Here is a 56,936-nt window from a genome sequence, read left to right as displayed (position 1 = left end):
GTTTGCCGCCGTAATTGCCCGCCGAAACCCGAAGCAGGCCCGCCGCGCGTCCGAGTCCGGCGGCTGCGACGATGCCCGCCGTCATTGCCGCGCCGACGTCCGCTTCGGTGAGCCCGTCGATCACGATTTCGAGCGCGCAGCCCACTTCCGCGCTCAGTTCGCTGCGCGCCGACAGGCCCGCGAGCGTCGGACAGAACGCGTCGTTCGTGGACGCCGTGGCGCCTTTGTATTTCGAGCCGACCTTCGAACCTGAACGCACGACGCCGCCTGGAAACGGCATGATCACGTTAGGCAGCATGCGCATCGCGGCGACGGCCGCTTCGGCAGCGGCTAGCGCCGCGTCGATATCGCGTGCGAGAAAAATCAGATTGCCGCCGCCCACGGCCTTCACGGTGGGCGCGGTTTCCTCGCAGACGAATTCGCCGTCCATCACCGGCACTCGCCAGTAGCGCGTGTCGCCGAGCATCTTCGAGATCTGCCAGCCGTCGCCGAAAAAGCGCAGGTTTTTACCGAGCGGTGCGAGATCGGAAAGCGGCGCGCGGCTCGTTTGCGGGTCGATGCCGCGATACACGGCGGTGGTCGGGCACGTGAGCACGCATTGCCCGACGCGCCGTTCGATCTGCTTTGCCAACTCCTTCGACGACACCGCGAACAGCAGCACGGCGGCGCCCGGCCGTCCATCTGGTGTTTCGTCGCCTTCCAGCGTGCGTTCGATGCCGGCCTCGCAGCCGCAACCGATCACCGAGGTCGCAAAACCCGTCAGCGAGCGCGCCGCGTTCATCGCCCACGCCGGCGTATGCGCGGTGATGACGAGCCGCGTCGCCTTCATCGGAAATGCTTCCGCGAAGGTGGCGTCGATCGTGGTGCCGTTGATCTGCAGGGTCGCCGTGTCGCTCATCGTGTGCGGGTCGCCGTTCGGGTCAGCCATGTCAACCGTGCGCAAAGCATTCGACGGGCAGCAGCTTGCCGCCGCGGCAGCAGTTGCAGATTTCGTCGTCGCTGATCGCTGAATGCGCGAAGTTGCTCGCGAGATTTTTTTCGCTGTAGGCGCGTATCCGCTTCTCGATGCCACGGTCGAATTCGGGCGACACGAAGTGAATGCCGCCCGTCGGCGTCGCGACGAGCGTGCCGTCGCGCGCGACCAGTTCGCCGTCCTTGAACACGTAAGCGGGCGACGTGAACATCCGCTCGCGATCCGGATCGTCGCGATACACGGCGATGTCCGCCGCCGCGCCCACGCCCAGGTGACCGCGGTCGCGCAAGCCGAGCAGGCGCGCCGGTCCCGCACGTGTGATGATCGCGATCTCGTACAGCGAGAACTCGCGTGTCAATTGCGGTAAAGCGCTGGCCACTTGCGCGTCGGCATGGAGCTTCGCCAACTGTTCGTCGCGAAACGATTTGTCCATCAAAAGACGAATCAGATGCGGATAGCTCGTGAACGGGCCGCCGTTGGGATGATCGGTGGTCATGGCGACGCGCCACGGGTCGTCCACGAGAAGAAAAATCTCCAGCCCGATAATCCACTGCAACGCATTCACAAAGCTCTGCTCGCGATAGCGGAACGGCACCACGCCGCAGCCCGCATCGCATTCGATATCGCCCACCACCCACTTATGCGGCCGGGCGAACGGCGCGTTGCGGAACTGCATCATCGTGTCGCCGGAGGCCGTCACGGTCTGGCCGAAGATGATCTGGCCGACGTCGATCGACACGTTCGGCCGCGCGTTCACGGCTTCCGCGATGCGGCGCGCGCCCGACGAGAATTTCAGCGGCCCTTCCACGCCATAGCTGTGAAACTGAATATGCGTGAGGTGCACGGGGAGACCGTCGGCGGCATCCATCGTCGCGATGGTCGAATCGATGTTGCCTGGCACACCCAGATTGCTCGCATGCACATGCAGCGGATGCGGCACCCGCAACTCCGTCAGCGCGCGCGTCAACGTGTGCAGCACGTCGCGCGGCGTGATGCCGTAATGCACGTGCGGCTCGTCGACATTCAACGCGCGCTGGTTGAACTTGAAGGCGGAAATGCCACCCGGATTCACGACCTTCACGCCGAGCGCCTTGCTCGCATGGATCGTCCAGCCGACGTAGTCGCGCAGGCGCTCGAAGTCGTCGCGCGCGGCGAGCATCTGCAGGAACAGTTCGTCGTTGCCGAGCATCACGTAGGCGCCGTGATCGATGATCGGCGTGTCGCCCATCTCAAGGTGCGTGTGCCGCGCGTTGGACGGCATCATCGCCGGCTCGAACGCTGCGGTGTAGCCCATTTCCGCGTAGCGGTAGCCGGTTGCCAGCGTGCCAGGCGCGCAGACGCCGCACGAAGGCAGCCTCAGATAGCGGCCGTTCGCGTCCTGCACGGACTCATAGGCTGCATCGCGCGCAGGGTCGTCGCGATGATCCTCGGGCAGCAGAAGGCGCGACAGATTGGTCTTGCCGCCGCCAATATGCGAATGCATGTCGATGCCGCCCGCCATCACGATCATGCCGGTGGCGTCGTATTCGCTGTCGGCTGGAACGTTGGCAGGGACATCGACGATGCGGCCGTCGCGAATGGCCAGGTCGCGGCGCTCGCCATCGACGCCGTTGGCCGGATCGAAAACCGTGCCGCCCTTGAGCCGGATCAGCGTCATGGCGGCACCTGTGCGGCGGGCTGCCCGAAGGAAGGCGCGGACGAGGGTGTCGAGAAAGACGCGGAGAAAGGTGTGCGCATACGCGCGGCAAGCTGCGCCGCGACGGTCGCGACCGTGACAAGCGCCGCGCCGCGAGCGGCGGCGAGCGGCATCACCACCGAGTTGTCCACCCGGAACAGATGCCCGCCGCTATCGACGCCAGGCGTGGCGACCGGAATGAACACGGTGCCCTCGCCACGCGCCGACGCGGTCTGCGCGAGAGCGGGGTGGCCGAGCACGATCGTCGGCAGGTTTTGAGGCAGTGCTTGCGGCCACGCGGGCGGCGCGAAACTCGCGACCCAGAGCAGCGCGTCGATTTCGCCATCGGCGAGCAGTCTTTCGGTGCGATAGCGATACGGGTCGTGATCGAGCGGCGCGGTGCCCGCGGTGCGTGCCGGCGTCGACACGCGCGTGCGAAGCGGCAGCCCGGAGAGCCACGTGACAGTCTGGTTGACGCTCAGCGCGCCGTCATCGCCGCCGAGCGCGAGGCCGCCTGCGCGCGAGGTCAGATTCGACGCCTTGACGATCCGGTTCAGCGCTTCGATCAGCAGTGCCGCATGCGGGGCGGGCAACGAAGCAGGCTCATAGACGAACACGGTGTAGCGCGCCGCCGCAATGCGAGCCTGAAGCGCCTGCAACAGGGCGAGTGACTGCTTCGAGTCCTGTGCGTCTGCAATGTCTTCAGGGAATACATTTGGCGAGCGCGCGTCGCTGATGGTGGACCACAGCGCGAGCGTATCGAACGGATCGGCGTCCGGCAGGATCGACTCGATCCGCGTGTTCGCGAGGCGGCTCGCCGCCGGATCGGACTCGCAGCCGACGAACACCAGTTCGCGCGCGGTCTCGGTCCCTTCAATCGTGCGGGCGAAGAAGCGCGGATAGCGGCGCGACGGCTGACAGCCGAAAAATACGAGCAGATCGGCGCGGGAGCGCACTTCGGAAAGCGTCGTGAAGAACGAGCCGCGGTCCTGCAAGGCGAGCGTGGCCGCGCTCATCGCGTCGCCATGCTGATGATCGAGGATCGCGCCGCAGCTTGCAGCAAGCGTGTACAGCGCGCGGGCGCCGGCCACGTCGGTCGTCAATGCGCCGAACAGCGGACGCCTGGCCGACGACAGAATCTGCACCGCACGGGTGAGCGCTTCGTCGAGTTCCACGTCGTGTCCGTCGACGCTCGCACGGCATTGCGCATCCGCCGCGCCGTAGCACGTGAGCGCTTGCAAAAGGCGAGGGCAGTCGGTGTTCTGTACGGCGAGCGTCGCGTCGCCACGCGATTCGATCGCGAGGTCGTCGCATAGCAGCGGACAGAACGGGCAGGTCCAGTCGCGTGTGATCGACGCGGCGGGCACGTGGGCCGCGCCTGATGGCATGGTCGTCGACGGGTCAGTGGGCGAGAGGTGCATGGGGCGACATTTAGCAAGCTCCATGCCGAAGCGTTGGAGTGCGCAGCGTGAACGGCTGCAGTCAGCGCCCCCGCGGCCTATGCAACGTCTCGCTTGAAGGATCGCGGAGACTGGGCGACGCGCGTCTGGCGTCGACGGGTCGCCACGGCGTCGCGCAAGTCTGACGCAGCGCACAGGTTGTGTGTCGTTCTGGAGCAGAGTGTCACGCGCGGCTCGCTAAAGCTCGGCAAAGCTTGCCGTTTGTTTACCACGACACCTCGTTCGCCGATTGGCATGGAACTTGTTTTGCTCGCCTACGTCGACGCGGCGAGCGGCATGCCGACGCGGCCGTCGTGCAGCGCCGACGCCACGAGCCACGCGCTTGCACCAGTGCGAGCCGCCGCCTCGATGTCGTCGCGATGGCGAATCCCGCCCGCGCCGATCACGTCCGTATGGGCTGGAGCATTGGCGCGAATGTGCTCGAAGGTGGCGAGATCAGGGCCGTCGTAGCTGCCAACCTGATCGAGCGTCATCGCGATGACTCTGCGCGGCCACCAGGCGGGCGTGAGCTTCGAGATTTCGCAAGGTGTTGTGGCTGTCAGCAGTTGACCGGCGCGATGGTCGAGTGAGAGGAGCGGCGAGAACCCGGCGGTTTCGGCGGCGCGCAGGGCTTGCGGGTCTTGCAGCGATTCGGTGCCGAACACCGGCACGAGCGTCGCCAGATCGTGGGTCGCGGGCCGGTTGCCTGCGTCGATACGATCGAAGAGCGCGAGCATCGACGCGTAGTCGGAGTAGCCGGCGTCGAGCCAGATGTCGATGCCGGACAGCGCGGCACGCAAAGCAGCGAGCGTTTGAACGTGAGCGCCCTGTTGAAGGATGGCGCCGAGGTCGGCGATATAGAGCGTGCGCGCGCCGCTCGCAGCAAGCAGCGCGCGGGCGATGGCAAGCGGCTCGCTGGAGGCCGCCAGCGACGAGCGTATCGGCAGATAGGCAGTCCGTTCGCCGCGCACCGCGCGAACGACGTGGCCGTCGAGCAGATCGAGAACCGGTATCACCTGCATAGGGGCGCATCCTTTGATCAAGATCTTTGTCTTCGAGTATCTCACCGGCGGCGGCATCGACCCCGCGCTTGCCGGCGCGGGCAGCCTCGCCGACCTGAGCGCGCTGATCGTCGAAGGCCGCGTGATGCGCGACGCGCTAGTCGCGGACCTGCGCGAACTCGACGGCGTGCAGGTCAGCTTTGCGAGCTCGCGCTTCGAGACCGTCGATCCCGCGCTTGCTCATTGTATGGCCGCGCCCGGCGAATCGATGACGGCCTTCGTCGCGCGCGCGGCCCGCGAGCATGACTACGCATGCATCGTCGCGCCGGAATGCGACGGCTTGCTGCTGCATCTGTACGACGCGGTCGGTGCGGCGCGCTGGCTCGGCTGCGCGAAAGAGGCGATTCGAGTCGCGTCGAGCAAGAGCGCGACGGCGGCCTGTCTCGCGGCGCACGGCATCGCGACCACGCCGGCCATTGAACCCGGCCAGGCGGTGACCCACACAGGCAACAAATGGGTCGTCAAACCCGACGACGGCGCGGGCGGACTCGACACATTCCTGTTCGACGATTTCGCGCAAGCTTGCGCCGAATTCGACGCACGCGCGGCGCAGGGGCGCAATCCGGTGTTGCAGGAGTGGGTCGACGGCGAGCCGCTAAGTCTTTCTCTGATCTGCAACAGCGAGCGCGTCGAACTGGTCAGCATCAACCGGCAGCAGATTGGCTTGAGCGAAGGCAAGGCGCCGGGGCAGCATGCGCGCATCGTCGAATTCGACGGCGTGGCGGTCAATCAGATCGACACGACGGGCGAGCAGGGCGAGACGCTGCGCGAGCTTGCGAAACGCGTCGGGGCGGCGATGCCGGGACTGCGCGGCTTTGCGGGCATCGACGTGGTATGGCATCCGTCGCGTGGGCCGGTCGTCATCGAAGTGAATCCGCGCCTGACCGTGGCTTATGCAGGCCTTTCCGCCGCACTTGGCGGCAATCTCGCGGCGGCGTTGCTGGCGGCGCATGGCGTGCGGGTTCGAGCGGGCGAAACAGGCGAAACAGGTGGAACAGGCCAGTCAGGTGAGTCGCGCGGGTCGGGCGCATCGGGCGGATCGGGCGGATCCGGCGGATCGGCGACCGCAGGCCGATCTACGGCCGCGGCGGCGCGCGGGTACGACGCCCGGCCTCTTTGCGGAGCTCGGCCATGAACGCGCCGCGCATGAACTCCGTGGGCGGTGCGCCGGTGTTCGGCTGGGACGTCGGCGGCGCGCACGTCAAAGTGTCGATGACCGATGCGAGCGGCGTCGTGCTCGACGTCGCGCAGTGGGCCTGCCCGTTGTGGCAAGGGCTCGAACATCTGGAGCGCACCATCGACCTCGTGTTCGAACGCTGGCCGGTCGCGAAAACCTACGCGGCGCGGCACGCCGTGACGATGACGGGCGAGATGGTCGATCTTTTCGAGGACCGAGCACAAGGCGTGCGGGCAATCGCCGCAGCGCTCGCGCAGCGGCTCGGGCCGCGCGTCGCGTTCTATGCGGGCGAGGCCGGCTGGCTGACGGCGCAGACCTGCGCGGCCGGCTGGCGCAGCGTCGCGTCGGCGAACTGGCTGGCGACCGCTCGCTGGATAGCTACGCGCGTAGCCAATGCGCTGCTGATCGACATCGGCAGCACGACGACCGACATCATTCCGCTTGCGAACGGGCGAGTCGTTGCGCGCGCATCGACGGATGCCGGGCGGCTCGCCACCGGTGAGCTCGTCTATCAGGGAGTCGTGCGCACGCCGCTGTGCGGGATCGCGCAGCGCATCGAGTTCGGCGGCGCGGCGGTCAACGTGATGAACGAATGGTTCGCGACCACGGCGGACGTGTACCGGCTCACGGGCGAACTCGCGCCGCAATACGACCTTTACCCGAGCGCCGACAACGGCCCGAAAAACGAACTTGCGAGCAGAAGGCGGCTCGCGCGGATGATCGGCCGCGACGCGCACGAAGCGAGCCCCGCCGAATGGCGCGCGTTCGCGCAGCGCTGGCGCGAGCTGCAACTGCGCGAGATCGGCGCGAACCTGACGCGCGTGACGGCGGCCCACCCCGAGCTTGCGACCGCACCGCTCGTAGGCGCCGGCTGCGGACGCTTTCTGGTGGCGGCGCTCGCGCGTGAAGAGGCGCGCGGCTATATGGATTTCGGCACGCTGGCGGGAGGCGCGGCCGATCAGTCCGACTGGGCAGCGACTTGCGCGCCGAGCGTGGCGGTGGGGCTGCTCGCGGCGACGCGTTATGCGCAGGCTGGCGACGGCGTTCAAAGTGTCGATGCGGCTACACGGGCCGCGTGAACCACGCAACATATTCGAAGGAGGCGGGCGCAACGAGCAGACAGCCGGGCCAGCAGGCAGGCGGACAAGCAAACGAGGTTAATCGCAAACGAGGACAACGATCATGTGGGTGGTCAAGATCGGGGGCAGCCTGAGTCACGAGCCGGCGCTGCGCCAATGGCTCATCGAGCTATGCGAAGTGGGGGGCGGGCGCGTCGTCATCGTTCCAGGCGGCGGCGATTTCGCGGACAAGGTGCGGCAGTATCAAAGCGAGTGGAGCTTCGACGACCTCGCCGCTCACAACATGTGTCTGCTCGCGATGACGCAATACGCGCTCCTCATGCAAGGAGTCTTGCCCGAACTCGTGCTCGCATCGAGCGAGGCGAAGATTCGCCGCGCGCTGCGCGACGGCCACGTCGCCGTGTGGGTGCCGACTGCGCTGATGCGTGACACGCCCGACGCGATGAGCAACTGGGACACGACCTCCGACAGCCTCGCCGCCTGGCTTTCGACGATGCTCAACGCCGAGCGGCTGATCGTCGTGAAGTCATGTCCGATCTCGGGAAACGAACGGCTCGACACGCTGGCAGCCGCGGGCGTGGTGGACCGCAGCTTTGTCGATTATGTGAACGAGGCGAACTACGTCGTCGAGCTGTTCAATAAGGACAATGTCGAACTGATGCGCGACCGGTTGCTGAATACGCCGGTCATCTGACTGCGCTGCCTGGCAGATGCGGCAGAGATTGCCCATCTAGCCGATAGCGGAGGTAAGCGCATTGAGCCATGCGGCCCATGCAGCGCGGCGACCCAAGCTTTGCGCCGCATGCCCCGTGCTACACGCGGACCGCGCCGGCTGCAACCAGGTCCGCCGCCATACCGGCAGCGCCAACGTCGCCTGAGCCGCGATGCAATGCGTCCGCCCATTGTGCGACGCGCTGCGGATCGAGTCGCGAGCGCCGGCCGTCGACGCACAACGCTGTGCGAAAACCCGCCACATCGGGCGCGAGCGCGCGAATCTGCTCCAGCTGCGCCCAGCCGAGTGAGCCGGCAACGCCGCACATTCCGCCTCGTTCGCGCGTGAGCCGCAGCCATCGCGCGAGCGTGTCGCTGTCCACATGATCGAACAGCGTGCTGCCGTCTTTGGCGGAAGTGTCGAACATCACGCCGACAAAGCCGAGCGACGCCGCGAGAGCGGCGAGCTCGCCGTCCATGCCGCCATCGCACAGCAAGACCGGCACCACGGCAGCCGGCAGATTCGCCAGTTGTTCGAGGCAACGGCGGGCGGCCGGTCCAGGCGTCACGCCCACTTTCACATAATCGACGCCTGTGTCGCTCACTTCGATCACGCGTGCGGCGATTTCATCCAGCGCATCCGCGGGCAAATCGCCGATTGTCGCGCTAATCGGCTTGACGGGATAACGGGCGCGAAGCTCGCGCACTATCCGCGCGATGTCGCCGATCGCGAGCCCGCCCAACGCGCCCGCATTCGGTTCCTTCAGGTCGATCAGGTCGGCGCCAGCGCGAGCGGCATCCCATGCTTCGTCGTGCGAGCGGACGCTCGCAAGCAATGCGGTCATCGGTGTTCTCCGAAAAAAGCGGGAAAAGCGCGAGTAATACGAAGACACGAGTTAGACGGACGAGTCAGGCGGCCTGGCCACCCGGCGATGCAAGGCGTTCGCGGTGCCGCGCGATCGCGGCGGTGAGCCAGCCCCACGCAGTGCGTTCGGCGTCGCCGGCTGTTTTGTCGATGGCGATCTGCAGATAAGCCATCTCGCGATCGACCTTGTCGGCCGGCAGCATGAAGAGCCGGCTCACGAGAATTGCGCCTTCCACCACTGCGGCCTGCGCGCGGTTGAAACCGGCGAACGGCGCATGCGTTTCGCGGTGCACGCATTTCATGCGCAGTACCGGGCGCTCATTGTCGTCGCGCAATTCATCGAGTTCGAGCTCGGCATGCGCGAGCGACTCGGCGAGCCGCACGCTCGCCACATGGCTTGCCGCGAGCGTCGGCCAATCGGTCGCGCAATGCGTGACGCAGCCGGCGAAAACGCGGACATCGGTAGTGAAATTGAGGACCGCCGCGCGTGAGGCGACGATATTGTCGAGCGTCACGGACGGACGGAACGGCGAGAGAATGACGAACTCGCCCTCGTAACGGGCTCCCATCGGCGCGACATGAGGACGGCCATCGCACGCTGCCGTAGTGACGATCGTTTCGTGAATCATGGATGGGAACGCGTGTCCTGGCAGCGCTCTAGGCCGCCCGTTCAGCTAGCTATTAACAATCGATCCGCAGAGGGGCCGCATTACGCGGCCCATGCGGGCTTTAACGCGTAGCGATATACATCGTGATTTCGAAACCAAAACGCATATCGGTGTAGCTCGGAGTCGTCCATTGCATAAGGTGCTTCCTCCATCGGTTGATACAGCGTTGCGCCGTCGGCCCCGCACATTGCCGGGCTGCATTGGCGTAATCGACTACGCAAGCTCCGTGCCGGACCGGCAACGAAGACTGGAGCAGCCTATGCCGCGCCGCAATACAGCGTTCGCCGAATAACGGCGGCAGGCAGGCCCGCGCGGCATGGACGCCGCATGAGCTTCTTGCGCGGCGCACTGTTCCGATAATGCAGCAAAGTGTTCCACTGCGCACGAAAGACCCTGATACGCGTGTCACTTACGGCGCGCATGCAGCTCGATACTTTCGGTTCGCGTTCAGGAGCCATACTCGGCCTCATGCTTACGCCGCGATTTCACCGAAGCAATTCGCGCACGAATGAATGACAGGTTCCTTTCTTCGCACTTGCCGAAAGCGCGCTCCACGATATGCGATCGATAACGGATCGATTAAGTCTGCCAAATAAAATCGTGAATTCTCAACAATGACGTCCTTGCCTACAGTGCACACAAGCGCTTCGTTCTTCCGGCAGCGCGCCTGTCCACAATCGAGGATACGTCATGAACGATTTCAGTCAACCGGTGATCGAGACCCTCCACAAGCCGCGCGATGCGGGCAACGCGCGCGAGCGCTATGCCGCCGGCGTGATGAAGTATCGCGAGATGGGCTACTGGCAACCGGATTACACGCCGAAAGACACGGACGTGATCGCGCTCTTTCGCATCACGCCGCAACCGGGCGTCGAGCCGGAAGAAGCGGCCGCGGCCGTGGCCGGCGAATCGTCGACAGCAACATGGACCGTGGTGTGGACCGACCGCCTGACCGCGTGCGACATGTACCGCGCAAAAGCGTATCGCGTCGATCCGGTGCCCGCGTCGAATGCGGCCGAGCCGCAGTACTTCGCCTACATCGCCTATGAACTCGATCTCTTCGAAGAAGGCTCGATCGCGAACCTGACGGCGTCGATCATCGGCAACGTATTCGGCTTCAAACCGCTGAAAGCGCTGCGGCTCGAAGACATGCGCATACCTGTTGCTTATCTGAAGACCTTCCAGGGACCGCCGACCGGAATCGTCGTCGAACGCGAGCGGCTCGACAAGTATGGCCGCCCGTTGCTGGGCGCCACCGTCAAGCCCAAGCTGGGTTTATCCGGCAAGAACTACGGCCGGGTCGTGTACGAAGGATTGCGCGGCGGTCTCGACTTTCTGAAGGACGACGAGAACATCAACTCGCAGGCTTTCATGCACTGGCGCGACCGTTTTCTGTTTTCCATGGAGGCGGTGAATCGCGCGCAAGCGGAGACCGGCGAGGTCAAAGGCCATTATCTGAACGTGACGGCGGGCACGATGGAGGAGATGTATGAGCGCGCCGAATTTGCGAAGGAACTGGGTTCATGCATCGTGATGATCGACCTCGTGATCGGTTGGACCGCGATTCAGTCGATGGCGCGCTGGGCTCGCAGGAACGACATGATTCTGCATCTGCATCGCGCGGGGCACAGCACGTACACGCGTCAGCGCAATCACGGCATTTCGTTTCGCGTGATCGCGAAGTGGCTGCGCATGGCGGGTGTCGATCACGCGCATGCGGGCACGGCGGTGGGCAAGCTCGAAGGCGATCCGTTGACCGTGCAGGGCTTTTACAACGTGTGCCGCGAGGCGCGCAACGAAGTCGACCTGTCGCGCGGCATTTTCTTCGAGCAGCCGTGGGCCGGCCTGCGCAAGGTAATGCCGGTGGCCTCGGGCGGCATTCACGCGGGACAGATGCATCAACTGCTCGACCTGTTCGGCGACGACGCGATCCTGCAGTTCGGCGGCGGGACCATCGGCCATCCGGGTGGGATTCAGGCGGGCGCCGTGGCCAATCGCGTCGCGCTCGAGGCGATGGTGAAGGCGCGCAACGAAGGACGCGACATTCGTCACGAAGGGCCGGACATTCTGGAAGCCGCGGCGCGCTGGTGCGGGCCGCTGAAGCAGGCGCTCGATACCTGGCGCGACGTGAGCTTCAACTACGCGTCGACCGATTCGCCGGATTTCGCCGCCACGCCGACCGCGGCATAAGCGGCGCATCGAAAGATTCCTGGTGCAGGTTCGCAGCAGTGCCGACGCACTGCGCGGGAGACCGTGTGCGCCGTTTGAACGTTGCAGTCAATCAATCGCGAGGTACGTCATGCGCATTACACAAGGCACGTTTTCCTTCTTGCCGGAACTCACGGACGAAGAGATCGGTTTGCAGATCGACTACGCGCTTGGCCAGGGCTGGGCCTGCTCCGTCGAATTCACCGACGACCCGCATCCGCGCAATACGTACTGGGAAATGTGGGGTCTGCCGATGTTCGACCTGCACGATGCGGCCGGCGTGCTGCAGGAAGTGAAGGCGTGCCGCGCCGCACGGCCGCAGCACTACATCAAGGTCAACGCGTTCGACTCGGTGCGCGGATTCGAGACGATGCGGCTGTCGTTCATCGTCAACCGTCCGGATGAAGAGCCCGGCTTCCGGCTTACGCGTGGTGATGGACCGGGACGTGTCCAGCGATATGGATTGTCGGGCTACGCGAGCGATAAGCCATCAGGCGAGCGCTACGGTTCGACGCGCTGATAGTGGCGACGAGAGCGTAATGAGGTCCCGCGAAAGCGCGACAAAAGCGTGCCAACAGCGTGATGAACGGAGGGAGAAAGCATGACCGAAGCTGCCGCTATTGACGCCGACGCACCGTCGTCCGCAGCCGGGAACGACGCATCGAACGACAGCGCGGCAAAACACGCGGGCCGCGCGCTGCCGCCGCATATCGACCTCGCCGCGCTTTATCGCGATTCCGGCATCGGCGACGTGCTGGCGGAACTGGACCGCGATCTCGTCGGCCTCGCGCCGGTGAAAACGCGTATCCGCGAGATCGCCGCGCATCTGCTCGTCGAGCGGGCGCGCGAATCGCTCGGTCTCGCGAGCGGCGCGCCGACGCTGCATATGTGTTTCTCCGGCAATCCGGGCACCGGCAAGACGACGGTGGCATTGCGCATGGCCGAGGTGCTGCATCGGCTTGGCTACATTCGCCGCAATCATCTTGTCTCGGTGACGCGCGACGATCTGGTTGGCCAGTACATTGGCCATACCGCACCGAAAACGCGCGATGTGCTCAAGCGCGCAATGGGCGGCGTGCTGTTCATCGACGAAGCGTATTACCTGTATCGCCCGGAAAACGAACGGGACTACGGGCAGGAAGCCATAGAAATCCTGCTGCAGACGATGGAAAACCAGCGCGACGATCTTGTGGTGATCCTCGCCGGTTACGCGTCGCGGATGGAAGTGTTCTTCGAAAGCAATCCGGGTTTTCGCTCGCGCATTGCGCATCACATCACGTTTCCCGATTACGGCGACGCGGAACTGCTCGACATTGCCGAGCGCATGCTCGCGACGTTGAATTACCGCTTCGACGCCGAGTCACGGCGCGCTTTCGCGGATTACCTCGCGCGACGCACCCGCCAGCCGAATTTCGCCAATGCGCGCTCGGTGCGCAACGCGCTCGACCGCTCGCGGCTGCGCCAGGCGAATCGTCTATTCGCCGCGGCGATGCAGGGCGGCGCGCCGATCGACGCGGCCGCGTTGACATTGATCGCCACCGAAGATATTCGCGCAAGCCGCGTATTCGCCGAGCCGCTCACGCAAAACGGCGAGCCATCCGTGTCCTTTCTTGCGTCGGGCGCCGAGTCGGGCGCCGCTGCGCCGCGCGCCGTGACGGCGCCGCCAGGCTGAACCAGAACAACCTCAGGAGCTCGCCATGCAAGACGGACGCACGACCCTTTCGAAGTTTCTCATCGACACGCTTGACCGCCAGCCTTGCGCGGCGGGAACGGCGCAGAACGCGGGGCTATCCGCGCTGCTGATCGACGTAGCCGCGGCCATCAAGTCGATCTCGGCGATGCTCACCAAGGGCGCGCTCGGCGGCAATTACGGGTCGGCGCAAAGCATCAACACGCATGGCGAGGAGCAGAAGAAGCTCGATGTCGCCACGAACGAAATCTTCGTGCAGCAGTGCGAGTGGGACGGGCTGCTGGCCGCGATGGCCTCCGAGGAAATGGAGAGCGTCTACACGATTCCGCAAGGCTACCCGCGCGGCGACTATCTGCTCGCGTTCGATCCGCTCGACGGCTCGTCGAACATCGACATCAACGGCGTGGTCGGTTCGATCTTTTCGGTGCTGCGCAATGTGGATGACTGTTCCGCTGACACGGATCGACCGGTCGGCGAATCCGCGTTTCTCAGGCCGGGTCGTGAGCAGGTCGCGGCGGGCTACGCGATTTACGGTCCTTCGACAATGCTCGTGCTCTCGGTGGGCAACGGCACGCATGGCTTCACGCTCGAGCGCGAGATCGGCAATTTCGTGCTCACGCATTCGAACATTCGCATTCCGGAGAACACCGCCGAGTTCGCGATCAACGCGTCGAACGAACGCTTCTGGGAGCCGCCCGTGCGCCGCTACGTGCAGGAATGCAAGGACGGCCGCACGGGCTGCCGTACCGAGGACTTCAACATGCGCTGGATTGCCTCGATGGTCGCGGAGGTGCATCGCATCCTGATGCGCGGCGGCGTGTTCATGTATCCGCGCGACTCGAAAACGCCGGTCATGGAAGGGCGCCTGCGGCTTCTGTATGAAGCCAACCCGATGAGCTTTCTGGTCGAACAGGCCGGCGGCCTTTCCATCACGGGCCGCGAGCGCATTCTCGACGTGGTGCCGCATGCGCTGCATGGGCGCGTGCCGGTGATTCTTGGCTCGCGCAACGAAGTGGAGCGCATTGGCCGCTATCACGGCGAATACGACCGTGGCGAGGATCGACCGTTCACGTCGCCGCTCTTTGGCCGGCGCTCGCTTTTTCTGCCGGGTTTCACCGCCTGAGCGCAAGAAGCCCAAGCTCGCGAAAAGCGGCCGAACACAACACTACTATCCGGAGACAAGCGCATGTCAGTCAAACACCCGATCATCGCGGTGACCGGTTCGAGCGGCGCCGGCACCACGACCGTGATGAAGAGCTTCACCCATATTTTCCGGCGCGAGAAGATCAACGCGCAGATCGTGGAAGGCGACGCCTTTCATCGTTATGACCGCAACGGCATGCGCGAAGCGATGAAGCAGCACGAGCGCGACGGCGTGCCGAACTTCAGCCATTTCGGACCCGAAGCGAATTTGCTCGAAGAACTGGAGGCGCTGTTCGCGAGCTATGGCGAGAGCGGCACCGGCAAGTTTCGCCACTACGTCCACGACGAAACTGAAATGCGGCTCTACAAGCAGGATGCAGGAACGTTTACACCGTGGGAAGACGTGCAGCCCGGCACGAATCTGATGTTCTACGAGGGCCTGCACGGGGCGGCAGTGACCGATCGCATCGACATTGCGCGGCATGCGGATCTGCTGATCGGCGTCGTGCCGATCATCAACCTGGAGTGGATTCAGAAGCTGCATCGCGATCAGACCATGCGCGGTTACTCACACGAGGCGGTGGTCGATACGATCCTGCGGCGTATGCCCGACTACGTGAACTACATCTGTCCGCAGTTTTCCCGCACGCATGTGAATTTTCAGCGGGTACCGACCGTGGATACGTCGAACCCGTTTATCGCGCGCGAAATTCCTCAGCCCGACGAGAGCTTTGTCGTGATCCGCTTCGCGCGGCCCAAAGGCATCGACTTCCAGTACCTGTTGACGATGCTGCACGACTCCTTTATGTCGCGCCCAAACGTGATCGTCGTGCCGGGCGGCAAGATGGGGCTCGCCATGCAGCTCATCTTCACGCCGATGATTCTGCAATTGATCGACCGGCGCTCAAGGGCCTGAGCCTTTAACGCTCCGGCTTTGAAGCGAGACATCCAGTGCAGGTTTTGAAGGAGACATTCGATGAGTGCCGTCGCAGAATCCATTGCATTTCCTGAAACCCGCGTGATGGCCAACGCGCTGCGCATGCTCGCGATCGACGCCGTCGAAGCGGCGAAGTCAGGCCACCCCGGCATGCCGCTCGGCATGGCCGAGATCGCCGTCGCGCTGTGGGACCGGCATCTGAAACACAATCCGCGCAATCCGGCGTGGGCCGATCGCGACCGCTTCGTGCTGTCGAACGGACATGGCTCGATGCTGTTGTACGGGCTGCTGCATCTCACGGGCTACGATCTTCCTGTTGACGAGCTCAAGCGCTTCCGTCAATTGCATAGCAGGACGCCGGGGCACCCGGAGGTCGGCGTGACGCCGGGTGTCGAGACGACGACCGGCCCGCTCGGACAGGGTCTCGCCAACGCCGTCGGCATGGCGCTCGCCGAGGCACTGCTCGCGCGCGAATTCAATCGGCCGGGTCATGCGATCGTCGATCATCGCACGTATGTGTTTGCCGGCGACGGCTGCCTGATGGAAGGTATCTCGCACGAGGCGGCGTCGCTCGCGGGCACGCTGAAGCTCGGCAAGCTCACGGTGCTTTACGACGACAACGGCATCTCCATCGACGGCCATGTCGCGCAGTGGTTCAGCGACGACACGCCCGCGCGCTTTGCCGCATACGGCTGGCACGTGGTGCGCGACGTGGACGGCCACGACGTCGACGCTGTCGACCTCGCGCTGCAGGACGCACGCGCGGTTGGCAAGCCCACGTTGATCTGCTGTCGCACGGTGATCGGCAAGGGGTCCCCATCCAAAGCGGGCACGCACGACGTGCACGGCGCACCGCTCGGCGCCGAGGAGGTCGCGAAAACGCGGCGCGCACTCGGCTGGCCGCATCCGCCGTTCGCGATTCCGCAGGAGGTCCGCGCGCAGTGGGATGCGGGCGGGCGCGGCGAGGCGGCGGAGGCGGACTGGAACCGCCGCTTCGAAGCCTATCGCCAGTACTATCCGCACGAGGCCGCCGAATTCGAGCGCAGAACGCGAGGCGCGCTGCCCGCGCATTGGCGCGATACCGTTCGCGCGATGCTGCGCGACGCGGACAGCGCCGCTCAATCCATCGCGACGCGCAAGGCTTCGCAGCAGACCATCGCCGTGCTCGCCCGGGCATTGCCGGAATTGCTGGGCGGCTCGGCCGATCTGACCGGCTCGAACCTCACCAACTGGCAAGCCGCCGTGGATATTCACGCCGACGAAGCCGGCCTGCAAGCCGGCAACTATCTGCACTACGGTGTGCGCGAATTCGGCATGAGCGCGGCGATCAACGGTATCGCGCTGCATCGCGGGCATATCGCGTTTGGCGGCACATTCCTCACGTTTTCCGACTACTCGCGCAACGCGCTGCGCATGGCCGCGCTGATGAAGACGCGCTCGATCTTCGTGTTCACGCACGACTCGATCGGCCTTGGAGAAGACGGGCCGACTCATCAATCGATTGAACACGCAGCGAGCTTGCGTCTGATTCCCGGACTCGACGTCTGGCGTCCGTGCGACACGGTGGAGACCGCGCGCGCGTGGGCCAGCGCGATTGAGCGCGAGGGGCCGTCGAGCCTGCTGCTGAGCCGCCAGAACCTGCCGTTCGTCGAACGGGACGGCGAGCAGATCGACGCAATCGAGCGGGGCGGTTATGTGCTGCGGGACTGGCGCGATGCGTCGGAGTCCACGCATCCACACATGGAATCTCGGGTAATACTGATTGCTACGGGATCCGAAGTTTCTCTCGCACTTGATGCGCTCGCGCCGCTCGCCGCTTTGGGTATCGCTGCGCGCGTCGTGTCGATGCCGTCGACCAGCGTGTTCGACCGGCAGCCCGACACATGGCGCGATGCAGTGTTGCCGCCGGGCGTGCCGCGTGTCGCCGTGGAAGCGGGCGTGCGCGCGTTCTGGCGCCAGTACGTGGGTCTGGAAGGCGGCGTGGTAGGTATCGACACCTTTGGTGAATCCGCTCCGGCTGCCGCTCTGTTCGACCATTTCCACTTGACCGCCCAGGCTGTGGTGGACGAAGCCCGTCGCGTCGCACGGCGCGCTGCGTGAACAAAATCCGATTCGTCATCGAGGAGTTTGCAATGGCCTTCATAGCACTGCGTCAACTATTGGATCACGCGGCCGAGCACGGCTACGGCGTGCCCGCGTTCAACGTCAACAACATGGAGCAGATTCACGCGATCATGCAGGCCGCGGAAGAAACTGCGAGCCCGGTGATATTGCAGGCGTCGGCGGGCGCGCGCAAGTATGCGGGCGAGCCGTACCTGCGCCATCTCGTGCTGGCCGCGCTCGAAGCGCATCCGGACATTCCGCTCGTGCTGCATCAGGACCACGGCGCGAGTCCGGCGGTGTGTCAGCAGGCAATCCGTTCGGGCTTTACATCGGTGATGATGGACGGCTCGTTGCTGCCCGATCAGAAAACGCCCGCCACCTATGACTACAACGTCGACGTGAGCCGCCGCGTGGTGGACGCAGCGCATGCGGTGGGTGTTTCCGTCGAAGGGGAACTCGGTTGTCTCGGGTCGCTGGAAACCGGCACGGCGGGCGAGGAAGACGGCGTCGGCGCGCAAGGGCAACTGACACGCGACGATCTGCTCACCGACCCGCGCGAGGCGCAGATTTTCGTGGAATCCACCGGCGTCGACGCATTGGCGATTGCGATCGGCACGTCGCATGGCGCCTATAAATTCAGCCGCCAGCCGACCGGCGATATTCTCGCCATCGACCGGATCGTGGAGATTCACGAGCGGATTCCGAACACGCATCTCGTGATGCACGGTTCGTCGTCGGTGCCGCAGGAATGGCTCGCGATAATCCGCGAATACGGCGGCGAGATTCCCACCACGTACGGTGTGCCGGTTGAGGAAATCCGGCGCGGCATCGCGCATGGTGTGCGCAAGGTGAATATCGACACCGACATTCGGCTCGCAATGAGCGGCGCAATGCGCAAGTCGCTGGCGAATGCACGTGCCGAGTTCGACCCGCGCGCCGCGTTGAAGGCGGCAACGGCGGCTGCGCGCGCTGTCTGCGTCGAGCGTTTCGAGGCGTTCGGCTGCGCAGGGCAGGCGCCGCGCATCAAGCCATTGCCGCTCGAGGCGATGGCGCGCCGTTATCATTGAGCAAGGAGACAGGCATGCGTGATTTTCTGATCGCTCCTTCGCTGCTGTCCGCCGACTTTGCGCGTCTCGCCGAAGAGATTCGCGACGTCACCGCAGCCGGCGCCGACTGGATTCATCTCGATGTAATGGACAACCATTACGTGCCGAATCTCACGGTCGGGCCGCTCGTTTGCGCGGCGATCCGGCCGCATACGCGCGTGCCGATCGACGTGCATCTGATGACCATGCCGGTCGATCCGCTCGTGATCGGCTTTGCCGAAGCGGGCGCGAACACGATCAGCTTTCATCCGGAAGCGTCGCTGCATGTGCATCGGACCATCGAACTGATCAAGACGCACGGCGCGCGCGTCGGACTCGCGCTCAATCCGGCCACGCCGCTCGCTGTGCTCGATCATGTGATCGAGCGGCTCGACGTGGTACTGGTGATGTCGGTGAATCCCGGCTTCGGCGGCCAGGCCTTTATTCCCGAGACGCTGGAAAAGCTACGCGTATTGCGCGAACGCGTTGACGCAACCATGCAGCGCACGGGACGGCCGTTGCTGATCGAAGTGGATGGCGGCGTGAAGGCGTCGAACATCGCGCCGATCGCGGCGGCGGGTGCCGACGTGTTCGTGGCCGGCTCGGCGGTCTTCGGCGCCGACGACTATGCGCAGGCCATGGGCGCGCTGCGTGGCGCGCTCGCGCAGATGAGCGAAGCGGACGAAGCGCTGGCGGAAGCGCGCTGAACGGTTGCGGCTGTGTGCGTGCTCAACGTTTTTTCATCGTCTCGCCGGGCGCGCACCAGACCGACAGGTCCTGCTCGGGCCGCTCCACGGCGCAGCCCCAGTCGAGCGGCTGGTCCTGGTCGAAGCGCTTGCCGAGCCGCCACGCAATTTCGGCGCGTGCGAGCTGCACGCCCATATAGAACGCGTGGCCGCCGTCTGCTTCAAGATGAAGGTCCGGATACAACTCGAATGGATCGCCGCCACGAAGATGCCCGTCGCGGTTGTAGACATGAATGGCCTCGGCGCTCACCTGCACGCGAAAGTTAGGGTCGCGCACGGCGCGGGCGAATTCGTCGATCTCGGCGGGACTGTATGGAAATGGACGCTTCGCATGGACGGTCGCAAGATCGCCGTCGATGCCCTTGGGCAGCACCTGCGCCTCGCGGGCGGCATGCATCACGCGGCGCGCGACGTCGGCTTCGCGCACGGCCCGCCGCGCGTGCAGGCTGACGGACGTGGTAAGCACCGCGCTCACACGAAGCTCCGCCGCCATGCCGAGCAACACTGCGTTGATGCCGCTCGTGTCCGCTTCGGTCAGCTCGGTCACGTTGCCGATGCCCATCATGATGGCCACGTCCGGATAGCGTTCGCGCAGCCTCACGTAACGCGCGATCGACGTGGCGAGACCGAACGGGATCGGATCGAGAATCGGGTCGGCAAGAAACGCGCGGCCGCGCGCGGCGAACAGTTCGATGGCGGCGTCGAGCGAAGCGGGGTCGCGCGGATCGCGTGCGACGAGGATCGGCGTGGACGGCACTTCGTCCGCGATCCACAGCGTGTCGAGGTTCAGGCTCATCAGATAGTCGGCGCCTGCGCGGCCGCCGCGCAGTAGCTCGTCGGTGTGCATCGAATCGACGCTCACGCGATAGCCTTCGGCCTTCAGCCGGCGTACCGCGTCTTCGAGATGCGGGAACGGTGTTTCCGGCAAGCAGCCTATGTCGATCACATTCGCGCCCTGCGCGGCATAGTCGCGCGCACGCGCGGCAATGCCGTCGAGGTCGAGGCGCGGCGCGTCGACGATCTCCGCAAAAATCTCGGTCTCGTAGCGCGAAAGGTCCACCGGCTTCGCCTCGCGGCCGAAGAACTGCGGCAGGTCTTTCACTTCTTCCGGGCCGCGTTCGAACGGCACGCCGTAGTGTTCGGTCAGCGCCGCGAGATCGCCACGGCATCGCCCGGGCACGATCACGCGCTGCGCCGCGAGCGGCGCGGGCACACGGCGTCGGATCATGTCGGCGGTCATCAGCGCGGCGACTTGCAGACCGATCTCGCGGATTTCCCAACTGAACGGCGTCGGCGCCATGCTTTCGAGCACGCGGAGCAGACTCTTTTCGGCGAGCCGGCCGGTCAGGAAGACGATGTGGTCCATGTCAGTACGCGCCGGGGGGCCGTGTCATACCAGGTCGAGCGTCGCGAGGCGTTGATCGAGCGCCGTCTTCAGTTCATCCAGCGAGCGCGCGACCGTGGTGTATTCGAAGCGCGACAGGCGCTCCACATTGTCGAGTTCGATCGCGCGCGGTCGCAGTTCGACCCATTCGTTCGGGCTTTGAGTGACGACGGTCGGTTCCGTGTCGCATGCAAAGACGATGCCCGGAATGCACTGCTTGCCGGCCTGCGCGTACATGTTGGTCGGCAGCGTGTCGGAGATGCCGAACGCGCATTTGGCCACCGTATTGCTGGTGGCCGGCGCGATGATGACAGTGTGATACATGCCGTGATACAGCATGCCGACCGGCACGCCGCTCGCGCTCTTGTCGCGGAACACGTTGAAGCGCTCACGCAGTCTGGGCAGATTCCAGCCGTAAAGCGGCAGTACTTCTTCGGCTGCGGCGGAGAGAAAAAGGTCCGTGCGCGGCAACGCCAGCGCGAGTTCGATCGACTCTTCGAGTAGATGGCCCGAGCCGGTCACGCACCACGCGAAGCGCGCGTCCGGCTTGAAATCCGCGAGTTTGCGAGCGGGCGCCTGGGTCATGCGCTGTGAGCGTGCGGCGATCCGTCGGGCGGCGATCCGTCGGGCGGCGATCCGTCGGACGGCGAACCGTCGAAGGCCTGTTCGTCGGCCGCGTCGTCGGGCTCGGCGCCGTCCTGTCCCGAGCCGTCGTGCGACAGACGGATTTGCAGCCGGCGCATCTTGCGATACAGCGTATTGCGGCTGATGCCCAGCGCCTTTGCCACGTTACTGACGTTCCAGCGATTTTCCTCGAGCATCGCAAGAACGGTCTCACGTTCATTCAACTGGATAGCGTTCAGCGCGGAAAGATCGGGGTCGTCGTCCGGATGCGGCGCCGGCTGCGCAACTGAGTGGGACACGGAGGGCGTCGCAACTAGCGGATCGCGTTGCGTGACTTCCACGGGCAGATCTTCGCAGCGGATCGGTTGTCCGTCGCATAGCGCAATCGCCATCTGCAACACATGTCGCAACTGACGGATGTTGCCAGGCCATGCATAGCTCAGCAACGCCTGCTCGGCTTCTTTCGTGAGCTCCGGTGGATCGTTATCGGTTTCCGCCTCGAGCAGGTGGTGAATCAGCGGCAGCTTGTCGACGCGCTCGGCGAGCGGCGGCAGATTCAGTTCGACGCCCTTCAGCCGGTAATACAGATCCTCGCGGAACTGCCCGCCGTGCACCAGTTCGAGCAGGTTGCGGTGGCTCGCGCTGATCAGCTGGAAATTGACCTTGACGGTGGTCTCGGCGCCGAGTGGCGTGACCTCGTGCTCCTCGATCACGCGCAGTAGCCGCGCTTGCAATGCGAGCGGCATGTCGCCGATCTCGTCCAGAAACAGCGTGCCGCCGTTGGCCTGCACGATCTTGCCGCGGCGTCCTTCGCGCTGTGCGCCGGTAAATGCGCCCGCACGATAGCCGAACAGTTCGCTTTCGATCAGGTTCTCCGGCAACGACGCGCAATTCACCGGCACGAACGGCCCCGACGAATGAGGGCTGATGCTATGCAACGCCTGCGCGAAGACTTCCTTGCCCGTGCCGGTTTGTCCTCTGAGGATGATCGGGATCTTGCGCTGGACCACGCGCACGCCTAGCTGAATCTGCGAGGCCATGCGCGGATCGCCGAACTCCAGATGCGCGATTTCATCGAGCCGGGCCGGCGGTGGACGCTTTTCCGGTGCGCTCGTGCGCGGCGCGGGCGCCGTCACGGCGACACGCGTGACGCGTGCCGCCGCACTTTGCGCGGTCTGCGCGACGAGGAAGAAGCGATTCGTCGCGTTGGCGCTGTACACGGTGACCGGATGAAACGAGCCGCGAATGCTGCGCGCGATCATGTCTTCGAGCGATGCGTTGAACGCCTCCTCGATACGCCGTCCGCGCAGTTCGCTAAGCGAGCGGAAGCCGAGCTGGAAGAGTGCGCTGCGGTTCGCCGCCAGCACGGTGCTGTCGTCCGCTACCGCAAGCTTTCCGCCATGCAGCGTGCCGACGAATTCCGGGCGGCTGTGAAAGTGGATCATGTTCGCGTGACGGTAGCGCGCATCGAGCAAACGGTTTTCGATCATCTGGCGCGACATGCCGACGAGCACCAGCGAGTGTTGCTGCAGCAGCTTCGAGCGGCTCGTGACGTCGAGTACGCCGGCAATCTCGCCGCTGTCGTCGAAGATCGGCGCGGCGGAGCAGGTGAGCGACGTGTAGCGCGGATAGAAATGCTCGTGCTGGCAGACGGCGATGCAGTCGCGTTCGGCGAGGCACGTGCCCATTCCGTTGGTGCCCGCTTCGCGCTCGCTCCACAACGCGCCGACGCGGAAGCCGTCGGATGCGACCGCTTCGGCGAAAGGCACCGACGAAACCTGATGGACGATCACCCCGCCCGAGTCGACCAGCACCACGGCGAGTTCGGGATCGGCCAGCTGTTGATAGAGCGTGGTCATTTCCAGCTTCGAGCACGCGATCAGATCGCCCATGGCCTCACGGCGCGAGCTTAGTTCGTAGTCCGTGAGGATAGGCGGCGTGACGAAGCGGGAAGGGTCGAGCTGGAATTCGTTGACGCAACGTGCCCACGATTGAGCGACTGGCTCGCTCGTCGGACGTGTCGCCAATTGATGATTGACGACGTTCAGAATTTCACGGACGTGCATGGAGCTGTCAGCAAGCAACGACATGGGGTTCGTCTCCGTTGCGGCAACTTCACGCGCGCCGGACGTTGCCTGGCGTAGTGTTGCGTTTGCCTGGGCTTCGCTTGGCGCGTCACGAGTGCCGCTTTATCGATAATGTCATCCCCCGGCGCCGCGGCTTCTCTGTCCTTCTCCGTCCGTATGCGCACTGAGTAATACGCCCGCTGTTTCGGGTTACTGTCAGGCGTTGGCTTAAAACTCTACGCCCGATGTCGTTCTCGTTCAATAAGAAGTCGCATCAATAGTACAAGGTGTGCCCGGTTTTTGCTTTTAATGTCGGCATGCCCTGCCGGGGCCTGCCGAGACGCTTGGCGGCGCAGAGCGCTTCGCGGGCAACTCGTTGCATGCTGCTTTGTGTTTACCCGGGTTGCGTCTCTTAACTTGTTGCCGCTACGCGGCGGAGTACACCATGGACCGTATCGATACCGTTCGCCTCGCCAGTTTCTGCGCCGCCGCCGATGCGGGGACACCTCGCGCGGGTATGCCCTGGGGTGCGCCTTCAGAAGCGCCATCCGCCGGCACGCTGCCGAAGCGCATGGACATCGTGTTCATCGAAAACTTTATCGGTCAGACGATTATAGGTATCGACAGCAGCGAGTTGCACGTGCCGCAGCCCGTGCGGATGAACCTCGCGATCGGTGTGCCCGCGATTCGCGCCTGTACGACGGATCGCATCGAGGACACCATCAACTACGCAGCGGTGCGCAGCGCGTTGCATGCGTTGCTGGAGTCGCACGGTGTGCGGCTACTGGAAGCGCTTGCTGAAGCGGTAGCCCGCCTGCTGATTACCGATTTCGGCGCGCACTGGGTGCGCGTGTCGCTCGCCAAGCCGGCCAAATTCGACGACGTCGCGGCGGTCGGCGTGCAGATCGAGCGGCAGCGCAGCGATATGCCAAAAGCAAGTGGCCTCGCGAGTTATGCGTCGCTTGGCGAGGGGCTGATTCCGGATTGAACCCGCGAGGCCCGGACCACGCTGCATCGTCCGGGCGAAGCGCCACGTCTGCCGGCGGCGGAACGGCATGCGCCGCGCCCGCTTACAGCACATGTCCGCTATTTCGATGCCGCGGTTTTATCGTTGCCGAGTCCGCAACTCCGGTAGGCGTCCGTCTGCAACGCGCGAAATTTCTTCGTCTGCGCTTTCGCGTGGTCGACGCGGAACTCCGAGCCGCCTTCGCCGCCGAGCGTCGCATACTTCGCGAAGGTCGACTGATCGACGAACTCGTCATACGGGAGCGCCGTCGCCATTTTGTCGATCACGCACGAGCACTTATAAACGTTCGCGAAATCGTGCCCGTTGTCGTCCATGCAGGAGAGCACGTATTCGACGCGTCCCTGGGTCGGGTAGTTGTAGCCTGCCGACGGGGCCGGCGTCTGTTGCGTATCGCCGTCCGCCCAGGCGAGCGGCGCGGCAAACGCAATGCAGGCACAGGCCGCCAGCGCGCGACATCGTTGGGTCATCTCATGCCTCTGTGAGAGCAATTGCACGATGGCATCATGCAAGGCCCGCGCCTTCCCGTCTTGCGGCTGTGTCCGCGCGGGCCGCGAGCCATCAGTTCGGGGCAAACGGATGCGCGACGCTGCTCTTCTTCGACACGACCTCCGCGGCGCTCGGTTCGCCTTTGACCGCGCGCTGGATCGCCTCGCGCGTCGCCTTGTAGTTGTACTCCTGAATCTTCTTGTCGTCCTCCGCCTGCCAGTGAATGAAGACGCCGACACACAGGAACAGGTCGTCCGCCTCGTCCTGCGGGATCGTGCCGTCCTCGACGCTGTCAGCGACAGCGAGCGCGACCGCATGCTGCGCCGGCCCGAACATCTGCACCGCCTGCTTCGCACCCTTGATCGTCACCTTGTTGAAAAGGATCGTGTTCGGCTTGGTGAGCAGGTTTGGCGCAACGACCGCGAGGAGCGATGTGAAGCCGTCCTTATTGTTGGTTAGCGCATTACAGAATGCGGTTTCCGCAGCGGAACCTCGCGGTCCCATCAGCAAGTCGATGTGAGCGACCTCGTTGCCGTCGCCGACGAGCGACTCGCCTATCAGGACGCGGTTGATCTTGGCCATGCTGTTCCTCCGATGAGTGGAATGGGGACTTGCCGACTGACTGAACGCCGCCTGTGACGGTCCTGGTCCGCGATCGCCTGGGCGGCGGGTTGATGCACGGTGGCACTAACTAACAGAATCCGTGCCAGTGCGCGGCGCGTCAGGCTCGCGTGGCGCGCCGCTTGCGGTATCGGGCTCTTCGAGGCAAAGCGCGACGAACAGGGTAGCCACCGTCAGGTCCGCGCTGGTGCCGGGATTGATGGCGGCGGCTTTCATTTCGGCATCCCATGCATCGAGTTGCTGGCTGCCCGCGACCGTGCCCGCTTGCGTGAGCGTACGGCGCCATTGCGCGTGCCGCTCGCGTGCCGTTCGCGTGACACTCTGCGCCACGCCGAGCCCCTGCTTACGCACAATGTGCGAGTCGGGCCACGTGCTCAGGAACGTGAGAAACACGTTCAGCGTGGCGATGCGCGGATCATCGGCCGGAACTTCGCGCCACGCGGCGAGGCCGGTTTCGAAAATGTCGCGAAAGCCCTCGGCATACTGTCGCGCGATGCTGTCGCGCGCGGCGGCGAGCGCCATTGCAGCGCGCAGGGCGACTGTCGGCGCATCGTGCACCGATTGCTCAGGAGCCTCGCCGAGACCGCCCGGATTGGCGAGCGCGATCGCGCGGTATGCGAGGCGGGAGTCGTCGATGTCGAGGCGCGCGAGCACGCGCTCGGTCGCCGCGTGCCACGCCTGGGCCGACAGCGGGCGCGCGGTTTCTTCGAGCGCTGCGGCGAGAGGCGCGACCAGCAGCAGGATGCCCAGGTTCGTATTGCAGCCGACCGTGGCGCGCGTGCCCGTTACAGCATCGAGCAGGCGCTGGCCGACCGGCATGCCGCGCGCGAACAGCGCGTCGGCGGCCGCGTCTGCGCTTGCGATGAACTGCGCCGCGCTCATGCCGTGGCCTTCGCTATCCACGCTGACGTTGCCTGGTTTCGGCGTTTCGACGTCCAGCCGGCAGGCTGTCAGGAAAGCCGCGCGAGCCTGCGCGGAGTCGGTGGTGGATCGGGCAGTGTTTATATCGGCGGGACCGCCCGAACCGCTCGAACTCGCCGCGCACATGTAGCCGCTCGGGCCCGGCGTGCGCAGAAAACCCGAGAGCCGCTCAGCCATGGCGTCCATGCAGCGCGACCACCGCCTCGCCGGTCTGCGCAAGTTCGCCGCGCTGCGCGGGCAGCTTGCGGAACAGCAGATCGTCGGCGAGCGCCGCTGCAATGTCGATAGACGTCACCGATTGCAGGCCGCGCCATGCCGCCACGCCGTTGACCTCCAGCACTAGCGGACGGGCGGCATCGCGCGGATCCGGAATCAGGTCGACGCCTGCGTAGTCGAGCCCGAGCGCCTCGGTGGCGCGCACCGCCGTTTGTGCGAGCGCGGTGTCCAGCTCCGCCGCCTCGCACGTCGCGCCCTGCGCGAAGTTATGAATCCAGCCTTTGCCGCCGATGCGCCGCATCGCCGCCACCGCGCGTCCGCCGATCACGAGCACGCGCCAGTCGAAGCCCGGCCGGCCGCCGTCGATGAAACGCTGCAAATACGCTACCTGGCTGTATGGCTTCAGCGAAGGGAGCGGCGCCAGCGCGCGCGGCGGCGTGCTGCGAGAGCCGAGCCGTTTGAGCCCATGGCCTTGCGAGCCGAACAGCGGTTTGAGAACGACCTGGCGCCCGGCTGCGGCCTCGCGCATCAGCACACGCTGCGCGAATGCCGCCGATTCGCCGGCCCACGTCGCGGGCGTGGGCACGCCGTGGCGATGCAGCAAAAAGCTTGTCATCGATTTGTCGACGCTGCGTTCGATCGCGCGCGCGTCGTTGTAGACCGGCACACCCGATTCGCGCAGCGCATGCAGGATGCCGAGCCGCAATGTCACCTGCTCGAAAGTGCCGCCCGCGATGCCGCGCACGAAAACCGCGTCGGGCAGCCCATGGCCGAACCCCGGCAGCACGAGCCCATGCGGCTCCCATGTCGTGTCGATGCGGCAATCGGCGAGGTCGATGCAGCGCGCCTCCACCCCGCGCGCGCGAAACGCTTTTTTCAGGCGCCCGGTGTGCCAGCCGGTTTCGTCGGTCATGATCGCAATGCGGAGCGGCGCTGGCGCGCTGCGCGTGTCGGTGCCGCTGCCCATATTGGCGTCCGTGACCGCGCAGGCGCCGGGCAAAGGCAGACTCATGGTTTGCCGCTCCATTGACCGTGCAGCAAATCCGCGTCGACGGCGCCGCCGTGATAGGTCGCGCCGCTTTCGAGGCTGCTTACCCACACTTCGGCCGGCGCGAACAGCGCGGGGTCGATCTGGTAGAAGTCGTAATTGAACGATGTGAAGATATCCGCGAACGGCCGCCCATAATCGCGCGAAGTCGACGCGGGCAGTTCAGCGGCGAGCCGCCGTGCCACCGCGTCGTGCTTCACGGTGAGATGCACGCGGCCGCCGTACAGGATCGCGTCGTTGGTGCGGCCCATCGCCTGAATGCCGTCCGGCGCGGGCGGCGGCAAGGGCGCGGAGCCGCCGGCTTCCACCACCTCGTCCAGTGCGACGCCGAGCACATGCGTTTTGTGCAACGCAACCTCCACGACCCGCGCCACCACCTGCACCGTTCCCGCGACAGACTGTGTCGGCGTGGTGACAAGTGTCAACCGCTCGGGCGCGAGGCCGCAGTCGTGCAGCACCTTGTCGATGACGACCTGCGGCGGCAAGCGGTCCACTTCGAGCACGAGCACGCCGCGCTCGTGACGATCGCGATAACCGAGTTCGGCGAAGAGCGGCTCCTTCACCGCAAGCGCGCGCGCCGGGCCCGAGCCTAGGGAAAAGAACTTCTTGCCGCCGGTCTGCTCCTTGGTTGCAGCGAGGCTCCATCCGGCATATTGACTGGCGAGGCAGGCGAGCACCGGCCACGACGTGCGCACTTCGATCGTGCTCGGCCACAGCGGCCTCGCATCCAGGCTCTCGCGCACGGTCACGTGGCCGAGGCCGCCCATGCAGATGCGCGCGATCAGCACGCCCGCCGCGATGCTGCCGGGCGCAGCCACGCCCGCGTCGACGAGCACCGTGCCGTTCGCGGTGCGGCTGATCGCGGCGCCGAAACGAGGGGCGTCGTCGACGAGACGAGCGACGAGACGTTCGCTGAGCGCGTTGACGCTGAGCGCGGCGGCATCCGCGAGCGGCGGCCTGGGTTCGTCAGGAGTGGCAGTGGATGAAGGCAGGGTCGGGCTCATAGCAGGGCTCATGGCAGGTTTCGATTCGTTGCAGCACCAGCGCGTGCTGTGCGTCGAGCGCATGCCGCACCGCGTCCACCGAAGCCGCGCGCACGATGAGCGTACACACGGGCTGGCCAGCTTCGACCCATGTGCCGGGCAGCGGCACGTCGCGGCAACGCGGATCGCGCATGCATGCATCGCTGAACGCTTGCGAGACCGTGAACGGATGCGGCGCGAACAGCACGTGTTGACCTGCGCGCCACGTCGCACGCGCGGGCTCGGCGGGCAGACGGCCGTGACGGCAGGCGTCGATATGACTCGCGACGAGGCCGCGCGCCCACGCATCGGGCGAGGCCGTTTCGTAAAGCGTCATCGTCGATGAAGGGCGTGTGTTGATTTCGAGCAGTTCGAACGAATCGCCGTCGAGCAAAAAGTCGCAGCTATTGATGCCGGTAAGCCCGACGCGCGCGCACAACGCGGCGATTGCCGCCCGCACGCGCACCTCGACATCGGGCGGCAGATCGATTGGGCCGATGGACCCCGCATGCACGAACGGCAAGCTGCCCATCGTGCACGTGAGTTGTTGCGCGAAGCCGATCACGCGTGCGCTGCCGCGCGCGCCGATGAAGAGCGCCGACATCGCGCGGCCTCGGCGTTGGCGCTGGAAATAGACTTGCGCGGGAACGCGTGTGCCGGCAACCGCTGCGAGCGTGGCGAGTGGCTCTACGTGCGTTCCGCCGCAGCCGTCCGCGCGTTTTACGAGCCAGCCCTGCGGCGCGGCGGGGCGCGTGAAGGCGACCGGCGGATGCGGAATGCCGAGTTGGTCGAGCAGTGCAAAGAAGCGCCGCGGCTCGCGCACGGCGGCGCTGGCGTCGACAGAATTGCCGATAAAGCGCGGCAGGCCCGGCGCGCTGCACAACTGCGCGACGAACGGCTCCAGCCCGCTGCCGTCGATCCAGCCGATCATCCCCGGCAGGCGCGCGCTGCGTTGAAGCGCGTCGGTGAGCCGCGCGGCGTCGATCGACAACGGGCCGCCGCCGATGTCGAACCACAGTTCGGAGGCCTCGCGCGTATCGCGGTCGCCGAACACGTCGAGGGCGACGACCCGCAAGCCTGCACGTGCGGCAGACTGCGCGAGCATCCGCGCCGATAGCCCCGCCACCGCGACGAACGGCGCACGCGCTGGAGATGGACGCGTGATCATGGCTGGTGCTCCCGCACGGCTCGCCGCTCAACCAAGACCGGCCGCGACGGCGCGCGCCTCGTCGAACGCTTGCGGAAAACTCAGGTAGACGGGCTTGCCGCCCGTGCGCATCCGCGTGAAAAGCCGGTGTTCCACCTGATATTTGACGTTGCCGATCGCCAGTGCGCCGATGCCGATCGCGCCGCCCGCGGTGGGCACGCCTTCGATCGGCTTGCCGTCGTTCATGACGTTGACGCCGGCAATGCCTTCGGGCGGCACCGCGTTGACATCGGCGGCGATCAGCAGATGGCGCGCATGTTCGAGGTCTTCGCGGGTCACCACCTGCACGCCCGCAACCGCCGTGGCCAGCACGATCTCGGCCTCGCCGAGCACCGCGCGCAGTTCGGCGGGCGTCGCCGTGCCCACGCCTTTGGTCATGATGCCGAAGCGTTGATTCAGATCGTCGCTGACCCGCACCGCGCGCGTCTGGTCGCTGTGGCTCCCGATCGACACGTCCGCGCCGAGCGAAGCCGCCATCGCCGCCGCCACGCGCCCGACGGCGCCGGTGCCGCCGAGAATCAGCACGCGCTTGCCGCCCAGTTCCATCCCGTACGCCTTGCCCAGATGCCGCTCGGCCAGCGCGACCAGCGCGGCGGCGGTCGTATACGCGCCGCTCGGATCGGCGAACACGGACACCTCGAACGGCGGGACCATGGCTTTGCGCGCAACGTCGAGCATGTCGGCGGCGAGCATCACATCGCGTCCGCCGATGAAGATGCCGGTGCGTGCCACGCCTTTCGGGCCGCGCGAAAAGATCGCGTCCTGTGTGAGGTTGGAGACCATTGCGGCGTCGACGTTGCAATACGGCACGATGATCTGATAGCCGGCGTCGGCGGCCATGTTGACGTCGAACGGACTCATCTGCGGCGTGGCCGTGAACATGTGCAGGATGTAGGGCCTTTCAGCGGGTTTTTCAGTGGTGTCGGACATGGCAGGGGGCTCGTTTCAGTGGCGATGTCATGGCTGCGCAACGCAAGGGCTAACGGGTTGCCGCGCGTGGGCGCATGGGCATAGCGGGTGCGTGCCGAATCGATGTCGCGTGTGCGGCGCCTGTTGCATGTGCCGCTTGCGTCGCGTGTGCCGCGTGGGCGTGCGCGGCCCTTTCGCGAGCCCGCCATTTACAGGCCGTGCATTCGTGGACGCTGCATTTTCAGGCGCCAGTTCGCTGGCCGCCCGGTACGTAGCTCGCAGCGCGGAATAAAGGCACGTCATGCGGCGTCGATGCGCCGATGCTGGCGCGCTTCGGCGGAGCGCACCGTCGCGCCGCGATTGCGCCCCGCCACGATCGCGCATTCGATATGCGGCATGCCGCGCGTGGCTTCGCGCGCTGCGGCGAGCGCGCCTTCGGCGTCGCGCGCGCTGCCGACGATCGCAAAGCCCGTCGGGCCCCACGAACTCTGGCCGATTCCGGCGGTGCGCTGCGCGGCCACGGCGCGCAGCGCACGCTCGACGCCGGGGCTCGCGAACACGCCGCCCTGCACGGGCGCGAAGTATTCGCCGATGGTCTGCTGCATCTCGGTCAACCCATGTGCGAACGGGACGATGTTGCGCTCGGCGGCGCCCGGCAGGATCTTCATCAGCACAAGGTGGCACAGATGCGCGGCAAGTTTCTGCGGGAACGGCGCGAGCGCGGCAAGCCCGCGCCGTTCGTCGGCGCCGTGCAGACCTTCGCGCGCATTGTCGCTGACGAGCAGCACGCGCCAGTCCTCGGGAAACGGCTGGCGTGCGAGCAGCGGCGGCACGCCCGGATGCAGATCGCCCGACGGTCCGCCGTCCACCAGCAGGCCGCCCGAATCGAAGCCGAGCACGCCGATGCCCGAGCGCGCGCCGCGCCCGAGCAGGCTCGCGAGTTCGGCGCTTGGCGCGACGTGGCCGAGCAGCCGGACGAACGCCATGCCGACGGCGAGCGCCAGTTGCGTCCCCGATCCGAGGCCGGTGTGCGCGCGCGGCGTCTGCGTGACGTCGATCGCGACGGGCGTCGGGTCGTACGCGGAATGCAGCCGTTCGAGACATACCGCGACGCGCTCGCGTTCGGCCTCCGACACCGCACCGTCGATGCGGTCGCGTTCTGCGAGCCGCGCTTCGACGCGAGTCCCGCCGCCGTCGATCACGAGTCCGACACTGCCGAACGCGCGTCCGAGCGACGCGTTCGGGTCGAGAAAGCCCAGATGCAACCGCGCGGGAGCGTCGACCGTCACGGTGGCGTCAGGCGGAAGGCGGCGAACGTGAAGCTGCATCGCAAGTGTCCTTGTTCGGGCGTGATCCGGTGTGGATCGAGCAGGGCCAGCCGCACACGGCGCCATGGCGACGGCGCGTGCCGTCGCGCGGCGGCCGGCGCACGACGTCAAGCGAAAGCCGTACCAGGGAGATGCGGGGACGTCCGCTTTCAGACGCATCAGCCGCCCTTGCTTTCGCCAGACGCGCTTTAGCCGCCCTCGGCTGCTCCCTCCGCTTTCGGCGCGTCGTACTTGATGTAGCGAAAGCGCTGGTCGCCGCTCGGCGTGCCTTCCAGCGGGCCGCCTTCGGTGGCCGGCTGCCACTGGATGAACGACTCGATCTTGCTCGCGAGCGCAAAGTCCTTGTCGGTGATGCCTTTCGCCGAGTGCGTCTTCAGCTTCACGATCACGAATGCATAGGAGACCGTCAGATCAGGGTGATGCCACGCGGCTTCCGCGAGATGACCCACTGCGTTCACCACCATCAACGTTCCCTTCCAGCCTTCGGTGCGGTATTTGCGCCGCAGCCAGCCGTCTTCCACGTACCAGTGCTGAAGCGGGCCGACGAGCCGTTGCTGGATCTCCTCGTCGGAATAGACCTTTTCGGTGTTTGCCATGATCGCTTCTCCGCGGATGTTGGTTCGATCGATAACACTCATGTTGCGCTGCAAATGACGCACCACCGGACGCACCACCGGACGCACCACCGAACGCGCCCTGCGGCGCGCGAACCCGATGCAGCGCTCTGCGAAGCGCTTCCTCCGCGGCCTGCGACGCGACGGACACGCTTCGTATCGGGCAATGACACAGTATGTGCCACATGGCTCGATTAAGTGGTGTGACGGCGTGACACCACTTAACCATGTCTCGCGCGATTGCCGTTTCATACAGCCTGCACACGGCAACGCCAACGGTGCCCGAGGCACGCCGCGCGGCTTGATGCGCTGTGCCCGCGCGGCGTTTGGGGGCCGGCTTGTCGCTGCGAATGCGGCTCGTGCCGCTGCGAAACCGGCATGGAATATGCGTTGGCCGTCATGCGCCGCAAACCCGACAACGATTGGGAATGGCGCTGATCGTTACCCTGCATCCGTGGAGGGCGCGCCCGGTGCGACGAGGTAGCGTGGGTCATTCGTGAGTTGAACAGCAAGACCATTCTGGAGGAGACATGAACTTACGCACCACGGTTCTTGGGCTCGCGATCCTCGCGTCGGCAGCCATGAGCTCTATCGTTGCACAGGCCGATTCGCAGCTCGACGGGCTCATCAAAAGTCCGTCGAACTGGGCGGCGCAGGCAGGCGACTATGCGAATCACCGCTATAGCCCACTCAAGCAGATCAACGAGAACAACGTCGGCAAACTACAGGTCGCGTGGACCATGTCGACCGGCGTGCTGCGCGGCCATGAAGGCGCGCCGCTCGTGATCGGCGACACCATGTATATCCACTCGCCGTTCCCTAACAAGGTTATTGCGATCAACCTGAAGGATCAAACATTCCTCTGGCAGTACCAGCCGAAGCAGGACGATTCGGTTGTCTCCGTGATGTGCTGTGACACAGTCAATCGCGGGCTCGCCTATGGCGACGGCAAGATCTTCCTGCAACAGGCCGATACCAAGCTCGTCGCGTTGAACGCCAAAACGGGCGACGTGGTCTGGACCGCGCAGAACGGCAACTCGAAAGCCGGCGAAACCAACACCAACGCGCCGCACGTTTTCGGCGACAAGGTGCTGACCGGCATCTCGGGCGGCGAGTTCGGCGTGCGCGGACGTCTGATCGCGTATGACATCAAGACCGGCAAACCGGCCTGGACCGCGTACAGCACGGGTCCGGACAAGGACATGCTGATGGACCCCGACAAGACGATGACTTACGCCGACGGCAAGATGGTGCCGGTGGGCGCGGACTCGTCGCTGAAGTCCTGGAAGGGCGATCAGTGGAAGCTGGGCGGCGGCACCACGTGGGGCTGGTATGCGTGGGATCCAAAGCTCAACCTTGTCTACTACGGCACCGGCAATCCGGGCACATGGAACCCGACGCAACGTCCGGGCGACAACAAGTGGTCGATGTCGATCATGGCCCGCGATCTGAATACCGGCATGGCGAAGTGGGTCTATCAGATGACGCCTCACGACGAGTGGGACTACGACGGCGTCAATGAAATGATCCTGTCGGATCTGACGATCGACGGCAAGAAGGTGCCCGCCATCGTTCACTTCGACCGCAATGGCTTCGGCTATACGTTGAACCGCGAGAGCGGCCAACTGCTCGTCGCACAGAAGTTCGATCCGGCTGTGAACTGGGCCGACAGCGTCGACCTGAAGAGCGGCAAGCCGATTCGTAACGCGGCGTATTCGACGCAGGCAGCGGGCTCGGACCACAACGTGAAGGGCATCTGTCCTGCAGCGCTCGGCTCGAAGGACCAGCAGCCCGCAGCGTACGACCCGAACTCCAGCCTCTTCCTCGTGCCGACGAACCACGTTTGCATGGACTACGAACCGTTCGATGTCGACTACGTGTCGGGTCAGCCGTATGTGGGCGCGACGCTGTCGATGTATCCGGGTCCGAACGAGAACAACGCGATGGGCAATTTCATCGCCTGGGATGCGGCGAAGGGCAAGATCGTCTGGTCCAAGCCGGAGAAGTTCTCGGTGTGGTCGGGCGCGCTCGCGACCGCCGGCGGCATTGCGTTCTACGGCACGCTGGAAGGCTACCTCAAGGCGGTTCGCATCAAGGACGGCAAGGAGTTGTGGAGATTCAAGACCCCCTCGGGGATCATCGGCAACGTGTTTACGTACCAGTATCAGGGCAAGCAGTACGTCGGCGTCTACTCGGGCATTGGCGGCTGGGCCGGCATCGGCATGGCGGCCGGACTCGAGAAGTCGACGGAAGGTCTCGGCGCGGTGGGCGGTTATCGCGAGCTCGCGAAGTACACGGCGCTCGGCGGCACGCTCTTCGTGTTCGCCATTCCTGGCGGCAACAGCTGAGCGCAGGATGGTTCGAATCGCGCGGCCGGCTCGCTCCTGGTGAAGCACCGGGGCAGCCGGCGGCGCGGGTTCGGTCAAGCCAGTTCAATGCGGGTTCAACCACGAGTTGCATACGAGTTACCGGGGCCGCGCGCTTGCAGGAGATGCAGCGATGCGTCGATGAAATGCATCGAGGCGCGGCTCTATCATCAGGAGACATCTGTATATGAAACGCCGATCAATCTTGTTGCGGGCGGCACTGCCCGTCGTTTTTGTCGTGCTGCCTGTCACGTACGCCCAGACCAATCCCGCGATTGCCCAGGTGGCGTACAAGGTGGTCGACGGCAGCAAGGTGGACACCAATACGTTGCAAGGATGGAAGACCTGGCGCGCGCTTGCATGCGAACGCTGCCACGGCGCGCAGCAGCAGGGCATGGTGGGACCCTCGCTCGTCGAAGCATTCAAGACGCTTGATAAGAACGAGTTTCACCGCACGGTGTTCGGTGGGCGGGTCGACAAGGGCATGCCCGACTTCAGTTCCAGCCAGATGATGCAAAAGAACTGGGAGAACCTTTACGCCTATCTGAAAGGGCGCTCCGACGGGCAGATCAAGCCCGGCGATCTGCAGGCCATCGACGCGAAATAACGCCGGCGGCACAACTTCAGGAGGTGATCGATGCGTCATCGCAAACTAATGCGTGCGCACGCCGCGCTCGTGGCAGGCGCGCTTTGCTATGCGGCGCTCGCAAGCGGCGCGGTACGCGCCCAGGGCGAGGCGGCGCTGCCGAACAACGACGGCGCCGACGGCGTTCTGCGAGTGTGCGCGGACCCGAACAACATGCCCCTGTCGAACAACAAGGGCGAGGGTTACGAGAACCGCATCGCGAGCCAGATGGCGAGCGACTTCGGCTACAAGCTCGAATACACGTACTTTCCACAGCGCATGGGGTTCGTTCGCCACACGCTGCGCGAGAAGGTGGCCGACAGCGAGCGCTACAAATGCGATCTGATCATCGGCGTGCCGAAAGGCTACGACCTGACTTCGACGACGCAGCCGTATCTGCGCTCCACCTATGCAATGGTGTTCAAGAAGCGGCCCGAGCTGGCCGGCATCAACACGCCGGACGATCTGCTCAAGCTGCCGCCGGATCAGTTGCACAAGCTGCGCTTCGGCATCTTCTCGCAGACGCCGGCTGTCGACTGGCTGCTCGCTCATAACCTGATCGATCAGGCGGTGTCGTATCAGGTGCAAAGCGGCGACCCGCAGGAATATCCCGGCCAGATGATCGAAAAAGACCTGCAGGCGGGCAACGTCGACGTCGTGTTTCTGTGGGGGCCGATTGCGGGCTACTTCGCGAAACGCTCCGGCGATTCGGTGAAGCTCGTGCCGTTTCCGGCCACGCCGGGCATCCGTTTCGACTATACGATCTCGATGGGCGTGCGCTACGGCGAGAAGGCGTGGAAGGACAAGGTCGATCAATGGATCGGCGCGAACCACGACAAGATCGACAGCATCCTCACCAGCTATGAAGTGCCGCTTCTAAAGCCCGTCGATGCGCCGTCCGGCAAGCCCGCGGACGCATCGCCATGACGGCGGTGCGAGCCGGTGTGCGACGTGAATGGAGGCGCAAGCTCGCGGCGGGCGCCGCGAGCATCGCGTGCTTAACGTGTTTCGCGTGTTTTGCGTGTTTCATCGGCGATGTGCACGCGGCCGCGCCCGCCGCAGGCAGCGGCGAGATTTCGTCCGCCGAGCGGCTTATCTTCACGACCGATCATCTGCATGGCGTCGCGCAGCAAACCGAACTCGACTACGCGCTGCTCAGTTCCGACCCGCCCGCGCGCGGGACCGACATCGTCAAGGTGCTGGTAACGAGCCCGGACAACGCGAAGGGCGACGCCCAGGTGTCCGATCACAGCGGAGCCGTGCCGTTGCCGAACGGCGGCTTGCAGTGCAACCCGGTGATCATCTATTTCCTCGAGCGCGACATCGCCGAGATGGAGCAGTTGACGGGCGGGCAACGGCGCTATTTCCAGCAGCGGTTGCGGCTCGCGCTTGCCGCCGGCCCGAAGATCGAAACGGTGACGAGCCAGATCGACGGCAAGCCGGTGAAGGCTCAGCAGATCGTCGTGCAGCCGTATCTGGACGATCCCAATGCCGAACGCTTCGCGCAATACATCGCGAAGCGCTACACGTTTCTGATCGCGCCTACCGTGCCGGGCGAGGTCGCGCTGATTCGCACGGAGGTGCCCGGCGCGAACAACGACTTCGCACATCCGCTGCATAGCCGCACCCTCAGCTTCCAGGCTGCGTTGCGCAAGCTGCCGCCGCCGGGGAATGCTCCTAACGTACCGAACACACCGAACACACCTAACGCGCCGCATTCGCCGAACGCGCCCGTCAAGCCGTCGAACGCGCCGCGCGCGAGCCGGTAGCGGACGCGCGGCCGTGAACTTCATCCGCTCGCTCACGCTGCGTCAATTGCAGATCTTCGTCGTGGCGAGCCGCTATACGAGTTTTGCGCGAGCCGCCGAAGAATTGCATCTGACGCAGCCCGCGGTGTCGATGCAGATTCATCAGCTGGAGGAGGCGGTCGGCCTGCGCCTCTTCGAGCGGATTGCGCGCAAGCTCGCGTTGACCGAGGCCGGCGAAAAGTTCAGCCATCATGCGAGCCGGATTCTAGGCGAGATCAAGGACGCGGAAGACGCGATGAGTTCGCTCAAGCAGGCGGATAGCGGCTCTATCGCGGTGGGCATCGTCAGTTCCGCGACGTATTTCGCGCCGAAGCTGCTCGCAATGTATTCGCATCTCTACCCGAAGGTCGACGTGCACTTCTCGGTGGGCAACCGGGATGCGTTGTTGCGCCTGCTTCAGGACAACGCGATTGACCTCGCGATCATGGGACGCCCGCCGCCGGAACTCGATACGACAACAGAGCCGCTCGCATGGCATCCGCAAGTAGTGATCGCGCCGGTTGATCATCCGCTTGCGGACGCGCGGCGCTTCGACTTGCAGGAGTTGCGCGGCGACACGTTTCTTCTACGAGAACCCGGCTCGGGCACCCGCATGGCCGCGGAGGAAATGTTCCGGCAGCATCTGTTCACGCCCGCGAAAGTCGTCACGCTCGGCAGCAATGAAACGATCAAGCAGGCGGTGATCGCGGGGATGGGCGTGAGCCTCATTTCGCTGCATACGCTGCTGCTCGAATTGCGTACGAGAGAGCTTGCATTGCTCGATGTGAACGGCACGCCGATCGAGCGCACATGGCAGATCGTGCATTTGCGCGCCAAGCAGCTTTCACCGACCTGCATGATCTTCCGGCAATTTCTGCTGGAACAGGCCGCGGCTTATCTGGAGCGCGAGTATGCGGTATTCGTACGGCCGCCCGGCAAGCCGAAGGTCCTCATACCGGCAGTCGACGATGCTTCCGCGTGACTCGCATTTTTGCTGGCGGCGCAGTGTGTGCCAGCCATAGGAGATTGCACCGATGGGTTCCAGCGAACAGCTTCAGGACTGGCGTCTGCATGCGCTGCAGATCGAGGAGGAAGTCGCGAGCGCCGTGATAGGCCAGGCGCAGGTGATCCGGCTTATCACCGTTGCGTTGTTCGCGCGCGGGCATGTGCTGCTCGAAGGTGGAGTCGGTGTCGGCAAGACGACGGTGCTGCGCGCGTTTGCGCGTGTCGTGGGCGGCGAGTTCGAGCGCGTGGAAGGCACGATCGACCTGATGCCGGGCGACCTCGTCTATCACACGTATGTCGATGCCGAGGGCAGGCCGCGTATCGATCCGGGTCCGCTTCTGCGGCACGGCGAGGGTCTCACGACATTCTTCTTCAACGAAATCAATCGCGCGCGTCCGCAGGTTCAGTCGCTGCTGTTGCGCGCGATGGCCGAGCGCTCCGTCTGGGCGTTCGATCGCGAATACCGCTTTCCGCACATGACGGTGTTCGCGGATCGCAACAAGGTCGAGAAGGAGGAAACCTTCGAGCTCGCCTCGGCGGCACGCGACCGTTTCCTGTTCGAACTGGGCATGCCGACACCCGACGACACCGACGTGCGGCGCGCGCTGGTGTTCGATGCGGATTATCACGACGTCGACCGGCTGCTCGCGCGGCTTTCTGCGGCTATCGTGCCGTGGGAACAGTTGAACCAGGTGGGCGCGGCCATTCAGCACAGCGTGCAGTCCAGCGAAACGATCGAACGTTATGTGCTGGACATCTGGCAGGCCACCGAAACGCCGCAGCGCTTTGGTATCGCGCTCGACGGCGTGGACATAGAGCGGCTCATTCTGGCAGGCGCGAGCCCGCGCGGCATGAGCGCGCTGTTGCGCGCGGCGCGCGTGGTCGCGTGGCTCGCGGGCCGCTCGCATCTGATTCCCGAGGACATCCATGCGGTGTTGCTGCCGGCGCTCGGGCACCGCGTGTTCTTCACGCCGATCTACGAATTGCGTCGTCAGGAGCTCGCGGAGGCGCTGACCGCGCAGATCGTCGACAGGCTTGCAGTGCCCTGAGCCATGAAAGAAATAGCGGAATTTCATTACCGTTTGCCGATGCGTTCGTCGGGGTTTCGTCCCGGTTCGCATCGCGGATCGAGCTTTGGTGCTGGCCAGGAATTCGCAATGCATGGCCGGCTGTTCGACTATCCGGATCCGCGTCGCATCGATCTGCGGGCAAGCGTGCGCGCGGCCCGTTCCGAGTGGCTCGTGCGGGTGCATTTGCAGCGCGCCGCAGTGCCGGTTCAGGTGCTTGTCGATGTGTCGGCGTCGATGCGCTTCGGCGAGCGCCAGAGCAAGTTGCAGGTGGCTGCGGACTTCGTCGAAGCATTGGGATACAGCGCTTTTCGCGTCGGCGATCCATTGGGGATGCTTGCGTTCGATAGCCGCGCGCGCGACGACCTCTTCATGCCGCCGCGCTCCGGGCGCGGCATCGGCAATGTGCTCGCCACGATGCTGCGCGATAGCACAGGGGCGGGCACGGGCACAGGCGCGGCCAAGGGCTCGGGCAGCGGCAGCGCCGAAGCGTTGCAGCGCGTTGCGTCGACGCTCGCGGGCCGTCAGGCGCTGGTCTTTCTCGTCTCCGATTTCCATTGGCCGCTTGCAGCGTTGCCAGCGGTGCTCGATCTGCTGGTGCATGCGTACGTGGTGCCCATCGTCGTGTGGGATGCTGCCGAGATTGCGCCGCCTGCGGGCGGTCCGCTGCTTGCGGTGAGGGACGCCGAGTCCGGTGCGCGGCGCACGCTCTGGTTGAGCGCCAGCGCGCGCCAACGTTGGCATGAAGGCGTTGCGCGACGCCGCGCGGAACTCTCGCGGATGTTCGGCAACCGCGCGATCCAGCCGTTCTATATCGAAGGCGCCTTCGATCCGGAAGCGATGTCACGCTATTTTCTGGAGGCGGTCGCATGAGAGCAGATAATTTGACGCGCCGCCTCCCGACCGCCCTCATGCTCGCTGTTTCGCTGATGCCCGCGCTGATGCCGTCGACCAACATCGCAGCGGCGAGCGGCGCGGCCTTTCAGCCGACGGTTCAGGAGCCGCGCGCATTCGGCTATCTGCTCGGCGACGTCCTCACGCAACGCGTTCTGCTGAAAGATGGCGGTTACGATCTCGGCACAGTAACGCCGCCTTCGCTCGGCCGCACCGATGCGTGGCTCGAACGCCGGCGGGTTCGTAGCGAAACCGACGCCGACGGCCGCCAGTGGATGGCGATCGACTACCAGGTCGTCAACGTGCCGACGACGCTCATGCAGATTGCGTTGCCCGCGTTGTCGCTGACGTCGTCCTCGGGCGCGACGCTTCAGGTCGGAGAATGGCCGCTCAGCATCGGTCCGGCGACGCCCGCGAATCCGTTCAATGCCGGCGACCTGCAAGCGATGCGTCCGGACCGGCAGGCTCCTGCGGTGCCTACAGCGCCGCTGCGGCGACAGGCGGGCTTCGCGCTTGGCTTGCTCATGCTGAGCTTGCTGTCGTGGGCAGGCTGGTGGCTGTGGCGCAACGCGCGCGAGTCGGCGCGTCTGCCGTTTGCGCGCGCCTGGCGGGAGTTGCGGCGCGTGCAGCGCAAGCCGCGAGCGAGCGAGCCGCACGCGGACGCATCTGCGCAGGCATGGCTTTGCCTGCATCGCGCGCTGAACGAAACGGCGGGCCACGTGGTGCATGCGGGCGCGCTGTCGGGCCTCTTCGTTCAAGCGCCGTATCTGCAACCGTTGCGCGCGCAACTGGAGCAGTTTTACCGGCAATCGTCTGAGCGCTTTTTCACGCCCGCGTCCTCGGGCGACGCCTATCCGCTGCGGACTCTGTGCGAGGCACTGTATCGCGCGGAGCAACGCCATCAGCGATGAACGATATGGCGCTCGACTTCGCTCACCCGTGGCTGCTTGCGTTGCTGCCGCTCGTGTTGCTGCCGCTGTTGCCCCGCCGCGCCGACACGCTCGCGTTCTCGTGGATCGCATGGCTGCCCGACGATCGCGCCGGGCGATGGATCGGCGCCGTCGCGCAGGGCAGTGCGGTGCTGGCCATGCTTGCGATCGTCGTCGGTCTGGGCGGTCCTGGGCGCTCGCCTCGGCAAGTAGTGCGCACGGGCAGCGGCGCGCAGATTCTGATTCTCATGGATCGCAGTGCCAGCATGGACGAGCCGATGAACAGCAAAGGTGTCGAGGTGAGCGCGGGCGAATCGAAGAACAGGGTGGCGCGCGCTTCGTTGACGCAGTTCGTCGCTCAAAGGCCGAACGACCGGCTCGCATTCATGATGTTCGGCACGAGTCCGTTGCTTGCAATGCCGTTCACCTACGACCATCGCGCGATCGACGCGGCTATCGCCGGTACTGCGGTAGGGCGCGGCATGCCCGATACACAACTCGATCTCGGGCTGCTCACGGCAATCGGCGAATTCAATCAGCAGCATTCGTCGAGCCGCCGCGCGATCGTGCTCGTCTCGGACGGCGGCGCGAAGCTCGACGCTCGCGAGCGGCAGTTGATCGAGGACGGCCTGCTTCGCAACCAGATTGCGCTTTACTTCATCTATTTGCGCAGCAGCGTTTACAGCCCCGATCTCAATGCGGCCGTACCTGCGAGCGAATCTTCCGCCGAAGCTGAACTGCACCGTTATTTCCTGTCGCTTAAGACGCCTTATCGTTTGTTCCAGACCGGTAACGCAAAAGCAATGAGGGACGCGATGGCCGAGATCAACCGGCAGCAAAATGCGCTGACTACGTTCATGGAGCGTTTGCCGCGCGAGGACTTCAGTCCGTACTGCTTCGCCGTCGCGCTCGCAAGTTGCGTGCTGCTGATGGCGTTGCGGCTCTTTCAGGTGCGGGTGTGGTCGTGAAGCGCGCGTCGGTACATATTGTCTTCGGGGCTGTGGCGCTGTGCTGCGCGGCGGTAGCGGCTTATGACTGGATCGAATTGCAGCGTGCGGAGCAGGTGAATCGGACGGTTGCGGCTACTGTCGTCGCGAACAAAGCGGCGCCCAAAGATGCGCAGCGCGGCGTTGCCAGTACCGACGATGCACCCCAGGTCAGGCTCGCGCGTGCAATCGCGTTGTCGAAAGACGGCGCCTACGATGCGGCGGGGCCGCTTTTCGAGTCGCTGATTCGAGAGCAGCCCGAGAGCGAAGTCGGACGGGCGGCGCTGTTCGATCTTGGCAACCTGTACCTGCGCCAGGGAATCGGTCATAGCCCTTCCGGCGCGATCGAATCGCTTGCAATGGTCGAGGAAGCCAAGGCGCGCTACCGCAGCCTGCTGCGCATCGCACCGGACGATTGGGATGCGCGCTACAACCTGGAACGGGCGTTGTGGCTTGCCCCGGAAACGCGTTCCGCGTCAGGAGCGCCTGACGTCAAGGAGCAGCACGACGTCAAGGTGCGCGATCCCGAAAGCAAGGATTTGCCGTGAGCTTGGGTGCACAAACGCGTGGTTTTCTCGCAGGCCGTCACTGGATGACGCCAGCGGCGCTCGTACTGCTGATTCTCGCGCTCGCCTTGCCGCCGGTGGCGTTGCCGCGCGACACGTCGAGCTATGTTGTCACGTTCGATATCACGCAGAGCATGTATGTCGAGGACGTCGTGCTGAACGGCGCGCCGGTGAGCCGTCTCGCGTTCGCGCGCGCCGCGATGCGCGATGCACTCGGTCAATTGCCGTGCGGCTCGAAAGTCGGCTGGAGTGCGTTCACCGGACAACGGAGTTTCCTGCTGGTGGCGCCCGTCGAAGTCTGCGGCAACTATGACGCGCTGCTGTCGTCGCTGGATCGGATCGACTGGCACATGCGGTGGACGAACTACAGCCGTATTGCCGAAGGCGGTGTGTATTCGGCGGTTCGCGTGGCGCAGGAGATCGGCGACAGCACGGCCGTGGTGTTCGTGACCGATGGACAGGAGGCGCCGCCGCTGCTGCCCTCCGATGCGCTCAAGCAGGATATCAATCCCGCTCACGTGAAGGGCTGGTTGATCGGTGTCGGTGGCGATCAACCGGCGCCCATTCCGCGCAGCGATGCCCGCGGAAATCGTATCGGCTACTGGCAGGCGGACCAGGTGGTACAGATCCCGCAGATGCATGCGTCCGCGACTCATGCGGCTAGTCACGAGGAATTGTCGGCGTTGCAAGGGCACTATCTGAGTTCGGTGGCCGGGCAGGTCGGTTTCGGCTATGGGCGCCTCGTCGACGCCGCGTCGTTGCGCGACGCGCTGCTCGATGCGCGGCTCGCTCACCGTGAAAGAGTGCCGACCGATTTGCGCTGGTGTCCCGCAGTGCTCGCGCTGCTGCTCCTCGTCTGGCGCTTCATGCCGGATACTGCCGTGGTTTCCGCGTCGATGCGCCTGGGCGCGCGCCTGTTTCGTCCGGCGCGACGCGCTCGCGCAGATAGGCCACCTCTTGCTGGCAACGCGCGAACGGAGGCCACTCGGAGCGAGGGATCAGCCACAACGTATCCATGACAGGTGTGCCGCGTTCGACAACGCTAATCGCTTCTCGCTGCGGATACGCTTCCCATCGTCCCCGCGACTCGTTGCAGCATGCTCATCGGACCAAGCTTCCTGATGGTGTCCATTTGCGTTTCGTCACGCACGAAAAGCGATCCGGCAAACCCTAACGCGTTGATCGAAATGCCCTCGCTGCGTTCGGCGCAGCGAGGCACGAGCATCATCCATCGCGTAGTGACGAGCAGGTTATAGGGTGCCGATTGCAACGGCTCACCGTTGACATCGACAGCATGCAAGCCGGCCGCAGCGAGCAGAGACATGTACCGCTCGAATGCACTGCGCGCCAGTTCCAACGGACGCGTTGCAAGCGCCGGATCGAAGCCGACAAACGCATGCGCAAAGGCGAGCCCCGGCACTGTGCCGACGGAGCCGTCCATGCGTGCCGCCGCAATGAGCGGTTCTATCGGCAGCTCTGGCGCACTGTCATCGAGCGGCAACGGTGCGATCTGCAAATGTTTATGAGGCTGACTCGCGCCGGCTTCCGGGCCGCCGTTGTAAAAACCGAGGCTCTCGAACTGCGTCATGCAAGCGAATAGCGCGCAGAAGTCGGCGAGATTCAACAGGGCTTGCTGTAGCTCGAAGCGACGCGTAACGATCAGAACGTGGTGATCGATAACGTTGAATTTATTGAGCAGGACGAGATGTGTGTCGGAGATGTCGGCGACGAACAGATCCGGGTCATAGGGCAGGAAAGGGTTGGACGCGCGAGCGCTGGACGATCCGGCTTTGCGCTGCTGCTCGTCCTTTTCTTTGCGGGCGAGGCTCGAGATTTGCCGGACCACAAAACGCACGCCGCCGTCATCGATGGTAGTGCGGCTCGTTTGTATTGGAAGCAGCGCGCCGCAATCGAGCGCATGCGCGGTTTGGCGCACGATAGCCGGCCACAAGGCGCCGGATGACCCGGAAAGGGACGTGTTCATCGAAAGAGGCGAGCCCTGTTCGCACGACATGTAGCTTCCTTTATACACTCAGCCGACATATCTCGCCCGACGAAGATCCCCGCCTGTCGCCGTTCTGGGCTGCGATCTAGCGCCTCAGTTCTGCAATGATCTTCTCCGCGAGAAAATCGCATGGCGGGCGTTTCGATGCCGTGCTTCGCGCGAGCACGACTTCGAGCGCCGCGATTTCGGGCAGCCCCTGCGCATGACCGAGCAGCGCGAAATGCGCGGGTACGGCGCATTGTGCGAGCGGAACGATGGCAAGGCCGGCTTCGGCCATCGACACGAGGCCCATCAGACTCGGGCTTTCATACGAGGTCCGGTAGCTGATCTTCGCGTGTTCCAGGCTGCGGATCGCATTCTCACGCGCGACGCTGCCGGGCAAAAACACGGCTATCGGCAACGGCCTTTCTCGCCAGATGTCGTGTGCGCTCGGCGACGCCGCCCAGACCATCGGCTCGAGCCGCAAAAACTCGCCTGACAATCCCTTGACCCGCGTCGCGCACACGAGATCGACGGAGCCGTCCTTCACCATGGGCGCGAGCGCGACGCTCGGCAGACCGACCACCCGGATCTCGACCTTCGGATAGGTTGCGGAGAATTTTTTGAGGATCGGCGGCAGCAGCGAGGACGCGTAGTCGTCCGGCACGCCGATACTCACACGGCCCGTCACGTCGGGCCGAACCACGGCGGCCCAGGCTTCGTCGCGCAACGCCAGCATGCGCCGCGCGTAAGCGAGCAGCACTTCGCCGTCTTGTGTCGGTACGACGTTTCTCGGCTTGCGCACGAAAAGCGGCTTGCCGAGCGCGGTTTCGAGCGTCTTGATCTGCATGCTCACCGCCGACTGCGAACGGTGCACGACTTCCGCCGCGCGGCTGATATTGCCGGCGTCCGCCACGGCGACGATCATCGTCATCACATCGAGGTCGAGTGCTTTCAAGGTTTGGTATCAGAAAATCAGATGGATTCCATCAATATTACGCGATTTTCTTAAATGTTGACGTGCGGCATAGTGCAGGCAAAGGAGCCAGTGTATGAACGCCCGAACCGATTTCTCCCTGCTTGCCGTGCCCGAACTCTCGTTTGCGACTATCGCATCGGGCATTTGCGTGCCGTACGTCGAGTGCGGAACGGGTGAGCCGCTCGTCTTCGTGCATGGGTCGCTGTGCGACTACCGCTACTGGAGTGCACAGACAGCGGCGCTTTCCGAGCATTTCCGCTGCATCTCGGTAAGCCTGAGCCACTACTGGCCCGCAGCCGAGGCGTGCATACAGGGCGAGTTCGGCTGGCAGACGCATGTTGCCGAACTGGCCGAATTCATCGAGGCGCTCGACATCGCGCCTGTGCATCTGGTTGGCCATTCGCGCGGCGGTTGCGTCGCATTCAACGTGGCGCGCGAGTACCCGCGACTCGTGAAGACGCTTACGCTTGCGGACCCGGGCGGTCCGCTACAGATAGACGGCATGCCCGACGCGTCGCTTCCGACGGCGACGAACGCGCTGCGCGCGCGCGTTGCTGAGTTGATAGAAGCAGGCGAGATCGACGCGGGTCTTGAACTGTTCGTCGACTCGGTCAGCGCGCCGGGCTCATGGCGCAAAAGTTCTACCGCCTTTCGCACCATGGCCACGGACAACGCGGCCACCTTGCCGAAACAGCTACGCGATCCGTTGCCCGCATATTCACGCGACGCGGCACGCGGTGTGAAATGCAGAACGCTGCTGATCGAAGGGCAACGCAGCCCTCGCATGTTCCGCAACAACGTCGAAAAACTCGCGGACTGGATCGACTACGCGGACAAGCAGACCATTGCGGGCGCGTCGCACGGAATGAATGTGTCGAACGCCGGAGCCTTCAATCGGCTCGTGCATTCGTTTGTGAGCTTCTAAACGTGCTTCTGAAGGCGACCGCCTTGCGCTGAGCCGCCTCACGGCGGCGGAAATCCTCAAACACTTCCCGGCTCTGCCGCGGGCGCCCTCGTCCTCGCTCTGAGGAACCGACTGCGAATCCAGTCCCTTAACGGAGCGACCAGCCGCTCCTGGAAATACACGGCCACAATCACCGTTGCGATCAGATAGAGCGGATAAGTCGCCATACTGGGAATGACTTCTTTCGAAGCCGCGACGCACTCGGAAAAGTGTGAAGCGCACCATAGGGGCGATTTCCCGATGGAAAGCAGTTTCAGCACCTTTATCATGATGAGGAAGATCGGCCCATGAATGGCAAAGAGCGAGAGCGCCGAGTTGCCGAGGCGGGTAGATAGCGCCGCGAACCTGGAAGGAATCGAGATGCCGGCGAATACAGCGACGAGCAACACCTCCGCAGGCATCAATGCGCCGTTATGAACGAGATAGCGGGTTTCGATTGACCCATGCGACTCGAGCCACGCAGCGGCTGCGAACGAGCTTGCGAATACGAACAACGCCGCGGCGAGCTTCATGCCGCTGCGGTGAATCTGGTTCAGATGTCCCTCGCGAAACAGTCCATACACGACGATACCAACCAGGAATTCGGGCAGTCGCAGCAGCGGATTGCGAGTGACGATACCAACCGCGGCGGGACCGTACCAGTGCATCGCCGTGGCAAGCGCAGGCGGGATGAGGTAAAGCACCCACAAGATCAGCAAAAGCCGGTATTTGTTCCGCGCTTTCAGAAGCCGCGGTGCGAAGAACGGAAACGCGAGATAGAAGAACAACAATGTCGCAAGCGACCACGAGGCCGGATTAACCGACCCGTATAGCGGATACCATACCTGCACAAGGAACAGGTTCAGCACGAAATGGATTGCGGTCTCGGTGGGGCCGAGCGTGACTAACTGCTCGGAATCGTCGAGGGACATGAGCGCGAAATGGTTATATCCGCGGGTGCCTGCCGCCGAAACGAGAAGCAACAGTACAAGCGCGACCAGGTGCACTGGGTAAAGATTGGAAAGGCGCTTCACGAAGAACTCACGTGTGCCGCCTCGCAACTCGGTGGTCCGCCCGAAGTAGACGTGGGCCAGAATGAAGCCCGACAGGATGAAGAACGAACTGGTGGCAAACCCGCCCAGATTGACCAACTCGACGAACGGAAGCGTCACGTACTGCGGATACTGATGTATCGAGTGAAACACCATCAGATACACGGCCAGACCGAAACGCAGTACATCCAGGCCAACGAACTTGTTCATCATCACGTCCATGCAAGATTGTTGCGCTGGCATTTGATGCGAGGCACCGAGCACACTTTAAAGACTGAAACGAACTACAAACGACGATTCAACTTGCTTCGGATGACTAAAAGCGACGCCGGGCAAGAGGATTCGCAATGTAACGAACGGCGAAATCCGAGAGCGCCGAGAAAGGCAGCAAACAGAGACTAGACAAAGCGAGCGTGCCAATCTTTTTCTTGTAGCTCCAGAACGGGTTCCCCACGATAGAGCGAAAGTAACTGTGCGATTGCCGGCTGACCCACCGCCAACGTTTTGTGAACGGCGCCTGATAAACGGCAGAACAGAAGTGGGCCTTCTCAAGCGAGAAGTCATGAAACGACAGCGGAAGTTCGATGCCTAAACGCGCGCGCGCCATTTGCCGCAGAATGGCCCAGCGTTTCGTCAGCGCCTTGGGAGCTTTGTCGTTGCTTTCAGAGTTTGCGAAATCGATCCCCGAATTTTCGGTGCGGTGCACGCGGTAAGCGCCGAGCGATTCCGGAATCGTTGCCACGGCTCCTAACAAGGCGACCCCATAGATCGCATAGAAGTCCGCCCCGTAACGATTGATGTCGGCCTCCGGAACGGGAAATATCTTCTTTAGTGCGCTTGTCCGGTAAGCGTTGCCCGACGCCGGTGGCGACGGATACAACCAGCCCTGGCGCAAAGGGCTGCCGCAGTCACTGGGAGCCGCGGAGTGCGGTACGTACGTGCCCGAAGGCTTGCCCGCGGGATCTATGACGTCGAGCCGGAACTGGACCTTGACGAAGTTGCCGCTTTCGAACACACGCATGACGTTCGACACCGCGTGAGCATACAGCAGATCGTCGGAGTCGAGCAGGATGACGAATTCCGTCTCCAGCATGTTCACCGCATCGTTATAGGCGGACACCTGGCCGCCGTTCTGCTTGTAAAGCGCTTTGACGCGACCGCCGTAACTTTCTATGATTTCGCGTGAGCCGTCTGTTGATCCGTCGTCGATGACGAGCACCTGAGTGGCCGGATAATCCTGCTCGAGGGCTGAGTTGATTGCCTTGGCGAGGAAGCGGCCATAGTTGTAATTGCAGATGACGATCGTCACGTTTTGCATATTTATTCACCACCTGTCATGAACCGGGAGCGTAGCGTACCGGCGACAACGTCCGCCTTGTGTTCCGCTCGCGTTGGCCTCTCTGGAGCCAGCACAAAGCAATTTACCTTTCCGTTCGCTGCCCCGCCAACGGACCGTAATGCGATATGTGCGGTCGATAACACAACTCGACGCGGCTCACTTGGGCTTCGGTAAAGCGGGGAACATGCCCTCGTGCGGCGCGCGTCACGCGACAAACTTGCCGAAAGAAATCGGCAAACGTTACGCGGGTTGCGTCGGCGGTATCGGTAAAGGCGGTCTTGCGGAAAGGAACGCGTCTGGCACGAGTTTTCCCCACTCGTAGTCGACACTGTCAGGCGTGAAAGGCAGTACGCCCGCACCCGGCGTAAACGTCAATTCGCCGAAGTAGATCTCGTTATCTGGCGCATACAGGTCCACGCGAACATAGTCGAAATCGCTGCATAGCTTCGTGGCAGCGTCCAGAATGGCTTCCAGGTTCTCTGGACGGGGCGACGGCTCTTCACTCGGTTTGTAGGCACCAATCGCCATGTCCAGATGGTTCCAGTTCACGTCGTATATGTCGCCATGCGTGTTCGAGCCGAACCTGTCCGAGATCACCAGAATATAAATGACAGGTCTTCCACTTCGGCCGCCGAAGCAGTGCAGTTTGTAGTCGGCGGGAATCTGGCCGCTCTTGTCAAGCAACAGATGCTCGAAGAAAATGCTTGGCTTGATCTGGCGATAGTGTTTTTCGCGCGCGATCTTGTAGAAGTCGAGTGTCAACCAGTGATCGGCGAGTTCTCGCAGTTCTTCGAAAGAGCGTGTGGACTTGTCTCTCACCACCTCGACGTAGCTGCTGCCGTGATTGGCTTTCATCACGAACGAGTCCGGCAGGGCATCGAATACTTCTTTCGAAAAAGTGTCCGGCGCTGCGAGGAGCGGTATGACGTGCTCGTCTCCCAGCTTTCTCGCAACATAGTCTCTAACTGTAAGCTTGTCGGTCAACTCTGCGAACCAGGGATCGGGCCGCAGGCTTTTTCGCAAAATCTTCTCATTGAAGGTAGTAGGGCGCAGCAAGTTCGGATAGCGGCCGATTTCCTTGTGATGCAGCAGGCTCAGGAACAGCGGCGCCGGTAATAGTGACTTGGACGCTTCTTTTATCTTGCGAATTGTGGATTGCCGGCGCAGTGGGGCAGTACTTCTGCGCGATGGCGCTTCCTGTTGCGGCACGGAGGCGCCGGATTCACCCGGAAACTGGACTGAATCGGTCGTTGTCATTTTTCGTATTCCCGTAAGTTATTCGCGCTACATCGGGGGCCTGGCCAGGCGTCCCGATGTATCACAATGCGAGGTTAACGTACGGAAGTCGCGGTAAGCGGCAGCGTCGCTAAACGAAGGTGTTTTGGCCCAATCCCATGAAGGCGGCCGTCTGTCTGGAGGTTTACCCGCCGCTATTCACTGGGCATCGCGACGTCTGCGAAAGCCCGCCGTGGGCTTGAACGTCTCGGATCGAAAGGATGTGGCCGACCGGAAGCCGGCACCTTGAGGCGGGCTCGTCCTTAAGGTCGATTCCTTTCGGTTTGTTATTTTTAAGAACGATTAAGGACCAGGACAAGGACTCGGCGCAAGCCCGCCGATAGACTGCATTCCAGTTTTTCTCGCTTCTGAAGCGAGTGCGGCATGCCTGCCCTGTTCAGCAAACCCTTATCGACCCTTAGGACGTACAAAGCCATGGCTAATCCGAAACTGCAAGTCCTCACGCCTGCGAACTCGCAGATCATCTTTATCGATCACCAGCCGCAAATGGCTTTCGGCGTCCAGTCGATCGACCGTCAGGTGCTGAAGAACAACGTGGTCGGCCTTGCCAAGGCCGCGCGCGTGTTCAACATTCCCACCACCATCACGACGGTGGAATCGGAAAGCTTCTCCGGCTATACGTACCCGGAGTTGCTGGACGTGTTTCCCGGTCACAAGGTGCTTGAACGCACGTCGATGAATTCGTGGGACGACCAGAAGGTTCGCGACTCCCTCGCCGCCAACGGCCGCAAGAAAGTGGTGGTGGCGGGTCTGTGGACCGAGGTCTGCAACAACACCTTCTCGCTGTGCGCGATGGACGAAGGCGACTACGAGATTTACATGGTGGCTGACGCGTCGGGCGGCACCTCCAAGGAAGCGCACGAGTATTCGATGCAGCGCATGATCCAGGCTGGCGTCGTTCCGGTGACGTGGCAACAGGTGCTGCTCGAATGGCAACGCGACTGGGCTCACAAAGAGACGTACGACGCAGTCATGGGCATCGTCAAGGAGCATTCCGGCGCGTACGGCATGGGCGTCGACTACGCGTACACGATGGTCCACAAGTCGGCGCAGCGCGCGGCCGGATCGCACGAGGTTCTCGCGCCCGTGCCCGCCCGCAAGTAAGCGCTCAGGCCGCTTGTTGCGGCCCGCGCGTCGCGTTGCCAGGCTTCAGGTCCGGACATGCGGCGCGTAAATCACGGCCCGATCCCGCTGGAGCGGGTCATGCAGCGCTTGCACGAGTTCAGCGCGATGCGTGAGCACGGCGCGCTGGTTGATCGAGCCTTTGTCGGTTATTTCACCGAGATCGAGCGACGGCGCGACGTCGAGCAGACGCATCCGCGCGATCGTGGTCGCGCCGCCCGTCGACTCGCGATTGAGGCGATCGAGCAATTCGACGAAGAACTGCCGCACGGCGGGCGCGCTCACGACCTCTGACGCGCTCGCCGACGAAGGCAGTTGCGCGAGCCGCCGGCAGTCGTCGAGTCGCGGGAACACGAGCAAGCCTACGTCGTCGCAATTCAGGCCGGAGACGACCACATCCTGCACATACGGCGCGCCGGCCGAAATGACACGCGCGCGCATCGGCCCCACGCTGACAAAAGTGCCGGAGCTAAGCTTGAAGTCTTCGGCAATGCGGCCGTCGAACATCAAGCCCAGTTCGGGCTGCTGCGGGTCGACGAATTTCAGTGCGTCGCCGCTGCAGTAATAGCCTTCGTCGTCGAACGATTTCGCGGTGGTTGCACCGTCCATTCGCCAATAGCCGCGCATGACGTGGGGGCCGCGAAAGCGCGCCTCCAGCTTGTCCGCAATGGGCACGAGCTTCACTTCGCAGCCTGGCGCGGGTACGCCCACATAACCCGCGGTCATTGCGGGCAGCGTCGTGAAGAGACACGACGGCGAAGTCTCCGTCATGCCGAGACCCGCCATGATGCGAATACGCTCGCCGCAAAAGCGCTCCGTAACTTGCTGCAGGCGATCCCACGCGGCTTGCGAGAGTCCGGCTCCCGCAAAGAAATACACCTTCACGCGTGAGAAAAACGTTTCACGCAGCTTTGCGTCGGTTTCAAGCGCGCTCGTCAGTTCTTCCCAGCCCTTGGGCACATTGAAGTAGATCGTCGGGGCGATCTCGCGAAGATTGCGCAGTGTCTCTTCGAATTTCTTGCCGACTGGCTTGCCGTCATCGATATAAATCGTGCCGCCGTTATAGAGCGCGATGCCCGCGTTGTGACTGCCGCCGAACGTGTGATTCCACGGCAGCCAGTCGACGAGTACCGGCGGCTCGTCGGCGAACTCGGGAAACGTTTCGCGCAGCATCTGCTGATTGCTGCATAGCATGCGATGCGTCGTAGGGACGGCCTTGGGCAGCGTCGTCGAGCCTGACGTGAAGAGGAATTTGGCTATGCTGTCCGTGTCGATCGCTTCATGCGCGGCATCGACCGTTGTGGGCGTGGTGTCGAGCAGCGCCGACAGGTTCGTCACAGCGCGTGCACAGGAGCCCGTGGACGTCACGACTTCAACATCGGCCGCGACGGTCGTGTCGATCGCAGCGGCGAATGCAGCGGCATCGGTCGCGAAGACGAGACCGGGCGTGAGCACATCGAGCGCATGCCGCAGCTTGCCAAAATCGCTGGAAATGAGCGAATACGCCGGCGAAATGGGCGCGTACGGTACGCCGGCCCACATTGCGCCGAGCGCGATCATCATGTGTTCGAGATCGTTGCCGGAGAGGATCGCAACGGGCCGCTCGGCCGACAGCTTGCGTTCGAGCAGCGCCTGGCCGATGGCACGCGCATGCTGCAGCATTTGCGCGTAGCTGATGCCTTGCCATTCCCCGTCCGCGCCGCGGCGCGCGACGAGCCAGCGGTCCGGATGCGCACGCGCGCCGCTCGCGAGCCGGTCGGTCAGGCGCTTCGGATAGGCGCCGGGTACCGCGGCGGACTCCATGTACCACACGTCGCCGTCACGGCGAACGCGTGCGGGCGCCGAACCGATCCGCACATCGCGATAGCGCACGGGCGTTTCTCTATCGACACTGGATTGCGTCGGCTGCGAATTCACTTATTGTCTCCTTCCTGCCGTCTTCGTCTGCTGCGAAGCATGCGAGATTCGAATGATGCCGCTGAAACGGCGTGCGTGTCAGATCGGGGCGTTCCTGATCGAAGCGTTCTGATCGGAGCGTCCTGACCGGGGAATCTGGATCGAGGCGTCCAGATCGAGGGGGCTAGATCGGATAGTGACGCGGACCCGTCTGGATCGTAATCCAACGCAGGTCCGTGAACTCGGCAATCGACGCCTTGCTGCCGAAACGGCCGTAGCCGCTACCCTTTACGCCTCCGAACGGCATCTGCGCTTCATCGTGAACGGTCGGTCCATTGATGTGGCATATCCCCGACTCCACACGTTTCGCGACGCTCATCGCGCGTGCGATATCGCGGCTGAAGACAGCGGCGGACAAGCCGAACTCGCTGTCGTTGGCCACTTTCACGGCTTCGTCGTCGGTGTCCACGCGCAGCACCGTTACCACCGGCGCGAACGATTCTTCGGCGTAAAGCTTCATAACCGGGAGAACGCCGTCGACGATGGTCGGCTGCATGATTGCGCCATCCAGCGTGCCGCCGCCGAATATCTTCGCGCCGTGTTCGCGGGCGTCCTGCACGAGCGCCGTTGCGCGTAGCGCAGCTTGTGCGCTGACCATCGCGCCGAGCGTGGCGCTCTGCGCGGTGGGTGCGCCGGCAACCAGTGTGCGCGCTTTCTCGGCGAGCTTGTCGACGAGCGCATCGGCCACGCTGCGATGTGCGATCACGCGTTCCGTCGACATGCAGATCTGCCCTTGATTGAAGAAGGCGCCGAACGCTATTGCGTCGACGGCCGCGTCGAGATCCGCGTCTTCAAGCACGAGAACGGGTGCCTTGCCGCCGAGCTCAAGCAACGCGGGCTTGAGATGCCTGGCCGCGTGCATCGCGATGATGCGGCCCACGTGCGTCGAACCCGTGAAGTTCACGCGACGCACGGCGGGATGCGCGATCAGCCGTTCGACGATGGCGGGCGCGTCGTCCGGCGCGTTCGTCACCACGTTGATGACGCCGTCGCCGAGTCCCGCATCGTGCAGCACGCTGCCAATCATTCTGTGTACGGCCGGACAGGCTTCCGATGCCTTTAGCACGACGGTGTTACCGCACGCGAGCGGCATCGCGACTGCGCGCGTGCCGAGAATCACCGGCGCATTCCACGGCGCTATGCCGAGCACCACGCCGCACGGCTGGCGCACCGCCAGGGCAATGTTGTCTGGCGTGTCAGTCGGAATCACGCTGCCGTCGATCTGTGTGGTCATGGCCGCCGCTTCGCGCAGCATGTTGGCTGCGAGATGCACGTTGAAGCCGTACCAGTTGGCCATCGCGCCGGTTTCGGCCATGCCGCATTCGATGAACGCGCCGGCTCGCGCGTCCATGATGTCGGCGGCTTTCAGCAGGCGCGCACGACGCTCCGTTGGCCGTAGCGCGGACCACGCGGGAAACGCGGCGGCGGCGGCTTCGACAGCGGCATCCGCGTCGGCGAGCGTGGCGGCAGGCGCGCGCGAAGCCACGCCGCCGGTGACGGGATCAATCCGCTCGAAGGTGGCGCCGCCCGAGGCCGGACAATCTTTGCCCCCGATCAACATACTTACTTCGTTCACGATGGCTGTCTCCTTTGTATGCTTTCTCCCGTGCGGCGCGCATGTGCGGGCAGCACGGGATTAATGTTCACCTGATCTTCACTCGGTGCGCTTATACGCCTGAAGTCCCGGCTTGATCGACTTCTGGTCGAGGAATTGCCGCAATCCTTCTTCTCGTCCTTTCTCGGGATCGCGCAATTGTGCCTGGTCCAGCTTCGCATACAGATAGTCTTCGTTCTGCTCCCACGTCAGTTCGCGCGAGCGTTTGAATCCATGCTTGGCGGCGCGCAGAACGACAGGGTTTTTCTCAAGCAGCTTCGCGGCCAACGCGACCGTTTCCGCACGCAGTTGCTCGCGCGGCACGCTGCTGTTGACGAGTCCCATTGCAGCGGCTTGCTTGCCGTCGAACGTGTCGCCCGTCATGATGTAGTACAGCGCCTGACGATGCCCGACCGTATCGGCCATTGCCTTGCTGACCAGATTGCCCGGCGGAATGCCCCAGTTGATTTCGGAGAGGCCGAACACGGCTTCGTCTGCCGCGATGGCCAGGTCGCACGCCACGAGCGGAGAGAAGCCGCCGCCGAAACACCAGCCGTTGACCATGGCGATGGTCGGCTTCGAGTACATGCGAAGCAGCTTCCATTGCCATTGGCACGCGTCGCGACGAATCTTTTCCTGCAGGATTTCCGGGCCGGCATCGACTTCGCGGAAGTACTCCTTCAAATCCATGCCCGCCGTCCAGGCGTCGCCTGCGCCTGTCAGCACCAGTACTTTCGCGTCCGCGTCCAGTTCCAGTGTCTCCAGTACCTGGATCATTTCGCTGTTGAGCGTGGGGCTCATTGCATTGCGTTTCTCGGGGCGATTGAATGTCACCCATGCGATGCCTTCCTGGACCTTCACGTCCACCGTCGTCCAGCGACCCTCATAACTTGCCATTTTTGTAGCTCCAGCGCGCCTGCGCGCGTATCGATGTTTGTCGTGATGTGCGAGCACCCAATAGCGTTCGCGTTAAAGCTTCAATGCACGCGTCGTATCAGGTAGCCTGATACAAGTCTATTATCAAGCAGCTTTGGACACAATCGCCACGTGATCGGTGAAAACCCTTGCGTTGGATGCACCTGGGGTATTCACCAAAGACGCCTACCTTGTTTTGTCAGGTCGCCTGATATTTAATATGCTCCATCGCGACTGACCTGGCGCGTTCTCATGAACGCGCTTTTGTTCACCCACTATGTCAGGGAGCCTGATATAAGGCAGCGATACCGATGCATCGACGGCCATCGAGACAATAAACAGCAATCAACTTGCAGTGACCGGAGTAAGGCGCGAAAGCGCCGGCTCCGGCCGACAGGAGACAGACATGAAATCCACCAGAACAGCACTGCCGGCAGACGGCATGGCGCAAGACACCGCGCGAACGGGCGCCGTCATCACGTTGAGTCTGTGTTTTGC

At 64.0% G+C, this 56,936-nt stretch carries 53 protein-coding genes (2 of these 53 running past the window's edge); 26 read left to right on the top strand and 27 right to left on the bottom strand.

Annotated features, from left to right (window positions below; genetic code table 11):
• From fhcD to JMY24_RS16185, 4 genes are all read right to left on the bottom strand, one after another.
• Positions 1–898, bottom strand: partial view of a formylmethanofuran--tetrahydromethanopterin N-formyltransferase gene (gene fhcD, locus JMY24_RS16200; protein WP_201702566.1) — the 5' portion only. 62 nt of this gene lie to the left of the window's left edge; only the first 898 of its 960 coding nucleotides appear in the window; its start codon is at positions 896–898; its stop codon lies beyond the left edge, outside the window.
• A 31-nt stretch (positions 899–929) separates the two neighbouring features.
• The gene (locus JMY24_RS16195; protein ID WP_201702423.1) at positions 930–2,630 is read right to left on the bottom strand and encodes a formylmethanofuran dehydrogenase subunit A; all 1,701 of its coding nucleotides are present in this window, start codon (positions 2,628–2,630) and stop codon (positions 930–932) included.
• Positions 2,627–4,069 carry a molybdopterin-binding domain-containing protein gene (locus JMY24_RS16190; protein WP_201702421.1) on the bottom strand — a complete coding sequence of 481 codons (1,443 nt, stop codon included), beginning with the start codon at positions 4,067–4,069 and terminating at the stop codon, positions 2,627–2,629. Before JMY24_RS16190 ends, JMY24_RS16195 begins: the two co-directional genes overlap by 4 nt.
• 293 nt (positions 4,070–4,362) lie before the next feature.
• Positions 4,363–5,109, bottom strand: a complete 747-nt coding sequence (locus tag JMY24_RS16185) for a HisA/HisF-related TIM barrel protein (protein ID WP_128598740.1) — start codon at positions 5,107–5,109, stop codon at positions 4,363–4,365.
• Positions 5,110–5,122: 13 nt separating this feature from the next.
• On the opposite strand from JMY24_RS16185, the gene JMY24_RS16180 reads away from it, so the two are divergent.
• The 3 genes from JMY24_RS16180 (at position 5,123) to JMY24_RS16170 (ending at position 8,098) form a co-directional block, all read left to right on the top strand.
• Complete coding sequence (locus JMY24_RS16180) at positions 5,123–6,283, top strand: ATP-grasp domain-containing protein (RefSeq protein ID WP_201702419.1); 1,161 nt, start codon at positions 5,123–5,125, stop codon at positions 6,281–6,283.
• On the top strand, positions 6,280–7,404 hold the full coding sequence (locus JMY24_RS16175) for a hydantoinase/oxoprolinase family protein (RefSeq protein WP_201702417.1): 1,125 nt from the start codon (positions 6,280–6,282) through the stop codon (positions 7,402–7,404). The genes JMY24_RS16180 and JMY24_RS16175 overlap by 4 nt, the downstream gene beginning before the upstream one ends.
• Before the next feature lie 103 nt (positions 7,405–7,507).
• Positions 7,508–8,098: an amino acid kinase family protein gene (locus tag JMY24_RS16170; RefSeq protein ID WP_128592473.1), complete on the top strand. Its 591-nt coding sequence runs from the start codon at positions 7,508–7,510 to the stop codon at positions 8,096–8,098.
• A gap of 118 nt (positions 8,099–8,216) precedes the next feature.
• On the opposite strand, the gene JMY24_RS16165 is transcribed toward JMY24_RS16170, so the two are convergent.
• The 3 genes from JMY24_RS16165 to pqqA all read right to left on the bottom strand — a co-directional run bounded on the left by JMY24_RS16165 (position 8,217) and on the right by pqqA (position 9,784).
• On the bottom strand, positions 8,217–8,960 hold the full coding sequence (locus JMY24_RS16165) for a (5-formylfuran-3-yl)methyl phosphate synthase (RefSeq protein ID WP_201702415.1): 744 nt from the start codon (positions 8,958–8,960) through the stop codon (positions 8,217–8,219).
• A gap of 64 nt (positions 8,961–9,024) precedes the next feature.
• Complete coding sequence (locus JMY24_RS16160; protein ID WP_128598670.1) at positions 9,025–9,609, bottom strand: DUF447 domain-containing protein; 585 nt, start codon at positions 9,607–9,609, stop codon at positions 9,025–9,027.
• Positions 9,610–9,709: 100 nt separating this feature from the next.
• Positions 9,710–9,784, bottom strand: a complete 75-nt coding sequence (pqqA, locus tag JMY24_RS16155) for a pyrroloquinoline quinone precursor peptide PqqA (protein ID WP_013342881.1) — start codon at positions 9,782–9,784, stop codon at positions 9,710–9,712.
• Positions 9,785–10,338: 554 nt separating this feature from the next.
• Here pqqA and JMY24_RS16150 point away from each other — a divergent pair.
• From JMY24_RS16150 to rpe, 8 genes are all read left to right on the top strand, one after another.
• Positions 10,339–11,838, top strand: coding sequence for a ribulose-bisphosphate carboxylase large subunit (locus tag JMY24_RS16150; protein WP_128598671.1), 1,500 nt, complete (start codon positions 10,339–10,341; stop codon positions 11,836–11,838).
• A 109-nt stretch (positions 11,839–11,947) separates the two neighbouring features.
• Positions 11,948–12,376 carry a ribulose bisphosphate carboxylase small subunit gene (locus tag JMY24_RS16145; protein WP_128598672.1) on the top strand — a complete coding sequence of 143 codons (429 nt, stop codon included), beginning with the start codon at positions 11,948–11,950 and terminating at the stop codon, positions 12,374–12,376.
• Between the two features lie 81 nt (positions 12,377–12,457).
• Positions 12,458–13,528: a CbbX protein gene (gene cbbX / locus JMY24_RS16140; RefSeq protein ID WP_201702413.1), complete on the top strand. Its 1,071-nt coding sequence runs from the start codon at positions 12,458–12,460 to the stop codon at positions 13,526–13,528.
• A gap of 25 nt (positions 13,529–13,553) precedes the next feature.
• Complete coding sequence (locus JMY24_RS16135; protein WP_128598746.1) at positions 13,554–14,669, top strand: class 1 fructose-bisphosphatase; 1,116 nt, start codon at positions 13,554–13,556, stop codon at positions 14,667–14,669.
• Between the two features lie 63 nt (positions 14,670–14,732).
• Positions 14,733–15,605 (top strand): phosphoribulokinase, encoded by an 873-nt coding sequence (locus JMY24_RS16130; RefSeq protein WP_128598747.1) that lies wholly within the window; start codon positions 14,733–14,735, stop codon positions 15,603–15,605.
• Between the two features lie 60 nt (positions 15,606–15,665).
• Positions 15,666–17,726, top strand: coding sequence for a transketolase (tkt, locus tag JMY24_RS16125; protein ID WP_201702411.1), 2,061 nt, complete (start codon positions 15,666–15,668; stop codon positions 17,724–17,726).
• A gap of 32 nt (positions 17,727–17,758) precedes the next feature.
• Complete coding sequence (gene fba, locus JMY24_RS16120) at positions 17,759–18,796, top strand: class II fructose-bisphosphate aldolase (RefSeq protein ID WP_128590957.1); 1,038 nt, start codon at positions 17,759–17,761, stop codon at positions 18,794–18,796.
• Positions 18,797–18,810: 14 nt separating this feature from the next.
• Positions 18,811–19,521 carry a ribulose-phosphate 3-epimerase gene (gene rpe / locus JMY24_RS16115; protein WP_128590955.1) on the top strand — a complete coding sequence of 237 codons (711 nt, stop codon included), beginning with the start codon at positions 18,811–18,813 and terminating at the stop codon, positions 19,519–19,521.
• Positions 19,522–19,543: 22 nt separating this feature from the next.
• On the opposite strand, the gene JMY24_RS16110 is transcribed toward rpe, so the two are convergent.
• Genes JMY24_RS16110 through JMY24_RS16100 form a run of 3 tightly spaced genes read right to left on the bottom strand, consistent with a single transcriptional unit; the run spans position 19,544 to position 23,658 of the window.
• Positions 19,544–20,926, bottom strand: a complete 1,383-nt coding sequence (locus tag JMY24_RS16110; RefSeq protein WP_201702410.1) for a DUF6513 domain-containing protein — start codon at positions 20,924–20,926, stop codon at positions 19,544–19,546.
• A gap of 24 nt (positions 20,927–20,950) precedes the next feature.
• Entirely contained in the window at positions 20,951–21,529 is a 579-nt protein-coding gene (locus JMY24_RS16105) for a flavoprotein (RefSeq protein ID WP_128598642.1), read from the bottom strand.
• Positions 21,526–23,658, bottom strand: coding sequence for a sigma-54-dependent Fis family transcriptional regulator (locus tag JMY24_RS16100; protein ID WP_201702409.1), 2,133 nt, complete (start codon positions 23,656–23,658; stop codon positions 21,526–21,528). Before JMY24_RS16100 ends, JMY24_RS16105 begins: the two co-directional genes overlap by 4 nt.
• Before the next feature lie 421 nt (positions 23,659–24,079).
• Between JMY24_RS16100 and JMY24_RS16095 the strand changes: the two genes are divergently transcribed.
• Positions 24,080–24,622, top strand: coding sequence for a dihydroneopterin aldolase (locus tag JMY24_RS16095; protein ID WP_128598641.1), 543 nt, complete (start codon positions 24,080–24,082; stop codon positions 24,620–24,622).
• 98 nt (positions 24,623–24,720) lie between these two features.
• Here JMY24_RS16095 and JMY24_RS16090 read toward each other — a convergent pair whose 3' ends face one another.
• From JMY24_RS16090 to JMY24_RS16050, 9 genes are all read right to left on the bottom strand, one after another.
• Entirely contained in the window at positions 24,721–25,128 is a 408-nt protein-coding gene (locus JMY24_RS16090) for a hypothetical protein (RefSeq protein WP_128598640.1), read from the bottom strand.
• 91 nt (positions 25,129–25,219) lie between these two features.
• On the bottom strand, positions 25,220–25,729 hold the full coding sequence (gene fae, locus JMY24_RS16085; protein ID WP_128592084.1) for a formaldehyde-activating enzyme: 510 nt from the start codon (positions 25,727–25,729) through the stop codon (positions 25,220–25,222).
• 105 nt (positions 25,730–25,834) lie between these two features.
• On the bottom strand, positions 25,835–26,875 hold the full coding sequence (locus tag JMY24_RS16080; protein ID WP_413231250.1) for a triphosphoribosyl-dephospho-CoA synthase: 1,041 nt from the start codon (positions 26,873–26,875) through the stop codon (positions 25,835–25,837).
• Positions 26,859–27,917, bottom strand: a complete 1,059-nt coding sequence (locus JMY24_RS16075; protein WP_413231249.1) for an ATP-grasp domain-containing protein — start codon at positions 27,915–27,917, stop codon at positions 26,859–26,861. Before JMY24_RS16075 ends, JMY24_RS16080 begins: the two co-directional genes overlap by 17 nt.
• Positions 27,914–28,957: a methenyltetrahydromethanopterin cyclohydrolase gene (gene mch, locus JMY24_RS16070; protein WP_201702407.1), complete on the bottom strand. Its 1,044-nt coding sequence runs from the start codon at positions 28,955–28,957 to the stop codon at positions 27,914–27,916. Before mch ends, JMY24_RS16075 begins: the two co-directional genes overlap by 4 nt.
• Entirely contained in the window at positions 28,920–30,143 is a 1,224-nt protein-coding gene (locus JMY24_RS16065; RefSeq protein ID WP_201702405.1) for an ATP-grasp domain-containing protein, read from the bottom strand. Before JMY24_RS16065 ends, mch begins: the two co-directional genes overlap by 38 nt.
• A gap of 27 nt (positions 30,144–30,170) precedes the next feature.
• Positions 30,171–31,112, bottom strand: a complete 942-nt coding sequence (locus JMY24_RS16060; RefSeq protein WP_201702403.1) for an NAD(P)-dependent methylenetetrahydromethanopterin dehydrogenase — start codon at positions 31,110–31,112, stop codon at positions 30,171–30,173.
• Between the two features lie 278 nt (positions 31,113–31,390).
• Positions 31,391–32,419, bottom strand: a complete 1,029-nt coding sequence (locus tag JMY24_RS16055; protein WP_201702401.1) for a beta-ribofuranosylaminobenzene 5'-phosphate synthase family protein — start codon at positions 32,417–32,419, stop codon at positions 31,391–31,393.
• 188 nt (positions 32,420–32,607) lie between these two features.
• Entirely contained in the window at positions 32,608–33,015 is a 408-nt protein-coding gene (locus JMY24_RS16050; RefSeq protein ID WP_128587233.1) for a 4a-hydroxytetrahydrobiopterin dehydratase, read from the bottom strand.
• A 599-nt stretch (positions 33,016–33,614) separates the two neighbouring features.
• Between JMY24_RS16050 and JMY24_RS16045 the strand changes: the two genes are divergently transcribed.
• The 11 genes from JMY24_RS16045 to JMY24_RS15995 all read left to right on the top strand — a co-directional run bounded on the left by JMY24_RS16045 (position 33,615) and on the right by JMY24_RS15995 (position 44,277).
• Positions 33,615–35,381 carry a methanol/ethanol family PQQ-dependent dehydrogenase gene (locus JMY24_RS16045; RefSeq protein WP_394365157.1) on the top strand — a complete coding sequence of 589 codons (1,767 nt, stop codon included), beginning with the start codon at positions 33,615–33,617 and terminating at the stop codon, positions 35,379–35,381.
• A gap of 205 nt (positions 35,382–35,586) precedes the next feature.
• Complete coding sequence (locus JMY24_RS16040) at positions 35,587–36,006, top strand: c-type cytochrome (RefSeq protein WP_128587234.1); 420 nt, start codon at positions 35,587–35,589, stop codon at positions 36,004–36,006.
• Between the two features lie 30 nt (positions 36,007–36,036).
• Positions 36,037–36,951: a substrate-binding domain-containing protein gene (locus JMY24_RS16035; RefSeq protein ID WP_201702399.1), complete on the top strand. Its 915-nt coding sequence runs from the start codon at positions 36,037–36,039 to the stop codon at positions 36,949–36,951.
• The gene (locus JMY24_RS16030) at positions 36,948–37,793 is read left to right on the top strand and encodes a hypothetical protein (protein ID WP_128598697.1); all 846 of its coding nucleotides are present in this window, start codon (positions 36,948–36,950) and stop codon (positions 37,791–37,793) included. The genes JMY24_RS16035 and JMY24_RS16030 overlap by 4 nt, the downstream gene beginning before the upstream one ends.
• 13 nt (positions 37,794–37,806) lie before the next feature.
• Positions 37,807–38,793: a LysR family transcriptional regulator gene (locus tag JMY24_RS16025; RefSeq protein ID WP_128598696.1), complete on the top strand. Its 987-nt coding sequence runs from the start codon at positions 37,807–37,809 to the stop codon at positions 38,791–38,793.
• A gap of 52 nt (positions 38,794–38,845) precedes the next feature.
• Positions 38,846–39,865 carry an AAA family ATPase gene (locus JMY24_RS16020; protein WP_201702397.1) on the top strand — a complete coding sequence of 340 codons (1,020 nt, stop codon included), beginning with the start codon at positions 38,846–38,848 and terminating at the stop codon, positions 39,863–39,865.
• Positions 39,866–39,868: 3 nt separating this feature from the next.
• Positions 39,869–40,756, top strand: a complete 888-nt coding sequence (locus tag JMY24_RS16015; protein WP_201702395.1) for a DUF58 domain-containing protein — start codon at positions 39,869–39,871, stop codon at positions 40,754–40,756.
• On the top strand, positions 40,753–41,688 hold the full coding sequence (locus tag JMY24_RS16010; protein WP_201702393.1) for a calcium incorporation protein MxaA: 936 nt from the start codon (positions 40,753–40,755) through the stop codon (positions 41,686–41,688). The genes JMY24_RS16015 and JMY24_RS16010 overlap by 4 nt, the downstream gene beginning before the upstream one ends.
• On the top strand, positions 41,685–42,674 hold the full coding sequence (locus JMY24_RS16005) for a vWA domain-containing protein (RefSeq protein WP_128596158.1): 990 nt from the start codon (positions 41,685–41,687) through the stop codon (positions 42,672–42,674). Before JMY24_RS16010 ends, JMY24_RS16005 begins: the two co-directional genes overlap by 4 nt.
• Positions 42,671–43,240, top strand: coding sequence for a tetratricopeptide repeat protein (locus tag JMY24_RS16000; protein WP_128596160.1), 570 nt, complete (start codon positions 42,671–42,673; stop codon positions 43,238–43,240). Before JMY24_RS16005 ends, JMY24_RS16000 begins: the two co-directional genes overlap by 4 nt.
• Before the next feature lie 44 nt (positions 43,241–43,284).
• Positions 43,285–44,277 (top strand): vWA domain-containing protein, encoded by a 993-nt coding sequence (locus tag JMY24_RS15995; RefSeq protein ID WP_128596159.1) that lies wholly within the window; start codon positions 43,285–43,287, stop codon positions 44,275–44,277.
• Between the two features lie 23 nt (positions 44,278–44,300).
• Here the strand turns inward: JMY24_RS15995 and JMY24_RS15990 are convergent, their stop codons facing one another.
• A complete protein-coding gene (locus JMY24_RS15990) occupies positions 44,301–45,272 on the bottom strand; it encodes an ATP adenylyltransferase family protein (RefSeq protein ID WP_128596157.1) in 972 nt (323 codons plus the stop codon).
• 76 nt (positions 45,273–45,348) lie between these two features.
• Positions 45,349–46,170, bottom strand: a complete 822-nt coding sequence (locus tag JMY24_RS15985) for a LysR substrate-binding domain-containing protein (RefSeq protein ID WP_201702555.1) — start codon at positions 46,168–46,170, stop codon at positions 45,349–45,351.
• 124 nt (positions 46,171–46,294) lie between these two features.
• Between JMY24_RS15985 and JMY24_RS15980 the strand changes: the two genes are divergently transcribed.
• Entirely contained in the window at positions 46,295–47,146 is an 852-nt protein-coding gene (locus tag JMY24_RS15980) for an alpha/beta fold hydrolase (RefSeq protein ID WP_128596156.1), read from the top strand.
• A 56-nt stretch (positions 47,147–47,202) separates the two neighbouring features.
• Here JMY24_RS15980 and JMY24_RS15975 read toward each other — a convergent pair whose 3' ends face one another.
• The 3 genes from JMY24_RS15975 to JMY24_RS15965 form a co-directional block, all read right to left on the bottom strand.
• Entirely contained in the window at positions 47,203–48,426 is a 1,224-nt protein-coding gene (locus tag JMY24_RS15975; protein ID WP_128596155.1) for an acyltransferase family protein, read from the bottom strand.
• Positions 48,427–48,532: 106 nt separating this feature from the next.
• A complete protein-coding gene (locus JMY24_RS15970; protein ID WP_128596154.1) occupies positions 48,533–49,534 on the bottom strand; it encodes a glycosyltransferase family 2 protein in 1,002 nt (333 codons plus the stop codon).
• 261 nt (positions 49,535–49,795) lie between these two features.
• Positions 49,796–50,812, bottom strand: coding sequence for an ATP-grasp fold amidoligase family protein (locus JMY24_RS15965; protein WP_128596153.1), 1,017 nt, complete (start codon positions 50,810–50,812; stop codon positions 49,796–49,798).
• A gap of 453 nt (positions 50,813–51,265) precedes the next feature.
• Between JMY24_RS15965 and JMY24_RS15960 the strand changes: the two genes are divergently transcribed.
• The gene (locus JMY24_RS15960; RefSeq protein WP_128589578.1) at positions 51,266–51,955 is read left to right on the top strand and encodes a hydrolase; all 690 of its coding nucleotides are present in this window, start codon (positions 51,266–51,268) and stop codon (positions 51,953–51,955) included.
• Between the two features lie 45 nt (positions 51,956–52,000).
• Here JMY24_RS15960 and JMY24_RS15955 read toward each other — a convergent pair whose 3' ends face one another.
• The 3 genes from JMY24_RS15955 to JMY24_RS15945 form a co-directional block, all read right to left on the bottom strand.
• The gene (locus JMY24_RS15955; protein WP_201702392.1) at positions 52,001–53,890 is read right to left on the bottom strand and encodes a feruloyl-CoA synthase; all 1,890 of its coding nucleotides are present in this window, start codon (positions 53,888–53,890) and stop codon (positions 52,001–52,003) included.
• 163 nt (positions 53,891–54,053) lie between these two features.
• Positions 54,054–55,505 carry an aldehyde dehydrogenase gene (locus JMY24_RS15950; RefSeq protein WP_201702390.1) on the bottom strand — a complete coding sequence of 484 codons (1,452 nt, stop codon included), beginning with the start codon at positions 55,503–55,505 and terminating at the stop codon, positions 54,054–54,056.
• 78 nt (positions 55,506–55,583) lie between these two features.
• Positions 55,584–56,420: a p-hydroxycinnamoyl CoA hydratase/lyase gene (locus JMY24_RS15945; RefSeq protein WP_128596151.1), complete on the bottom strand. Its 837-nt coding sequence runs from the start codon at positions 56,418–56,420 to the stop codon at positions 55,584–55,586.
• A gap of 460 nt (positions 56,421–56,880) precedes the next feature.
• On the opposite strand from JMY24_RS15945, the gene mhpT reads away from it, so the two are divergent.
• Positions 56,881–56,936: the beginning of a 3-(3-hydroxy-phenyl)propionate transporter MhpT gene (mhpT, locus tag JMY24_RS15940; protein ID WP_201702552.1), read on the top strand. The gene runs 1,150 nt beyond the window's last position; only the first 56 of its 1,206 coding nucleotides appear in the window; the start codon lies at positions 56,881–56,883; the stop codon falls past the right edge of the window.

The sequence above is a fragment of the Paraburkholderia kirstenboschensis genome, assembly GCF_904848585.1.
In the GTDB taxonomy this organism is placed as follows: Bacteria; Pseudomonadota; Gammaproteobacteria; order Burkholderiales; family Burkholderiaceae; genus Paraburkholderia; species Paraburkholderia kirstenboschensis.
The sequence above is the reverse complement of the archived record's forward strand: the minus strand, read 5'-3'. Positions and strand labels throughout refer to the sequence as shown.

Coding starts and splice junctions, on each gene's coding strand:
- JMY24_RS16065 (WP_201702405.1), bottom strand. CDS start 30,143: ATGATCACGCGTCCATCTCCAGCGCGTGCGCCGTTCGTCGCGGTGGCG.
- JMY24_RS16135 (WP_128598746.1), top strand. CDS start 13,554: ATGCAAGACGGACGCACGACCCTTTCGAAGTTTCTCATCGACACGCTT.
- JMY24_RS16150 (WP_128598671.1), top strand. CDS start 10,339: ATGAACGATTTCAGTCAACCGGTGATCGAGACCCTCCACAAGCCGCGC.
- JMY24_RS16160 (WP_128598670.1), bottom strand. CDS start 9,609: ATGATTCACGAAACGATCGTCACTACGGCAGCGTGCGATGGCCGTCCT.
- JMY24_RS16030 (WP_128598697.1), top strand. CDS start 36,948: ATGACGGCGGTGCGAGCCGGTGTGCGACGTGAATGGAGGCGCAAGCTC.
- JMY24_RS16105 (WP_128598642.1), bottom strand. CDS start 21,529: ATGACCCAGGCGCCCGCTCGCAAACTCGCGGATTTCAAGCCGGACGCG.
- rpe (WP_128590955.1), top strand. CDS start 18,811: ATGCGTGATTTTCTGATCGCTCCTTCGCTGCTGTCCGCCGACTTTGCG.
- JMY24_RS16145 (WP_128598672.1), top strand. CDS start 11,948: ATGCGCATTACACAAGGCACGTTTTCCTTCTTGCCGGAACTCACGGAC.
- JMY24_RS16185 (WP_128598740.1), bottom strand. CDS start 5,109: ATGCAGGTGATACCGGTTCTCGATCTGCTCGACGGCCACGTCGTTCGC.
- JMY24_RS16010 (WP_201702393.1), top strand. CDS start 40,753: ATGAGAGCAGATAATTTGACGCGCCGCCTCCCGACCGCCCTCATGCTC.
- fba (WP_128590957.1), top strand. CDS start 17,759: ATGGCCTTCATAGCACTGCGTCAACTATTGGATCACGCGGCCGAGCAC.
- JMY24_RS15960 (WP_128589578.1), top strand. CDS start 51,266: ATGGCTAATCCGAAACTGCAAGTCCTCACGCCTGCGAACTCGCAGATC.
- JMY24_RS16175 (WP_201702417.1), top strand. CDS start 6,280: ATGAACGCGCCGCGCATGAACTCCGTGGGCGGTGCGCCGGTGTTCGGC.
- JMY24_RS15965 (WP_128596153.1), bottom strand. CDS start 50,812: ATGACAACGACCGATTCAGTCCAGTTTCCGGGTGAATCCGGCGCCTCC.
- JMY24_RS16040 (WP_128587234.1), top strand. CDS start 35,587: ATGAAACGCCGATCAATCTTGTTGCGGGCGGCACTGCCCGTCGTTTTT.
- JMY24_RS16015 (WP_201702395.1), top strand. CDS start 39,869: ATGAAAGAAATAGCGGAATTTCATTACCGTTTGCCGATGCGTTCGTCG.
- JMY24_RS16045 (WP_394365157.1), top strand. CDS start 33,615: ATGAGCTCTATCGTTGCACAGGCCGATTCGCAGCTCGACGGGCTCATC.
- JMY24_RS16020 (WP_201702397.1), top strand. CDS start 38,846: ATGGGTTCCAGCGAACAGCTTCAGGACTGGCGTCTGCATGCGCTGCAG.
- JMY24_RS16035 (WP_201702399.1), top strand. CDS start 36,037: ATGCGTCATCGCAAACTAATGCGTGCGCACGCCGCGCTCGTGGCAGGC.
- JMY24_RS15970 (WP_128596154.1), bottom strand. CDS start 49,534: ATGCAAAACGTGACGATCGTCATCTGCAATTACAACTATGGCCGCTTC.
- JMY24_RS16110 (WP_201702410.1), bottom strand. CDS start 20,926: ATGGACCACATCGTCTTCCTGACCGGCCGGCTCGCCGAAAAGAGTCTG.
- JMY24_RS15975 (WP_128596155.1), bottom strand. CDS start 48,426: ATGAACAAGTTCGTTGGCCTGGATGTACTGCGTTTCGGTCTGGCCGTG.
- JMY24_RS16095 (WP_128598641.1), top strand. CDS start 24,080: ATGGACCGTATCGATACCGTTCGCCTCGCCAGTTTCTGCGCCGCCGCC.
- JMY24_RS15990 (WP_128596157.1), bottom strand. CDS start 45,272: ATGTCGTGCGAACAGGGCTCGCCTCTTTCGATGAACACGTCCCTTTCC.
- JMY24_RS16195 (WP_201702423.1), bottom strand. CDS start 2,630: ATGACGCTGATCCGGCTCAAGGGCGGCACGGTTTTCGATCCGGCCAAC.
- JMY24_RS15980 (WP_128596156.1), top strand. CDS start 46,295: ATGAACGCCCGAACCGATTTCTCCCTGCTTGCCGTGCCCGAACTCTCG.
- JMY24_RS16005 (WP_128596158.1), top strand. CDS start 41,685: ATGAACGATATGGCGCTCGACTTCGCTCACCCGTGGCTGCTTGCGTTG.
- JMY24_RS16090 (WP_128598640.1), bottom strand. CDS start 25,128: ATGACCCAACGATGTCGCGCGCTGGCGGCCTGTGCCTGCATTGCGTTT.
- JMY24_RS16170 (WP_128592473.1), top strand. CDS start 7,508: ATGTGGGTGGTCAAGATCGGGGGCAGCCTGAGTCACGAGCCGGCGCTG.
- JMY24_RS15985 (WP_201702555.1), bottom strand. CDS start 46,170: ATGATCGTCGCCGTGGCGGACGCCGGCAATATCAGCCGCGCGGCGGAA.
- JMY24_RS15995 (WP_128596159.1), top strand. CDS start 43,285: ATGACGCCAGCGGCGCTCGTACTGCTGATTCTCGCGCTCGCCTTGCCG.
- JMY24_RS15945 (WP_128596151.1), bottom strand. CDS start 56,420: ATGGCAAGTTATGAGGGTCGCTGGACGACGGTGGACGTGAAGGTCCAG.
- JMY24_RS16050 (WP_128587233.1), bottom strand. CDS start 33,015: ATGGCAAACACCGAAAAGGTCTATTCCGACGAGGAGATCCAGCAACGG.
- cbbX (WP_201702413.1), top strand. CDS start 12,458: ATGACCGAAGCTGCCGCTATTGACGCCGACGCACCGTCGTCCGCAGCC.
- JMY24_RS16075 (WP_413231249.1), bottom strand. CDS start 27,917: ATGAGTCTGCCTTTGCCCGGCGCCTGCGCGGTCACGGACGCCAATATG.
- JMY24_RS16165 (WP_201702415.1), bottom strand. CDS start 8,960: ATGACCGCATTGCTTGCGAGCGTCCGCTCGCACGACGAAGCATGGGAT.
- JMY24_RS16055 (WP_201702401.1), bottom strand. CDS start 32,419: ATGCAGCTTCACGTTCGCCGCCTTCCGCCTGACGCCACCGTGACGGTC.
- fae (WP_128592084.1), bottom strand. CDS start 25,729: ATGGCCAAGATCAACCGCGTCCTGATAGGCGAGTCGCTCGTCGGCGAC.
- JMY24_RS16100 (WP_201702409.1), bottom strand. CDS start 23,658: ATGTCGTTGCTTGCTGACAGCTCCATGCACGTCCGTGAAATTCTGAAC.
- JMY24_RS16130 (WP_128598747.1), top strand. CDS start 14,733: ATGTCAGTCAAACACCCGATCATCGCGGTGACCGGTTCGAGCGGCGCC.
- JMY24_RS16060 (WP_201702403.1), bottom strand. CDS start 31,112: ATGTCCGACACCACTGAAAAACCCGCTGAAAGGCCCTACATCCTGCAC.
- JMY24_RS16190 (WP_201702421.1), bottom strand. CDS start 4,069: ATGCACCTCTCGCCCACTGACCCGTCGACGACCATGCCATCAGGCGCG.
- mch (WP_201702407.1), bottom strand. CDS start 28,957: ATGAGCCCGACCCTGCCTTCATCCACTGCCACTCCTGACGAACCCAGG.
- tkt (WP_201702411.1), top strand. CDS start 15,666: ATGAGTGCCGTCGCAGAATCCATTGCATTTCCTGAAACCCGCGTGATG.
- JMY24_RS16080 (WP_413231250.1), bottom strand. CDS start 26,875: ATGGACGCCATGGCTGAGCGGCTCTCGGGTTTTCTGCGCACGCCGGGC.